Raw genomic sequence first — 55,581 nt, forward strand, 5'->3', positions numbered from 1 at the left:
TCACCGCTACATCTGGCCGGCCGAGCTCGACCTCATGGCCCAGCCGGCGGGGTTCGAGCTGGAGAGCAGGCACGCCGACTGGACCGGCGCCGAGTTCACCGCCGAGTCACGCTCCCACGTCTCCGTCTACCGCCTGCCCACTGCCTGAGCCTCGGGGAGGGCGCCGAGCAGGTCGAGTACGGCGGCGACCGCCGGCGTCACGGTGCGGACCAGCGCGTACGTGGTCCGGGTGATCTCGACCGTGGAGATCGGCCGGAGCACCACGCCGTCGGGCACGCCGACCACGGACGCGACCAGTTCGGGCACCAGTCCGACGCCCAGGCCCTCGCGCACCATACGCAGGACGAGCGCGTAGTCGTCGGCGGTGTGGATGACGTCCGGATGGAAGCCCGCCATGGCACAGGCCCGCCCGAGCAGCACATGGTCGGTGGTGCCCCGAGAGCCCGCGATCCACGGATCACCGCGCAACGTGCCCAGATCCACCGCGCCCAGGTCCGCTGCGGCCGGATGAGTTGCGGGGAGGGCGAGCAGGATCGGCTCGGCGCCCACGAACCAGCGGGAGATCCCCGGCGGCAGGTCCTCGGGGATCAGGTTGTAGGTGAAGGAGATCCCGAGGTCGCAGGCGCCACGACGGAGTGCCTCGACGGTCTCTCGGGGTTCGAGCTCGGCCAGGATGACCCGCAGGCCCGGATGGCGGGTCCTGGCCACGGCCATCGCGGGGAGCAGGCGGTGCACGGCGGCCGTGGCGAAACACGCCACCCGGACGGGTCCGCGCGGGGTCGTGGCCGAGCGGAGATCCTCCTCCGCGGCGTCCAGGGCGTTGAGGACGATGTGCGCGTGCCGTACGAGACGCCGTCCTTCCGCCGTGAGCCGGACCCGGCGCCCGGAACGCTCGAACAGCGGCACCCCGGCCTCGCGTTCGAGCGTGGCCAGTTGCTGGGAGACGGCCGAGGAGGTCATGCCGCAGACCTCGCCCACGGCCGTCATCGTGCCGTGCTCGGCGAACTCGCGCAGCAGGCGGAGTCTGGTGGGATCCAACATCAAGCGATCCTTATAGATCAGCTCACGATTACTAAGTGGACGTTGCCGATTCGACCACGCGAGACTGTCGCCGCACCACCCGAAATCAGCACCGGGATCACCACCGGAGATCGAGGCGAGGAGAACCGTGATGCGAACTGTCGTCGAGGTGCCCCAGTGGCAGGGCTCGCTCTCGCCCACGGCGCCGAGGCTGGTCGAAGGCGCCGCCCGGCTGGCGGCGATGGTCCCGGCCGACGCGCACGTCCGGGTGGAGACGGGCGCCACCCTGGCCGAGACCGCCGCGAGGGTCCGGCGCGCGCTGCCCGCCGACGGCTTCACCATCACGGTCGGCGGCGACTGCGGCGTCGAGCTGGAGCCGGTCGCCGCCGCGCTGCGCCGGTACGGCGACCGGCTGCACGTCGTGTGGTTCGACGCCCACGGCGACCTGAACTCGCCGGAGTCCTCCCCGTCGGGGGCCTTCCACGGCATGATCGTCCGTACGCTGCTGGGGGAGGGCCCGCCGGACCTGGTTCCCTCGCCCGCGCTGCGCCCCGATCAGCTCGCCCTCGTCGGAACGCGGGTGCTGGACCCGGCCGAGGCCGACTACATCCGGCTGGCCGACATCGGCGGCCTGGCCGATGTCGCCGACGACGCTCTCGTCTACGTCCACGTCGATCTCGACGTCCTCGACGGCTTCGCCTCCGTCGGCTATCCCGAACCCGACGGCCTGAGCCCCGAGGCCCTGATCGCGGCCGTCGCCGACCTGGCCGCCCGGCACGAGATCGTCGGGCTCGGCATCACCGAGTACGCCCCCTCGGACCCCGCCGACGAGGACCTGCTCAAGTGGATGGTGCCCGAGCTGGCCCGGCTGTGCGCGGGCTCGCGGGCCCGGCAGATCGAGCGGCGCGCCGTCGCGGCCTGGCCCGCCGGGCACGCGGAGGAACGTGACGGCTGGCTCCTGCGCCACACGCCCGGCGTCCACCGCAAGCGCTCCAACTCGGCGCTCCCGCTCGTGAACGCGTCCCCGTCCCTCGCCGCGGTGGAGACCTTCTACGCCGACCGCTGCCTGCCCGCGATCGTCCAGGTCAGCCCGGCCGAGCAGCACACGGAGCTGGACGCGGGCCTGGCCGCCCGCGGATACGCCAAGACCGGCGAGACACTCGTCATGACCGCGGACGCGGAGACCGTCCTCACCGCCGCCACGAAGAACGGGGACAGCGGGGTCGAGCGGGTCTTCGATCGGGATCGCTGGGCCGCGTTGTTCGAGGCCGTGACCGGTGACGCCGGCAGCATGCCGGTCATCGGGCGGATCGAACCCGAGACGGTGCTGCTGGTCGCCGGCAACGGGGCCGGTCTGGGGCTGGCGGTCATGGACGACGGCTGGACGGGCGTGTTCTGCATGGCCACCCATCCAGGCCGCCGGCGCGAGGGCGTGGCCAGGGCCGTTATGGCGGAGCTGGCCCGGTGGTCGCAGGAGCGGGGCGCGCCCTGCCTCTATCTTCAGGTCGAGGAGGACAACCACCCGGCCCGCGCGCTCTACGAAGGGCTCGGCTTCACGACGTCGCACCGCTACCATTACCGCCGCGAGCACCCTCGCGAGTAGAGCCGCGACTACGGGCGCGACTTCTGGCACGAGTACGGGCGCGGGGCTGACGGAGACGGCGGCCGGAACGGTCTTTGAATTGCCCTTCAACACGGTGATGCCATGCCGGACCCGTACAGACGCGGACGCCTTTGGGCAAGTGCCTTTCATGCCCGAACGCCGCGGCGCACTCGTGCCTTTTTACCGCGAAGGCACCCCCGAGAGGTGCATGATCTGCTGAAGGTGGCTACAGTACGTGCAACCGTGACGTAAATTGGAGCACCCTTATGGCGAAGCGTATTGTTGAGTCCTTTCTCGATGACATCGACGGCAGTGATGCCGAAGGGACCACGAGGTTCTCTCTCGACGGCACCAACTACGAGATCGACCTGTCCGGATCCAACCGGGAGAAGCTGGAGCGGGCCCTGGCCCCCTTCATCACCAAGGCGCGTGCCGTCCGCGCCGACAGGGGCACGCGCGGCCGTCGTGCGGGCGCCGTCTCCTCCAGGGCCGTCAGCAGGGAGAAGTCGACCGAGATCAGGCGGTGGGCCAAGGCGCAGGGGCTGCCGGTGAGCGAGCGCGGCCGGATCGCCTCCACCGTCGTGGAGCAGTACGAGGCGGCCCACTGAACGAGCGTCCGGGGTCCCGCCCCGCACGCCGCGTTCAACCGGCCGCCCCGATTCGGCCGCGTTGACGCGGCCGGGACCCCGCCCGCGAGTCACGAGTTTCGGCTGACTTCCTTTCTTCGCCATTAGCCGCGGGCCTCGGCGACACCTTGCCGGGAGCCCCTAACGCCATTCGGCGTCCCCTTAACTACGCGGTTAATCGCGAATTGGCGGATGGCCGGCGTTCATCCGGGAGATCGCGGGCCGAACCATCGGGAGATCGAGCGGAACCACCGGGAGATCGCCGGCGGAAGCGTCCGATAGATCGCGACCTGAACGCCGTGCCTTCACCCGCCGCCGGCCCCGCCGGGCGCTTCTCTCACCCCCCGCACGGTGGTGACGCGCAGCCGCGGATCCGCCTTGATCTCGGCTTCGGTGAAACGTTCCGTCACCCACCCGCCGCGCGCGAACAGGGCCGTCTGGTCGGCGTGGTACGGCGAGGACGGGTTCGCGGACAGCGAGTAGGTGAGGATCGTGCGCGTCCTCGGACCGTCGGGGGTGAGCTCGACGGCCATCATGAAGCTGGAGCCGGTGTCCACGTCCGGATAGCGCCCGCCGGTGAGCCTGCCGCGCATGCGTACCCGGTCGAAGCAGCCCTCGGCTTCGGTGCAGCCGGGGATCGGGTTCGCGCCGTAACGCTGGGCCTGGCGCGGGGTGAGGGTGAGCGGCATGCCGCCGTCCTCGAACGCCTTGACCGCCTCGGCCAGGGCCTGCCGCACCTCGGGGGCGTCCCGCTTGAGCCCGCGCGGCGTGGTGAGCGGATGATCGGGATCGAACGGCACCCGCCACCAGCGCCAGCTGGGTTCACCCGGCTTCGTCGGGCGCTCCATCCCGGTGTAGAACTCGCGCCACAGGATTGCCCCTTCGCCGTCCAGGGTGGCGCGCCCGTCCCAGGCCGTCAGCGTCCGGCAGGCCGCGCGCACGTCGACCCGCTCGCCGGCGGCCGTGCTCATCACGGGATGGGCCCGGCACAGCGCCACCAGGTCCTGACGCAGCAGCTCGAACGTGTAGTTGCGCTTCGAGCGGACGGTGGCGCTCAGGGTGTCCAGGGTGAAGCCGCGCGGGCCGAGCCCGTCGGAGCCCGACAGCCGCCGGGCGATCATGTCGAGGCTCACCCGGGGCCGCGGCTCGACGTCGGTGCGGACCTTGCCCCACACCTCGTCGTAACCGGTCAGCGGCGCCTCCGGGTTCGTCATCCACGGGGTGTTGTTGCTGTTGGCGACGTAGTCGGCCCTGGTCAGCCGGGGCTGGCTGCCCGGCCCGAAGATGCCGGGCACGACGGCGTCGCCGTCCTTGCCCCACAGGCACGCCGACCTGGAACCGTCCAGCACGTACGCCTCCAGCGACGGGTCGGGCGACGGCACGGTGCAGCGGCGCGCCATGGCGTCGGTGACGTGGGGGACGACCGAGGCGTCGGCGAACGTGGTCGTGCCGGCGGCGTCGGTGGCCAGCGTGTAGACGAACGGCAGCCCCTGGTAGGTGTCCTGGGCGGCACGCAGTTCCTTGAGGTCGCGCGCCTTGGCCATCGCCAGCCACGTGTCCGCCGAGCGCAGGTTGGCGGCGTTGACGTCGGCCAGCGCGTAGGCGTACTCGTCGCTCTGCCCGGCGGCCAGCACGGGGCCGTAACGGGAGGTGGGGAGGGTACGGGTGACGATGCCGCCGTCGTTCAGCCGCACCTCGACCTCCTGACGCCCCATCGGCTCGGTCTTTCCGTCCACCAGGTAGCCGCCGCGCCCGCCGGCCAGCTTCAGCCGGTAGACGCTGAAGCGGTGGGCGTGGGAGACGGTGTGCGCCCAGGCGATGTTCGCGTTGTGGCCGATCTGGACGACCGGGGTGCCGTACAGGCTGGCGCCCGCTACGTCGAGCACGCCGGGGATGGTGAGCTGCACCTGGTAGAAGCGGCGGATGCCGTTCCATGGGAAGTGCGGGTCGGCCAGCAGCATGCCGTGCCCGTCCCTGGTGGCCTGGCGGCCGAGCGCCCAGGCGTTGCTGCCGGGGGCCGGGCCGTCCCGCTCGGCCTCGCCGTCTCCGGCGACGGCCTCCTTGAGGCCGGAGCCGCCCGCCAGGCGGTTGAGGTCGAGGAGGTTGTACCAGACGTCGGTGGCGGTGACGGGACGCACCCACGCCTGGCCCCGGCAGGTGGGGTCGGGCAGGTTCGCCAGGCCGGTGTCTTGCAGGTACTTGTTGTAGCCGGCGGCGTAACCGGCCACGAGCCGGCGCATCTCGTCGGTGGGGCCGACCGGCGCGGGCCTGGCCAGCAGCCTCGGTACGACGCCCGAGTCGGCGACGCTCTTGAAGTAGATGTCGCTGGTGAGGTTCGCGACCGGGCGGACCGGGTCGTCCGACTCCGCCTCGGGGCCGAAGAACTGCGAGCGTTCGCCGCGCAGCGTCGTCACCCACGAGGCCAGGACACACAGGTTGTCCTGGGCGAACGCGTAGCCGTAGCCGAAGCCGAGCCCGCCGTGGTCCTTGGCGGAGATGTGCGGGATGCCGTACTCGGTGCGCCGGATCTCGGCCGCGTAGCTCCCGTCGGCCGGCCGGTCCTGCTCCGCCGAGGCGGGCCGGCCCTGGTCCGCGGTTGCGGGCCCGTCCGGGGCCGCGGCGGCCGCCGTGCCCGGCACCGTCACCGTGACAGTCGTGATTAAGGCCAGGGCCGCCACCGCGGCCGGCCAGGGTCTGAGCTTCATGGGGGTTCTCCTATTCGAAACGCGCGTTGTCGGGCGCGGTCATGTGCCGCAGCAACGGCAGCGCCATGAGGATGACCAGCAACGACGCGGCCAGTCCCGCGCCGGCGGTGGCGAAGTAGACGGGGCCGGGCAGCGCCGGCGAGGCGCTCTTCATCGCGAGCCCGTCGATCAGCGGGCCCGCCACGCCGAAACCGGCCGCAGCGGCCACGGCGGCGGCCAGGACCAGCGGCAGCGCCGACTCCAGCAGCACCACCGAGGCCAGGGTGCGGGCAGGCGTGCCCGCCAGCCGCAGCAGGGTGAACGGCTGCCTGCGCTCCATCAGCCCGCCGCCCACCGCCACGACGAGACTGCACCCGCCGGTCAGCAGGGTCAGCGCGACCATGCCCAGCGCGATGTTCTCGACCTGGGTGAACAGGGTCGCCCTGGTCTGGGCGACCTCGGCGAAGGTCATCGGCGCGTCGGCGCCGTACCGCGCCAGCAACGTCCGCACCCGCTCCAAGGTCGCCGCCCCGTCCGCCTCGGTACGCCCCGCGCCCGCTCCTGCGCTGCTCTCGTCGGCGCTGTTCGTGGCGTCGAGGCGGACCAGGACCGCCGCGAGGCTGAGGCCGGTGGTGGTGGAGACGGGCCGGCTGGAGGGGCCGGAGAGGGGCAGGATCCGGTCGACGGTGAGGGGATTGTCCAGCCCCATCACCCGCTCGAAGTTGCCCATGACGGCCCGCGCGCCCGCCGGGCACGTCCCGAGCACGGGAAAGCGGGCCAGCTCCGCGCACTCGACGGCCGTCGTCGGCGGCGGCCCATCAGGGCTGATCACGTGGTTCTCGGCCGGCTCCGCCAGCGCGTAGACGGGCAGCACGCCGACCCCCGGGTACGAACGCAGGCGGTCGAGCAGCTCGGCCCCCTCGCGCGGCGGCAGCCCGCCGAGGCCCAGCGGAGCGCGCAGCACGCCGGTCAGCGCGCCGCCGGCCACGGCCTGCTGCCCGGAGACGACGGCCGGGACGATGCCCGAGATCGCCGTGCCCAGGAACACCGCCAGCACGAGCCCGCTCACCGAGCGGAAGGCGCCCCGGGGATCGGCCGCCAGCCGCTGTGAGGCGAGCAGCGTGGCCGCGCCCCCGGTCACGCGGGCCGCGAGCCGCGCGGCCAGCATCGTCAGCCACGGCCCGGCCAGCACCAGCCCGACCATGACCAGGGCGAGCGCCGCCCCGGCCACCCCTTCATCGAGCTTGTGGCCCTCGCTACGGAACACCGGCCCGGCGAACAGCCCGAGCCCGGCCAGCAGCGGGATCACCCGCCAGACCCGAGGCGGCCGGGGCGCGGCCTTCTTGACGGTGCCGAGCGGCGAGACCCGTACCCGGCGCAGCGACCACAGGGCGCTGCACCCGGCCAGGAGGGGCACACAGACGAGCACGGCCGCGTACTGCCAGGGCGCGGGGGCCACCAGGTCGAGGAAGAAGCGGGCGCCGGTGATGCGTACGTCCGCCACGGCCGGGCGTACCAGCGGGAACAGCGCGACGCCGAGCAGCGCGCCCAGGAACGCGCCGATCGCCGCGTCCACCGCGGCGATCACGCTGATCTGGCGGGACGTGGCGCCGACGAGCCGGATCGCGGCGAAGCGCGCCTCGCGGCGGGCGGCGGACAGCCGGGTGGCGGCGCCGACGAGCACGAGCAGCGGCACGAACAACCCGATGGCCGCGACGGCGAACCCGAACCGGTAGATGTCGCCGAAATCGTCGTAGCCGGTGCCGGTCTCCACCGTGTCCACCTGCCGTGTCCCTGCGAGGGCGGCGACCTCCAGCGGCTTGCGTCCCACCACGACGGTCAGCTCGTCGGGGCCGGACAGGGCGGCCCGGCCGACGGTGCCCGCGAGCGTGCCGGGGAAGCGGTCGCCCAACTGCTCGGGCGGCACCGAGGCCAGCAGCCTGGCCAGGGCGGGGGACGCGTAGTACTGGCCGGGGGCGGGCATGCGCGCCAGGCCGGGCACGACCGGCGCGCGCGGGCCGAGCGCGGCGGCGTCCAGGCGCTTGATGCTCTGACCGGCGTAGTAGTCCTCGCGGTAATTCCACAGCGCGCCGTCGGCGGTGGCGTCGAGGGCCCAGCCGCTGGGCGCGGTGCCGGTGGTGCACTCCCAGCAGGGGCGGGCGGAGGTGGCTTGGAAGGCGTTGAAGAGCGAGAGCGTGACCAGCAGCACGGTGACGCCGGCCGCCACCCCCGTCACGATCAGCGCGAGTCTGGCCACCGCCTCCCCGCCGCCGCGCAGCGACAGGCGCAGGCCCAGATCGATCATCGTACGGCCTGGTCGGCGAAGGGGTTGGTGACCCGCCCGTCGCGGACGATGACCTCGCGGTCGGCGAAGGCGGCCACGCGGGCGTCGTGGGTCACCACGATCACCGTCGTGCCCTCCTCGCGGGCCAGGCCGACCAGCAGCTCCATGACGTGCTCGCCGGTGAGCGAGTCGAGCGCGCCGGTCGGCTCGTCGGCGAACAGCACCCGGGGCCCGAGCACCAGCGCGCGGGCGATGGCCACCCGCTGCGCCTGGCCGCCGGACAACTGCCCGGTACGCCGGCCGCCCAGCTCCGCCAGCCCCAGCCGCTCCAGCCAGCCGGCCGCCCGCGCGTAGGCCTCCTTGCGCCTGACCCGGCCGAGCAGCAGCGGCAGGGCGACGTTGTCGGCCACGCTCAGCTCCGGCACCAGCTGCCCGAACTGGAAGACGAACCCGAACGCGGTGCGCCGCAGCTTGGTGCGCCCGGCGTCGCTCATCGTGTCCAGGCGCCTCTCGCCGAACCACACCTCGCCGCTGTCGGGGGTGAAGATCCCGGCCAGGCAGTGCAGCAGCGTCGACTTGCCCGAGCCGCTCGGCCCCATGACGGCCAGGATCTCCCCGGCCTCCACGGCCAGGTCGGCCTCGCGCAGCGCCGGGGTGTTCCCGTACGAGCGGCTGAGCTTGCGCGCTTCGATGATCATGACTCGCGCACCATGGCGGCCAGCGCCCCGAGCCGCGCCTGGGTGACGTCGATCCAGCGCAGGTCGGCCTCCAGGTGGAACATGCCGTGGTCGGCGAGCAGCGCGTCGGTCAGCGAGCCGGTGCGCTTGATCTGGGTGAACTCCCGCATGCGCCGCAGGTGCGTGGCCCGCTGCAGGTCGAGGTAGGCCGCCGCGTCGCGCCCGAGCATGAGCGCCAGCACGACCTTCGTGAACAGCACCGTCTGCAGGTAGGGCTCGGCCGCGACCGGCTCCGACAGCCACTCCTCGACCTCCCGCCGGCCGACGGGGGTGATCGCGTAGCGCTTGCGGTCGGGCCCGTCGCCCGGCTCGCTCAGGCCCGCCGTGACCTTGCCGTCCCTGGCCAGCCGGCCGAGCGTGGAGTACACCTGCCCGAACGGCAGCGCCTTGCCCTGGCCGAAGTAGGTGTCGTAGTCGCGCTTGAGGTCGTAACCGTGGCTGGGCTCCCGCTCCAGCAGGCCGAGCAGCGCAAGGGGAACGCTCATGGGCCGGGACTATACACCAGGGTTATACACCCCGTGTATACATACGATCAGGAGCGGTCAGGAGGCGAAGTCGATCCGCATGACCACCCGCCGCGCCGTCGGATGAGTGATCTCCGCGAACCCGGCCTCCTCGAACACCTGCCGCGCCCCCACGTGCAGCTCGCCCCAGGTGATCTCCTTGCCGGCCCGGGTGATCATCGGGTATGCCTCCAGCGCCCGCGCGCCGCGTTCGCGGGCGAAGCCGACCGTGGCCCGCGCGAGGAGATAGGTGAGCCCGCGCCCCCGGTAGGCCCTGCGGACCACGAGGCAGGTCACCGCCCACACGCCGTCGTCGTCGCGGTCCTCGCTCCGGCCGGCCCACGGGATGCGGGAGTTGCGCAGCTTCACGTACGCCGTGCGCGGCTCGACCGCCACCCAGCCCGCGGGCTCCCCGTCCACGTAGGCCACCAGGCCGCTGGTCACCGGCGCGTCCGGGTCGTCGCAGGCGGTCTGGGCGCGCGACATCGCGACCCGCTCCTCCAGCGTGGTGTCCCGCCAGAACCAGCCGGCCACCTTGAACCGCTGGCAGCGGCAGCGGCGGGCGTCGTTGGCGTCGAAGATCGCGTCCAGGTCCTCCCAGGACGCCTCGTTCGCGGGGACGACGGTGAGCCGCCCGGCCTCGATCGGACCCCGGTCGCGTGTCATGAGGTGCTCGGTCATCCCCGCATGTTAGGAGCCGTTCCGGACGTTCTGCGTCCGGTATGCCGGCCTCGGGCGGGGGCGTCCCTGTGTAGGCTGGCGGCGAGGAGGGATCAAGACCGGCCATGGACGAGTCCACCCACCGCATCGAGTACGAGACCATGCTGCTCGGGCGGCATCGCTACCTGTCCGCGCCACGTCTTCACCCCGACGGCGGACATCTCGACCGCAGCGCGTACATCGTGCTCAGCCGCCTGGAGCTCGACGGCCCGATGTCGATCGGCCAGCTCAGCGAGGCGTTCCGGCTCGACCCCTCGACGCTCAACCGGCAGACCTCCGCGATGATGCGGGCCGGGCTGGTCGAGCGCATCCCCGACCCGGAGGGCGGCATCGCGCGCAAGTTCCGCGTCACCGAGGAGGGCGAGCACCGCCTCAGGGCCGAGCGCCTGCAGAACATCCAGGGGCTGGAGAAGGTGCTGGAGGGCTGGAGCGAGGAGGACGCCGCGGCCTTCGCGGGCTATCTGCGCCGCTTCAACTCCGACATCGAACGGCTCGAAGGCCGCACCTGGCCCCGTCCCGCTCGCTGATCATTCATGGGGAGTAGATCAGGCGGGTGGCGGGCCCTGGGCTGAAAGGCGCTCCATCCCGGCGTTGAACCGCCGGAGATAGGCGGCGAAGGCGGCCGTGTCCTCCTCGCTCCAGCCCGCGAGGACGCGTTCCAGCCCACGCACGTTCCGGCCCCGCTCCTCGTCCAGGCGGCGCCGCCCCTCCTCGGTGAGGCGGAACTTGCGCGCGATGCCGCCCTCGGGGTCGGGGATGCGTTCCACCAGCCCGGCACAGAGCATGGCCGCGCTCTGCCGGTGGACGGTCGACGAGGCCACCCCGAACGCCTCGCTGAGCTGCCCGATCGACATCGGGCCCGCGAGTTCGAGGCGGCTGAGCAGGATGTACGCGCTGCGGTCCAGGTGCCGGTCGTCGCTGCGGGCGCTGGGCTGCCTCATGTCGCGGTGCCGCCACAGCAGCATGGCCTCGTACTCGAGCGCGCGCACGGACTGGTTCACGAGCTGTCTCTTTCGTCTTCCCCGAGATGTGATGTGCATCATGCACAAGTTGTGCATTGAGCATAGCGTGTGTATGGTGCATTCGGCATAAACAGGTAAGAGGGGGATGAATGGTGCACTCTGCGCCTGCCGTGCACTCCGGCGGCGGGATCGTCAGCGTGCTCGCGGTGGCCGGCATCGTGGGGGCGCTCATGCAGACCCTGGTAGTGCCCCTCGTCGGCGAGTTGCCCCGGCTGCTGAACGCCAGCGCCGCCGACACCTCCTGGGTGCTCACCGCGACGCTGCTGGTGGGCGCGGTCGCCACCCCCGTCGTCGGCAAACTCGGCGACCTGTACGGCAAGCGCCGCATGATGCTCGTCTGCTCGATCCCCCTCATGGCCGGCTCCGCCGTGTGCGCGCTGTCCGCCTCCCTGATCCCGATGATCGCCGGCCGTGGCATGCAGGGTCTGGGTGTGGGCATGATCCCGCTCGGGGTGAGCGCGCTGCGCGACCTGCTGCCGCCCCAGCGGATCGGCCCCGCCATCGCGCTGATGAGCTCCTCGATGGGCATCGGCGGCGCGCTCGGCCTGCCCATCTCCGCCGCCGTCGCCGAGTACGCCGACTGGCGGATGCTGTTCTGGGGCTCGGCCGCCCTCAGCGTGCTGGTCGCCGTACTGATCTGGACACTCGTGCCGGTCACGCCCGCCACCGCCAGGGGCCGCCTCGACGTCGCCGGCGCCATCGGGCTCGGCGCGGCGCTCGTCTGCCTGCTGCTCGGCGTGTCCAAGGGCGCCGACTGGGGCTGGACCAGCGGCACCACGCTCGGCCTGCTCGGCGCCGCCGTGGTCGTCCTGCTGCTGTGGGGGCTGTTCGAGCTGCGCGTCCGTGACCCGCTGGTGGACCTGCGGGTGACCGCCCGGCCTCAGGTGCTCTTCACCAACCTGGCCTCCGTCCTCATCGGTTTCTCCATGTACGCGCAGTCGCTGGTCGTCATGCAGATCCTGCAACTGCCCGTGGCCACCGCGTACGGACTCGGCCAGTCGATGCTGGCCGCCGGGCTGTGGCTGGCTCCCGCCGGGCTGATGATGATGGCCGTCTCCTCGCTCGGCGCCCGCCTGTCGGCCGCCCGCGGGCCCAGGACCAGCCTGTTCGCCGGGGCGCTGGTCATCGCGGCCGGGTACGGGGCCTCGCTGGGGCTGATGGACTGGGCCTGGGGGCTGATGATCGCCAGCTGCGTGGCCAACATCGGGGTCGGGCTCGCGTACGGTGCCATGCCGGCGCTGATCATGGGGGCCGTGCCCCAGACCGAGACAGCCTCGGCCAACAGCTTCAACACGCTCATGCGCTCCATCGGCACCTCGGTCTCCGCCGCCGTGGTGGGGGTCGTGCTGGCTCAGATGACGACGACGCTGGGCGGGCACGACCTGCCGTCGGAGGCGGGGTTCCGTACGGCGCTGCTGATCGGCTGCGGCGTCGCCGTGGCGGCGGCCTTGGTCACCCTGACCCTCCCCAAGGCTCGCACCACCGCCGCCCCCGCCCCCGCCTCCGCCACCCCGCAACCTCCCGCCGCGGGGTCGGTCCCAGAGCCGATCACTGGGCCTTTCGCCGGTGCCGGCGCTGGTGCGAATGCCGATGCGATTGCCGATGCCGGTGCAGGTTCCGATGCCGATGCGGGTGCGGACGCCGGTGTCAGGACCTCGCATCCCGCCCCTGCCGCCGACCTGCACGGGGAGCCGGTGCGACGCTCGTCCGCCGAGGTGACCCAGCCGTTCGCCCGGGTGTCTCGGCCCATGTCGATCGTGCACGAGGAGCTGGGGCCTTGGGGGGACGCGTTCCGGTCGCGGGAGGAGCGGGCCGTCCCGGAGGAGGCCGGCCGGCCGGGTCCGTCGCCCGCGTACCAGCCGCAGGATCGGGCGACGGCGGACGAGCTGGCCGAACTGCGCTGGCTGCGCAGGGAGAACGCCGAGCTGCGCCGGGTGAACCTGGAGCTGCGCGGCGACTGCGCGGCCGTACGGGACGAGAACGCCGAGATCCGCGCGGAGAACACGCAGTTGCGCCGGGAGCTGGACGTGCTCATGGAGAGCGTGTCCGCCTGGGTGAAGAACCTGGCCGACCGCTGATGAAGCGGCCGGGCCGATAGCTCAGGGGTCTCGGTCCTGCCCGGAGGAGGGCGGCCGGGCTCAGGCCGTGGGTCAGCGGTGCCGGTCGAGGCCGGTGGCGAGTTCGGCGATGGCCTCGTCGATCTGCCGGCCCAGCACGGCCATCGACGGCGTCAGCTCAGGGCCGGGCCCCGGCAGCAGCCACTGATCTAGGACGACCCGGAGCGCCGACAGCACCGCCGCCGCGCACACCGCCGGATAGACGGGGCCGTCCCCGGGGCCCTGGCCTTGAGGGAGGCCGAGGCGGTCGGCTATCGCGGTGGCGAGAGCCTGTTCCTGGGTGGCGAGCACGGCCAGTTTCTGCGGCACCAGCGACGGCGCCTTCCTGATCAGCCGCATCGCCTCGATGTAGTCGCGGCCGGCCGCGTCGCTGCGGTTCATGACGGTGAGCACCGCCTCGCGGAACGCCTGGAGCACCGACTCGGTGAGCGGCCGGGCCCGGAACTCGGCGATGAGCGCCTCCGCCCCGGACGACAGCGAGGCCACCACCGCCTCCTCCTTGCTGGAGAAGTAGTTGAAGAAGGTGCGCAGCGCGATGTCGGCCTCGTAGGCGATCTGCTCGACCGTGACGTTCTCGACGCCGTGCCGCAACGACAGGCGGAGCGCGGCTTCGCGCAACGCGGCCCGCGTGGCCTGTTTTTTACGCTCACGGCGCCCGACGACCGGCTCAGCGGTCGCGGTCGGCGCAGGATGGCTCACCCGTTCTCCTCTCCCGTCGCGGTCGGCCGGTTCCTCATTATGGGGCTTCGGCCGACCACGCCAGGACGGCTCCGGGTGACCGCTACGGGTGGGCCCGCCTCGGTGGGGTGATCAGGCGATGAGCCCGTACTCGATGGCCGTGGCGGCGGTGGCCGCGACCTGGGTGATCACCAGGGCGACCAGTGCGACGGCGAGCAGGATGACGAACCTGACGGCAGCGCGCATGGGAGCTCCCCCTTCTGATGGGTTCGCCCCCGATGATGCGATCCCGGCCCGCCCCCGTCCAGACCTCACGCCTTGATCGTGGTGCCCTGCGCGGAGACGAGGTGCCAGAGGCCGGGGGAGGAGGCGGCGTACACATGGGTGTACCGGCTCGCGGCGCTGAACGGGGTGCCGTCGGGGTTGGTGAAGTTCATCCCGGTACGCCCGACGACGATCCCCACGTCCCCGACCACCCGCACGATCGCCTCACCGGGGAACGACTCGATCCTCGGGAACTCCAGAGCCCCGGACGCGAGCAGGCCGATGACCGTCTCCTTGTCGGCGACGGCGCCGTCCTCGACACTCACGAGGAGGAAGTCGTCCGACAGCAGCTCCTTCAGCCGGCCGGCGTCACCGCTCGTCAGAGCGTTGAAGAAGCTCTGGTCGTGGTCGAGGAGGATGTCGCGGAGAGTGTTGTGCGGCGTGCCCTCGGAAGTGCCGCCGGAAGTGTCGTGGTCGGGGGTCATGGGCGTCCGTTCGTCGAGGCCGGGAGACCGAGGGTAGACGTTGACGCCGGTGTCAAGGTCAAGCGGGTGGTGTCCTGGGGGCGAGTGCGACGCAGCAGCCGTCGGGTCTGGGCGCGAGGGTGGTGTCGAGCGTGGTGGCGCCGAGACCGTCGAGGAGGCCGGAGACGAAGGCGTGGTTGATGGCGCAGACGAGGTCGGGGTCGTCGGCCGCCATCGGGTGGAACGGGCAGTTGCGCAGGGTCATCCGGGTGGGGGCGTCGCGGGACGGTTCGAAGCCGTGGCGTTCGAGCAGGTCGGCGACGTAGGTGAGGGCCCGTTCCGGGCCGAGCCGCCCTGGCCTGAGCCGGTCGCGGTCGGCCGCGCCCAGTGACCGCCCGTGGGAGGCGGCCGAGCGCAGCGCAGCGTCGGTGCCGCTCTCGCCGGGGGCTTGGTGACGTACGGCCCGCAGCAGGATGCCGGCCAGCAGGCCGTGCTCGCGCGGCGGGATGCTGATCTGCAGGCTCGTCTCGGCCGGTGCGTACACCTTGGGCGTACGGCCCGCACGGCGCAGGCCGGCCGGGCGGGCGTAGGAGACGGAGAGCAGGCCGACGGCGACGAGCTTGTCGAGGTGGAAGGCGGCGAGCTTGCGCGAGATGCCCGCGTCGCGCGCCGCCTCGTCGCGGGTCACGGGGGCAGGCGAGCGGCGGACGTGGTCGTAGAGGCGGCGTCGCAGGTCGTCGCCGAGCACCGCGACGGCTTCGAGCGCTGAGCTCATGCGGTGAGAGTAACACCCAGGACAGTGGGTCAAATGGTGAGGACAGCCTCATCTAGCTGCGTGGCCATAGACCGCAGGCCGAATAAAGCCAAAACTTATTGGCAAATAGGAGGTGGGCCGTGACGAGTCCACTGCATCGCGCCAAGCGCCCGGCGACCGCTCTCGCCGGCCCGTACGGGCACCCGTTCCATCCGATCCTGGTCACCGTGCCCATCGGCGCCTGGGTGACGAGCCTGGTCTTCGACCTCGCCTCGTACGTCGTGCCCGACCCTGCCTTCCTGGTCAGGGGCTCGCTCTGGCTGATCGCGACCGGTGTGCTCGGGGCGCTGGGGGCGGCCCTGCTCGGGTTCCTCGACTTCCTCGGCATCGAACGGGGGACCGCCGCGTACCGCACGGGGATCGTGCACATGTGCCTCAACCTGACGGTCACCGCCGCATACGGCCTGGCCTGGGCCTGGCGCGCCGCCGGCGGCGCCACGGCCGAGCCGGTCGCCGCCGGGCAGGTGGTCCTGTCGGCCGTCAGCCTGGCCGCACTGACGGTTTCGGGCTACCTGGGAGGCAAGCTCGCCTACCGCTACGGCGTCCGCGTCGCCGACGAGAAGACGCAGGCCGAGGGTTTCCACACCTGATCCGTGCCTGGTCCGGACTCGATCCGCACCTGGCCTGCACCCCCATCCGCACCCGATCCGTACCTGATCCGAGAAGGAGGATCATGGACATCGCCGCACTCATCACCTGGATCGTCACCGCGCTCGGCGGCTTCGCCTTGCTGGGCATCTGGATCTCCCGGGGCGGCCTGCGCCGCGAGGAGGGCGCCGGCACCCGGCTGCCCACCCCGGTGGTCTTCGGGCATCTGCTGCTCGCCGCCGCCGGGCTGGTCGCCTGGATCCTCTACCTGGCGACCCGCTCGACCGGCCTCGCCTGGACGGCACTGATCATCCTGGTGCCGGTGGCCCTGCTCGGCTTCGTCATGCTGGCCCGCTGGATCCCGATCTACCGCGCCCCCGCCCCGGAGACCGCGGCCCCCACGACCGCCGCCTCCGAGATCACCGTCCCCGGTGCCTCCGGAGCCGTCGCGCCGGCCGAGCGGCACTTCCCCGTCGCGGTCGTCGTCGGGCACGGGCTGCTGGCCGTCATCACGCTCGTGCTCGTCCTGCTCACCGTCCTCGCTTGAGGCCGCCGGTACGGTCGTGGGTCATGGAGATCTGGATCAACCCCGCCTGTTCGAAGTGCCGCTCCGCCCTGTCCGTCCTGGACGCCGAGGCTGCCGACTACACCGTGCGGCACTACCTGGAGGACCCGCCGGACGAGGCGGAGCTGCGCGAGGTCCTGGCCCGGCTCGGCCTCGAACCGTGGGACATCACCAGGACCGGTGAGGCACGGGCGGCCGAGCTGGGTCTGGACGCCTGGCCGCGCGACGCCGCCCACCGCGAGCGGTGGATCGAGGCGCTGGCGAAGGATCCGATCCTGATCCAGCGCCCGATCATCACCGCCGACGACGGATCGGCGGTGGTCGCCCGCTCCGAGGAGGCGGTACGCCGTGCGCTCGGAACCGATGGCTGACGTGGGGTGACGGCGGTCGACAGGACCGGCGACGGCCAGTGACGGCCAGTGACGGCCAGTGACAGCCAGTGACGGGCGGCGACGGGCGGCGACGGGCGGCGACGAGACGGCGTTCGGCGTGGCACCGGCCAGGGCGGGAGCGCGTTCGTCACAATGGGGAGCACTGCGATCACGGTGTGCGAGGAGGGCGGATGCGGTCCATCACGAGCGTGGCGGCGGCGCTCGCCCTCGCCGCCTCGCCGGCCGCCGTCCCCCTGAGCGCCCCACCGGCCGCCGCCACCGCCGCCACTCCCACCGCCACTGCCGCCGCCACTCCCACCGCCACTGCCGCCGCCACTCCCACCGCCACTGCCGCCGCCACTCCCACCGCCACTGCCGCCGCCACTGCCGCCGCCACCGACGACAACGACAACGACGACGAGCCGAAGTGGCGCAAGCTCACGTCCTTCCGCATCTCACCCGAGGCACCGCACCAGAACGACGTCCTCAGGGTCCTCCTGCACTGCCCCGTCGAGGCGAACCACGCGATCCTCGGCTCCACCGCGTTCATGCTGAAAGGCTCATGGCGCCGCTACCGCGAGGTGGGCGTGGGCCTGACGAGCCGGGGCTTCGGCCGGCGGGCCGTGATCATCTCCCGCTACGCGCCCCCGGGCGACCATGTGGTGCGGATGAAGTGCGTCAAGGTGACCATCCACAAGCCGAGCGGCCTGCGGAAGGTCAAGGTGCTCAGCCGGGACGCGCTGCCGCTCACGGTGCGCCATTTCCACATCGGGCAGTACTTCTGACCGGCTACCAGAATTGTCGGCAGTGCTCCGGGCTTCAGCCCGGGGGTGAAGCCGACCGTCCCGCGTAGCAGGGTAAGAGCGGCCGATTCGCCACCGGGCGGACCGGCGTCCACCCGCTCAGACGGGTCGGTTCTGCTGTTCGATGTACTGGCGCAGGGCACTGGTCGGCGCGCCTCCCACCGAGCCGGCGAAGGAGGATCTGGGCCACAGCTTGTTCGCCCGGTAGTAGTGGGCGGCCAGTTCGGGGAATTCCTGTCGCATCGGCCGCGAGGAGACACCTTTGTGGCTGTTGACCAGCTTTCGACAGAGCGATCTTGGGGGGAAGTCGATCAGCGGGTGGACGTGGTTGTTCTCGCCGTTGAACTCGGCCAGGCCGGTTTCCCAGGCCGGTTTCGAAGTCGGCGCAGACGGCCCGCATGATCTCTTCCAGGCGGGTCAGGTGCGCGTCGGTGAACACCTGATGCCGGAAATTTGGTCACGAAAACCAAATGAGCGTGGAGCAGGAAAACGCAGTGTCTGCCGGTTCTGATATCGCTGTCCCCGGCCATAGCCCAACTGTATGGTGATCGGGTGCAGTTGCGGTACGCCTACCGGATCGACCCGACCCCCGCCCAGCGGATCGCGCTGGGCCGGGCGTTCGGGTGCGCCCGGACGGTGTTCAACGACGCACTGCGCATGCGCAACGACGCCCATGAGAACGGGTTCCCGTTCGTGAGTGACGCCGAGCTGTCGCGCCAGGTCATCACCGAGGCGAAGAAACGCCCCGATCGGGCGTGGCTGGGCGAGGTGTCAGCCGTGGTGTTGCAGCAGGCGCTCGCCGACTGCACGACGGCGTTCCGGAACTTCTTCGCATCGGTGTCGGGCAGGCGCAGGGGCCCGAAGCTCGCCCCGCCCCGGTTCCGGTCCCGCAAGGACAACCGGCAGGCGATCCGGTTCACCAAGAATGCCCGGTTCAAGGTGAGCCAGAACGGGAAACTCGTCCTGCCGAAGATCGGCGAGGTCGCGGTGCGCTGGTCACGGGACCTGCCTGCCGACCCGTCCTCGGTCACGGTCATCAAGGACGCGGCGGGCCGGTATTTCGCCAGCTTCGTGGTCGAGGTCACCGCGCAACGGCTGCCCGGCATCGAAGCCGAGACCGGGATCGACCTCGGGCTCGGGCACTTCGCCGTCCTGCCGGACGGAACGAAGATCGACTCTCCGCGTTTCCTGCGCCGGGCGGAGAAACGGCTGAAGAAAGCTCAACGTGTCCTGTCCCGGAAAGAGAAGGGCAGCAAGAACCGCGACAAGGCCCGGCACAAGGTCGCCCGCGCGCACGCACGGGTCGCCGACGCCCGCCGCGAATTCCACCACCAGCTCTCGACGCAGATCATCCGCGAGAACCAAGCGGTGTTCGTGGAGGACCTGGCGGTGGGCGGACTGGCGCGCACGAGGCTGGCCAAGAGTGTGCACGATGCCGGCTGGTCGGCGTTCGTGAACATGCTGGAGTACAAAGCGAAACTGTACGGCAGGACATTCGCCAAGGTCAGCCGATGGTTTCCTTCCTCCAAGCTGTGTTCAGCGTGTGGAAACGTAACCGAGGCGATGCCTCTGCAAGTCCGGGAATGGACCTGCGCGTGTGGCGCGGTTCACGACCGCGACATCAACGCTGCGATCAATATCCTGGCCGCCGGACGGGCGGACAGGCTCAACGCCTGTGGAGGGCCGGTCAGACCATCCTTCGGGATGGCACAGCCCCGCGAAGCAGGAAGCCACGGCAGTGCCGCCGCGTGAACGGGGCGGCACGGGCCAGAATCTTCGGGTTTCAGCCCGGAGAGCTCGTCAACAGTCGTGCACCGTGCCGGGCAGGCAGATACGCCTGCCCGTATGGATGCTGTGCCGTCGGCCGCTCATCGCGCTTCACTCCGAGCCCCGGCTCCTCGCCAGGATGCAGGTGGCCGTCGGTAGCCTTGACGTCCTTCAACGCGGTGTCCACCGCCGCGATGGCGGCCATGGTCACAGGGCCGCGCCGCCAGTTCGTGCCCCAGTAGCGGAACTCGGCCAGCGGCAGCGTGGAGGGCGTCGTAGCTGCGGGCCTGGACGGACGACTGCTCCCTGACGAACGACCCCCTGCCGGGGGCCACCTCGATCAGGTGCTGGGCCTCCAGCCGCCGCAGCACCTCGCGCACCACGTTGCGGCTGGCGCCGAACTGCACGGCGAGCTCGCGCTCCGACGGGAGCTTGGCGCCCGGCGCGATGTCGCCCGAGCGGATGTCGTGCTCCAGCTGGCGCGCGATGCGCTCGGTCAGCAGGCCCCGGTAGGACGGTGACTGCTCGTGGCCCATCGGCGCTGGCGGGTCGGTGGGCATGCGAAGAGAATACAGCAGCGCCAAGAGGGCCAATTCGGGCATTGATCAGTAAGATCACCCTGTTTCGATGATCCGGCGATCGGGAGCCCCGATGAGCGACTCCGGCGGCTTCGGCCCCCTCACGGCGGACGAGCGCGAGGTCATCGGCCCCTATCGGATCGCGGGCCGGATGGGCGCCGGCGGCATGGGCGTGGTCTACGCGGGCATCGCGCCCGACGGCGCCAGGGTCGCGGTCAAGGTGATCCATCCCGGGCTGGCCGCCGACCCCGACTTCCACGCCCGCTTCGTGCGCGAGGTCGACATGCTGTCCCGCGTACGGGGCCGGTGCACGGTCTCGGTGCTCGCCGCCGACACCGCCGCGATGCCGCCGTGGCTGGCCACCGAGTACGTCCCAGGCCCGACCCTGAACGCTTTCGTCCGTGGTGACGGGCCGCTGGCGTACGAGCGGCTGACCGACTTAGGCGTGGACATCGCCGAGGCGCTGACCGACATCCACCGGGCCGGCGTCGTGCACCGCGACCTGAAGCCCGGCAACGTGATCCTGTCCGCGTCCGGCGCGAAGGTGCTCGACTTCGGCATCGCGCGGGCCCTCGACGAGAGCGGGCTCACCGGCACCGGCGGCCTGATCGGCACGCCGGGGTGGATCAGCCCCGAGCAGTACCGGGGCGAGCAGGCCGACGCCGCCGCCGACGTCTTCGCGTGGGGCGCGCTGATGACGTACGCGGCGACGGGACAGCCGCCGTTCGGCACTGGACCGCCCGAGGTGCTGGCCTACCGCGTCATGAGCGCCGACCCCGACGTGTCCGGGGTGCCCGCTCCCCTGCGCGCCCTGGTGCGCGCCGCCCTGGCCAAGGACCGCGCGGCCCGGCCCGCCGCGCACGAGGTTCTCGCCAGGATGGCCGCGATCAGGGCGGGCGCGGCCGACCCGGCCGGGGGCGGGAAACGGGTGACGGTGCCGCTGTGGCCGGTGGCGGCGGCCGCCACCGCGGTCGTGGTGGCGGGCGTGGTGATCGCGGTGAGCTCGTCCGGGGTGCTGGGCGCGCTCGTGTCGCCGGGCAGGTCCTCTGGCAGCGCCGACGCCGCCGAGCAGACCTCCGAGAGCTCCGGCGAGGCGCCGTCCGACACGCCGTCCGACACGCCGTCCGACACGCTGTCCGACACCCCGGAACGGACGCCCGACGACACCCCCGAGCCGACCCCCGAGCCAACCCCGGAGAAGAGCCAGAAAAAGCGCGCCGCGAAGACTCCCGAGGAGAGCGAGACCCCGAGCCCGAGCCGAGCCCGCCGGCCCTCCATCCCGTGCGCGACCTCGTCCGCCGTGCTGAGCTACCTGAAGCGGCTGAACCAGGGCAGCCTGCCCGACGACGCCCGCGTCACCGGCAAGAGTTGCTCGGGCCGGTGGGTGGCCGCCCGGATCGACTCGCCGAGCGTCGGCGGCGTGAAACTGATCGCGACCCAGGACGCCGGCGGCTTCACCGGCGGCGAGTACGGCAGCAACGTCTGCTCGGTGACCGACCAGCCGTCCCTGCTCAGGAGCGCGCCCGCGACCATCCGCGACTGGTTGTGCCCCAACGGCTTCAGCTGACCGCGCCCCTCACCGGGCGGGCGCGTAACCGTAGAGGGACGGCGCCGCCATGCCGTCCTGCGGGCTGATCGTCACCGTGCCGTCGGACACGTGCAGGTACGTCATCCGGAAGAAGGGCACGAACCAGCCGTCCTCGACCAGATGCCGGTTGAGCGCTTCGAGGTCGGCCTCAGCCGGCTTGTCCCTGAGCTTCGGCAGCAGCCGCCGCACCGTGGCGTCGGTGTAGCCGGCCGGGTTGAGCCGCCCCGGCAGCACCAGGTCGCGCAGCACGGCCCAGTCGTCGGACGACTGGCGCAGCGTCATGACCAGCCCCGGGTACGCCTGCTCCAGCAGGATCCGCCGCAGGGCCGAGCCGTGGTCGAGCGGCTCCCACACCACCTCCACGCCGACCGCGCCCAGGTCGTTCCTGAGCAAGGAGGCCAGCGCGGGGCTCACCACGGCCGGGTCGCGCGGCAGCCGGAGCGTGAACCCGTTCGCCAGCCCGGCCTCGGCCAGCAGCTCGCGCGCCCTGGCTCGGTTGAGCGCGTAGTAGGTGTCGAGCTCGGGCCGGTATCCGGCCGTGCCGGGCCCGAAGACCTGGCCGGTGACCTGGCCGCGGCCCTGCCGGAGCTTGCTCAGCAGGGTCGGGCGGTCCACGGCGTAGTTGAGCGCTCTGCGCACCCGTGGGTCCTTCAGCTCGGGCGCCACCGCGCCCGCGCGGTCGAACAGCAGCAGGCCCTGAAGGTCGGCGACCTGCTCGACGGTGCTGAACCTGGGGTCGTTCCTGACGGCGAGCTGCTGGGCCGGGTCGCGGAGCAGGGCGGCGTCGAACCGGCCGGCCGTCAGGCCGGTGACGATCGCGCTCTCGTCGGGGAGATAGCTGAACGTGATCGTGTCGTAGGGGAGCCGCGCGCCCCGGTAGCCGGCCGCCCTGGTGAACACCCACGTGTAGCCGGCCACCGTCCTGGCCTGGTCCAGCTCGTACGGGCCGGTGCCGCTCGGCTCGATCCGCAGCCCCTCACCGGGCAGCCCCGACGGGGCGGCCACGAGGCCGGCCGGGCCGCTGAGCGAGTCGAGCAGCCCGGGGTCGGGCTCCGGCAGGACCAGCCGCACTCGCGTGGCGTCCACCACCTCGACCGCCTCGACCCCGGCCAGCGCGCCGGCCGCGACGCCGTCACCCTGCCGGAGGTGATCCAGGTTCGCCTTGGCCGCGCTCGCGTCGAAGGGGGTGCCGTCGTCGAACCGCACGCCGGTGCGCAGGGTGAGCGTCAGCGTGGTCCTGGCGGCGTCGTAGGCCCATCCGGTGGCGAGCATGGGGCTGAGCGTGCCGTCCGGCTCGCGTTTGACCAGGGTGTCGTAGACCGCCTGGAAGTACGGCAGGGTGCCGGCGGTCGCGTCTTCTGTGTCGAAGCTCGTGAGCAGGGTCGTGGTGGCGAGGTCGAGAGATGTGTCGGCCGGCGCCGGCGCCGCGCCGCCGTGGGGCGCGCACCCCGCCAGCACCGTCACCGCGGCCAGCAAGGCGAGCAACCGCGCGGGTGCGGGCATGACACTCACTCCGTCTCACGAGAGCAGGCTCGGCGGAAGGCGATCTTCCGGGTCAGCCCCATTGTCCCGCCGGCCGGGAGCACCTGTGCCGTTACCAGGGGACGGTGGTCCCGTCCCAGGAGACGTACGCGCCGGTGGGGCCGTCGTCGGGAAGCAGGGCCAGCCGCACGGCCGCCTCCGCCGCCTCGGCCGGGTCGCCGCCCGAGGCGGCGCGCTCGGTGAGATCGGTCTTGCGCAGCCCGGGAGCCAGGGCGTTCACCTTGAACCCCGCCTCGTCCAGCGCCTGCGCGTAGTAGATCGTCAGGGCGTTCAGCGCCGCCTTGGACGAGCGGTAGGCGGCGGCCGAGCCGGCCGCGACCGCGAACCCGTGCGACGGGTCCGCGCTCCAGGTCAGCGAGCCGGTGCCGCTGGAGACGTTCACGATCCTGGGCCTGGGGGAGCGGCGCAGCGCGGGCAGGAAGGCGTTGGTGACCGCGAGGACGCCGAAGACATTCGTCTCGTACGTACGCCGGAAGGAGTCGAGTCCCGCGTCGGGCGCCTTCGCGTCGTCGGTCATGATCCCGGCGTTGTTGACCAGGATGTCCAGCCGGCCCACCTCCCGTGCCGCGGCCGCGATGCTCCCTTCGTCGGTGACGTCGAGGACCAGCGGCCGGGTGTCGCCGCCGATCTCCTTGACCGCCTGCTCGCCCCGGCCGAGGTCGCGCGAGCCGACGTAGACGGTGCAGCCCGCGTCCGCGAGCTGCCGGGCTATCTCCTTGCCGATCCCCTTGTTGGCGCCGGTGACCAGCGCGACGGAATCCCGTGGTGCCGTGATGTCGTTCATGCCTTCGACGATGCCCCCGGCGACAGGGGTTCAGCCAGGGACAGCCGATCCCTGGAAGAGAGGGGAGACGCGCGTGGCCAAGCGGGAGCTGGCCCGTTTCCTGCGGGCGCGGAGGGAGGGCCTGCGTCCCGCCGACGTGGGGCTGCCCGCCGACCGGCGGCGCAGGACACCGGGGCTGCGCAGGGAAGAGGTGGCTGAGCTGGCGAACATGTCGGTCGACTACTACGCCAGGCTCGAACAGGCGCGCGGGCCCCGCCCGTCGCCGCGCGTCCTCGACGCGCTCACCGGCGCGCTGCGGCTCGACCGCGCCGAGCGCACCCACCTGTTCCAGCTGGCCGGAGCGCCGCCCGCGCCGCCGCCCGGCCCGGTACGCCGCGTTCGTCCCGACGTGTCCGGGCTGCTCGACCGCATCCCCGACGCGGGCGCCATCGTCACCGACGCGAGTTACGACGTCGTCGCCTGGAACCCGCTCGCCCGCATCCTGCTGGGCGGGGACTTCGAGACCGAGCCCAACCTGGCCCGCCGCCGCTTCCTGGGCACCGGCCCGCTGCCCGAGAGCTCCGGCAGGGAGGAGTTCGGCCGCGTCGTGGTCTCCCGCCTGCGCCGGGCCGCCGAGCGGTACCCGAGAGACGTGGCGCTGGCCGGGCTGCTGCGTGAGCTGCGGGCGGGGAGCGCGGAGTTCGCCGAGCTCTGGGAGGCCAATCCGGTGCACGCGCCGGGCCACCGTACGAAGACGGTGCCGCATCCGGGCGGCGGCATGTTGAAGGTGAACTGCGACATTCTCGTGGTCCCCGACGACGATCAGCAGGTCGTCTTCATCACCGGGGACCCGGGCACGCCCGCCGCCCGCGCGCTGCGCGAGCTGAACCGTACGCGGGGCGACTAGCGCGGGGATCGTGGTGTGGCGGGCGGGCTCAACGGATGCTCAACGAGGGCTCAACAGCACCGGGCGCATCATGCGGATCGCCCTCCGGTGACGCTGGGAAGCGAGATCATGCGGTTGTGCGCCCAGGCGTCCGTGATCACGTACAGGAGCCCTCATGCGAATGAAGACACCCACCGTCCTGGCCTGTCTCGTGGCCTGTCTCGGGGCCTTAAGCATAAGCGTCGCGCCGGCCACCGGGGCGGCGGCCGACGTGAGCGGCCCGCCGGTGATGAACGCGCCGGTGTTCAACGACCCGACGGCCGACTCGGGCGTCGCCGGCAGCCCGAGCGCCGCGCAGTCGGCCGTGATGGATCAGCTCATCAGGCTCGTCAAGGCCGTCCCCGCGGGCGGCGAGATCCGGTTCGCGATGCACGAGTTCGCCCCCGGTGACCGGTCGAGCGAGGTGGCCTCGTCGCTGATCGCCGCGCACGAGAGGGGCGTCGGCGTCCAGGTCATCATGGACAGCCAGGACGACGGCGGCAACGACGCCGTCTTCGGGCAGCTCAGTGCCGCGCTCGGCGCCACGGAGACGGCCGCGTCGTGGGCGGTGCGGTGCGAGTACCCGAGCCAGGACGTCAACCGCGGCTGCATCGCCCGCAACTACCTGCACGACAAGTTCGCCACCTTCTCCCGCGTCGTCGCCGGCGGCACCACCTACGACAAGGTCGTCTTCCAGAGCTCGTCGAACCTGTCGAACTGGTACCTGTACAACTCCTACAACGACGGGTTCACCCTCTCCGACCCCACCGTCTACGACGGCTACGTCCGTTACTTCAAGGACCTGCGCGCCGGGCGGCTCAAGCCGGTCAACCCCGACTACTTCTGGACGACTCCCACCGGCTCCACGTACAAGGGGCACTTCTTCCCCCGTCTGAGCTCGGAGGGCGACCCGATCGTCAACGTGCTCAAGCTGGTCGAATGCGGTTACAAGGACGCCGACGGCGTGAGCAGGCAGACGGACATCCGCCTGGCCCTGACGGCCTTCAACGCCGCCAGGAAGGAGATCGCCGACGAGCTGATCAGGCTGCGCGGCGAGAACTGCTGGATCGACATCGTGTACTACGACGACCCCGCGAAGCGGAACGTCACCGACTACATCAGGGGCCTGCTCGCCCGCAAGGCGTCGAACGGCAAGTATCTCCAGGTCAGGCCGTGCCGGTTCACCGTCGGCAACCGGTCGGTGGTGCCGCACACGAAGCTGATGATGATCGACGGCGCGTACGACGGCGGCATCACGCCCCGCGTCTACACGGGCAGCGCGAACTTCACCACGCTGGAGAACGCCGACGACTCCCTGCTCCGGATCAGCGGCCGTGACGTGCACTCCCAGTACCTGTCGTGGTTCTACAAGATCCGCAGCGCCTGCGGCGGTGGAACCGCCGGCTAGGCGGTCCCCGCGTCGGTAAGCGCTTACCCGCGTAGTATCCTCCGCCTCATGGCTTTTCGTCTCCCACCGTCCGACGACCACCTGTCCGGTCACACCGGTTGGACCCGGGCGCACTGGGAGGCCATGGCCGACCACCTGCTCGACTCCGTGCTCCCGTACGCGACGGACGGCTTCGCCCAGTTCCGTCTCCCGGGCCGGGCGAGCAGGTCGGGGCCGGTCAGCGACGGGCTGGAAGGGTTCGCCCGCACGTTCCTGCTCGCCGCCTTCAGGATCGCCGGCGCGGGCGGCCGGGTGCCGCCCGCGCTGATCGAGCGGTACGCGAGCGGCCTGGTGGCCGGCACCGACCCGGCGCACCCGCACGCCTGGCCGCCGCTGACCGACATGGCGCAGCAGCTCGTCGAGGCCGCCTCGATCGCGCTCGCCCTGCACGAGACCCGCCCGTGGCTGTTCGACCGGCTGGCCCCGGCCGAGCGGGAGCGGGTGGTGGCCTGGCTGGCCGGGTTCATCGGGCGGCGCACCCCGGACAACAATTGGGTGCTGTTCCGGGTGGTCGTCGAGCAGTTCCTGGGCGAGGTGGGCGGGCCGTACGAACCCGGCGAGATCCAGGGCGGCCTGGAGCGCATCGAGGGCTGGTACGCCGGCGACGGCTGGTACTCCGACGGCCAGGGCAAGAACTTCGACTACTACTGCGGCTGGGCCATGCACCTCTACCCGTCGCTGTGGGCCAGGATGGCCGGCGACAGCGCCCGCCAGGAGCTCTACGCCGCCCGGCTGCACCGCTTCCTGGGCCAGTACCAGCACTTCTTCGCCGCCGACGGCGGGCCTGTGCACCAGGGGCGGTCGCTGACGTACCGGTTCGCCACGGTCGTCCCGTTCTGGCTGGGCGCGCTGACCGGCGCCACGCCGCTGTCGCCCGGCCGCACCCGGCGCATCGCCAGCGGCGTGCTGCGCCACTTCGCCGAGCGTGGCGCGCCCGACGAGCGCGGCCTGCTCACCCTCGGCTGGTACGACGCCTTCGAGCCGGTCACGCAGTCGTACTCGGGGCCGGCGTCGCCGTACTGGGCCAGTAAGGCGTTCCTCGGCCTGCTGCTGCCCCCCGAGCACCCCGTCTGGACGGAGCCCGAGCAGGCCGCGCCCGTCGACCTGGCCGACCAGTCGATCGCCATGCCCGCGCCCGGCTGGCTGCTGCACGCCACCCGCGACGACGGCGTGGTCCGGCTGATCAACCACGGCAGCGACCGCGACCGCGTCCAGGACCAGGACGCCGCCCCCGACCCGCACTACCTCAAGCTCGCCTACACCAGCCACTCGGGACCCGAGACGGGAGACGTGGACAACCACCTGGCCGTCCTCGGCCCCGACGGCGCCGCCTCGCTCAGGCGGCGGATCGAACCCCTGGCCGTCGCCGACCGCTTCGCCGCCTCCGCCTACCAGGACGGCCCCGTCCGGGTGGTGACGGCCTCGGTCGTGGACGGGGCGGCCGAGATCAGGATCCACCGGGTCACCGCCCCCGCCGGGCGTCAGGTGCGCGACGGCGGTCACGCCCTGGCCGCCCCGGTGCCGCTCGACCTGGGGGAGGGGGAGGCCAGGCGGCCGGACGGGCTGGGCAGCGGTGTGCGGCCGCTGCACGGGTACACGGGCACGGGGATCGTCACGGCCGAGGGAGCCAACGCCTTCGGCCGCCTTTCGGCCACCCCGTACACGATCGGCGCCCACCCCGGCGGCACCGCCGTCTACGTCAGCCTGGTCTGGCTGGCCGGGACCCCGCCGGCGTCGCCCGGCGTGCGCGTCGAGGGGGACGACCTGGTCGTCCTCACCCTGGCCGGCGGCGACATGGCGACCGTCCACCTGAACGGCACCCCGTCCTGCAAACGGGCTCCCGCGATGAACGGGACCCCGCGCTGAACGGCTCCCTGCGCTGAACGGCTCCCTGCGCTGAACGGCTTCCTGTGTTGAACGGCCCTCCGCGCTGAACGCGGCGCACGCGCGGGGCGGCAGGAGGCTGTTCGGGTGGGGGATGATCGGTATACGGTCGGGCGGTACTGGTCCTCCTCCCCCTCCAAGGAGCGGCATACCGTGCGATCCCGGTTCCTGGCCGCGCTGGCGGCCGCGATGGCCGTCCTGACGGCCCTCACGCTCAACGCCCCTCCTGCCGCGGCGCAGGACGACCTGCTGGACAGGCTCAAGGCCATCCCAGGGCTCAGCGTGGTGTCGGAGACCCAGCCGACCGGCTACCGGTTCTTCGTCATGACCTTCACCCAGCCGGCCGACCACCGCCACCCCGGCAAGGGGACCTTCCAGCAGCGGCTCACCCTGCTGCACCGCTCGGCCGACGCGCCCGTGGTGCTCTACACCGGGGGATACGGGCTGCCCGCCACCCCCACGGCCTCCCGTACCGAGCCGACCCGGCTGCTGGACGGCAACCAGGTCTCCGTCGAGCACCGCTTCTTCAGCCCCTCCCGTCCGTCGCCCGCCGACTGGGACGACCTGACGATCTGGCAAGAGGCGACCGACGAGCACCGGATCGTCCAGGCGCTCAAGACCGTCTACTCCGGCAAATGGATCCAGACCGGAGCCAGCAAGGGCGGCATGACGTCGGTCTACCACCGCCGCTTCTACCCCGCCGACGTGGACGGCGTGGTGGCCTATGTCGCGCCCGACGACCCGGTGAACCAGGCGGACCAGATCTACGACCGCTTCTTCGACCGCGTCGGCACCCCCGCCTGCCGCGCCGCGCTGCGGACCGTGCAGCGCGAGGCGCTCAAGCGCCGCGACCGCATGGTGGCGCTGCTGGAGGCCGACGCCGCGCGTAACGGCTACACGTTCACGAGGACGCTCGGTAGCGCCGACCGCTCGTTCGAGATGACGATCCTCGACACGGCGTGGGCCTTCTGGCAGTACATGTCCGAGGCGGACTGCGCCGCCGTGCCGCCCGCGAGCGCCACGGACGAGGAGCTGTACACCTGGATCGACGCCGTCACCTTCTTCGGCTTCTACACCGACCAGGGTCTGGAGTACTACTGGCCGTACTACTACCAGGCGTCCACCCAGCTCGGCTGGCCCGACCTGAAGTTCGCGCACCTGCGCGGGCTGACCCGCCACCGCGGCCTCTACCACCCCAACTCGGTGCTGCCCGCCGAGCTGCGCTCCCGGCACGACCCGCGCCCGATGCTCGACGTGGACCACTGGGTGCGCACCCGGTCGGAGCGCATGCTCTTCGTCTACGGGCAGAACGACCCGTGGAGCGCGGAGCGGTTCACCCCGAGCCGGCGTGACTCCTACCTCTACGTCGCGCCCGGCTCCAACCACGGGGCGAGCATCGCGCGGCTGACCGAGGCGGACCGGCAGGCGGCCACCGCCACGCTGCTGCGCTGGGCGGACGTGCCGCAGGCGCGGCGGCTGCCGGAGGCGGCCAGCCTGCCCGACGACGACATGCTCATCGACCGCCGCACCCACTGACCGCCGCACCTACTGACCGCTCCCTGCGCGCCCGCCTCGTTTTGGCAGGCGCGCGGGCGGCGGTCAGCCCGTTCCGGCGGGTGCGCGGGCCGGCGCGGCCGTTCCCCAGGACACCAGCCGCTCGCGAACCTCCCGCCGGACGGGCAACGCCAGCGCGTCGCGGTACGCACGTTCCAGCAGGTCCGCGAGCTCGACCCGGGCGCCGCCCGACTCGGCCGAGCGGACCGCCGCCTCGACCATCGCCAGGCTGCCCAGGTTGCGGACGATGGACCCGGACGGCTCCACCCCGCTCCGCAGCGCCGCGACGAACTCCGCCAGCGCCCCCGCGATCTCCTCGCCGGCGCCGGGCGGCACGTCGGCGGCGCCGTCCAGGCTGGAGGTGACCCGGTCCACGCCGTCCCACGTCGCGCTCCCGCCGGCGCCGACCGCGCGCCACTCGCCGTTCCACGACGTCTCCAGCCCGTCCGCGCACCAGCTTCCGCTGTAGACGTAGCGGGCACCGCCGTCGAAGCGGAACGTCGCCGTCGCGGAGGCGTCCCCTCGATACCAGCTCCATGACGGGTTCCAGCTCTCGCACACGACCGAGACCGGCTCCGTCCCGAGCAGGTAGCGGGCCGCGTCGAAGGCGTGGATGGCCATGTCCACCAGCAGCGGCTGCGGCATCTCGGCGCGGAAGCCGCCGAACCTCGGGGCGCGGTAGAAGCCGGTGGTGAGCAGGCCGGGAGGCCCGAGCGCGGCGATCCGCTCTCGGTAGGCGGCCAGCGCGGCGTAGTAGCGGCGCGACTGGCTGATCATCAGCAGCCGCCCGGACGCCTGCGCGGCCGCGGCCTGCACGAGCGCCTCGGCCAGCGTCGGCGCGGCCGGCTTCTCGCACAGGACGGGGACGCCGGCGAACAGCGCCTCGACGCTGACCTCGGTGTGGGCCTCGGGGACGGTGACGTTCACGACGGCGTCCGGCCGGGTGGCCGCCAGCAGGGTGCCGAGCGAGGCGCCCACCTCGGCGCCGCCGCCGACCGAGCGCACGGCCTGCTCCGCCCGCGCCACGTCGAGGTCCGCGACCCCGACCACCTCGACGTCGGGGGAGGCGGCCAGCGTACGCAGCCAGGCCAGCCCCATCGCGCCCGCCCCGACCTGGACGACGCGGAGCCCGCTCACTGGGCCCGCTTCACGGGGCCGTGCTGGGGAAGAAGTCGCCGGTGTCGTGACGCCGCACCGCGGGTAGCTCGCGCCTGGACCGGTCGCCGGCCGCCCACTCGACGCCGTTCGCGATGACCTGGAGCACGTCCGGATGGTGGTAAACGGGAAAGTCCTGGTCGCCGGGGCTGAAGTAGAAGATCCTGCCGTTGCCGCGGCTGAAGGTGCAGCCGCTGCGGAACACCTCGCCGCCGGTGAACGAGCTGATGAAGACGAGCTCGTCGGGCACAGGAATGTCGAACTGCTCGCCGTACATCTCCTGGGCGGGGATCACGATGGGGTGGGGAATGCCGCGCGCGATGGGATGGGTGGGAGCGACCGTCCAGACCAGCTCGCGGTCATTCTCGCTGCGCCAGCGCAGCGAGCACGTGGTGCCCATGAGCCTGGTGAAGATCTTCGAAAAGTGGCCTGAGTGCAGCACCAGCAGCCCCATGCCCGACAGCACGTGCCGGTGCACCCGATCCACCACCTCGTCGGCCACCTCGCCGTGCGCGGCGTGCCCCCACCAGGTGAGCACGTCGGTGCCGGCCAGCACCTCCTCGGTCAGGCCGTGCTCGGGCTCGTCGAGCGTGGCGGTGCCCACGGTGGCCCGCCCGTCCAGGCGGGCCTCGATGCCGCGCCGGATCGCGTTGTGCATGCCGTCCGGATAGATCTCGGCGACCTTCGGCTCGACCTGCTCGTGCCGGTTCTCACCCCACACCGTGACGTGAATGGCTCCCACGACAGTCCTTTCCTCGGCGTTCGATCAGCGGGTTCGGCGATTTCGGTACGGAGCCACGCGCGGCCGGTCGGCGTTGATTTATCAAAGCGCTTTACCATGCTCACTTGTGCAGTATGTTGCGCCGTTCTGTTGGTGATGTCAATAACAAGTCAAGCGTTTATGGAAGCCCCCGGGGCGATATAGTCGCCAGTGCTTCGCACGCCCGCGCCTGATGGGGAGGCGGCCTCGATGGTCACGATGCGCGACGTCGCCGAGCGGGCCAACGTCTCGATCGCCACGGTCTCGTTCGTCGTCAACGGCAGCAAACGGGTCTCCCCTGAGACGCGCGCCCGCATCGAGGCGGCCATCCAGGAGCTCAACTACCGGCGCAACGTCGTCGCCCGCGCCCTGGCCAGCTCGCGCACGCGCATCCTCGCCCTGCTCCACCCCGATCTGGAGTCCCGGCCCAACGCCACGGTGATCCAGTTCGTCATGGGGGCGGCCCACGGGGCGCGCGAGCGCGGCTACGACCTGGTGCTGTGGCCGGTCAACGACGACGAGCAGATGTCCCACCTGCTGGCCGGCGGGCTCGTGGACGGCGTGCTGCTCATGGAGGTGCGGATCCGCGACCCTCGGGTCGAGCGGCTGCTGGCGTCGGGGGTGCCGTTCGCGCTGATCGGCCGTACCGAGAAGGACGACCTGCCGTACGTCGACATCGACTTCGCCACCACGATCGAGCGGGCGGTCGCGCACCTGCGCTCCTTCGGCCACGAGCGCATCGCGCTGGTCACGCAGCGCACGAAGGCGCAGGCCGGCCACGAGCCAGGCCGGATCACGCGGGTCGAGTCCGCCTACCTCGACGCCATCGCGCCGCTCGGGGCCCCGCCCGCCATCGTCGCGGTGGAGGGCACGTCCGCCGGGGGCCGTGAGGCCGCGAGCGTGCTCGGCGCGGACTTCCCCGGCTCGACGGCCGTGATCCTGGTCAACGAGGGCGCCTCGGCGGGGCTGGTCAAGGGGTCGCGGGCGCTCGGGCGGCGCGTCCCCGAGGACCTGTCCATCATCTCGGCGGCCACCACGCGCGAGCTGGGCGAGATGATCGAGCCGGCCCTGACCGTCATGGCGGCGCCGGCCCCCGAGCTGGGGCGCCTGGCCGCCGACGCCCTGATCGACCAGCTCGAAGGCGTCCAGGACGCGCCGCCGCACGTCCTGATCCCGTGCGCCCTGGAGCCGGGCCAGTCGGTCGGCCCCGCGCCCGCGGGCTGAGTCGCGGACAGAGCGGGTGCTCACCGCCCGGGGTCCTGCGGCGACTATGTACCGTTATGGGTGCTGAAACGGATTTGTCGGGGAATCTCCCGAGGTTAGCGGCGAAGGCGACGGCTGTGTTCTGCTGACCCTCGGGGGAGACTGCGTGAGCACACGGTTGGGCCGCTCGCTGCGGACACGGCTGGCGATGTTCGCCGGCATAGCGATGCTGCTGCTGTACATCGTCGTCAGCGCGTCCGTCTTGTACGGCATCCGCAATGAGGCCTCGGCCGCCAGGGCGCACGACATCAGGGGCAAGACCATCACGGTGCTGCTCATGATCAAGCGTGGCAACCTGCCTCAGGTGCTGGACCCGGCTGGACTCGACGGCCTCCAGGTACTCAACCCGCAGGGCGAGCCGGTCGCCTGGACCCCCAACCTGGCCGGCCAGCCCCGGGTGACCGCCGAGATCCCCCACCTGCGCCAGACCAACGACTACGCCGTGCTGTGCGACCTGCCCGCCTTCGACCACCAGTGCCAGATCGCGGTGGTGCTGATCGCGTACCAGCCGGACGGGGAGTGGAAGATCTACGGCTTCGGCCCGGCCGTCCCCTGGTACGTGAGCCCGCAGGTGCTCATGTTCCAGATCGGCCTGGCGGTGGCGCTGGTCGCGCTGACCTGGTTCGGCGTCTCGCGCGTCGTGGCCCAGACGCTCGCGCCCGTCGGCGACATCACCAGGAAGCTCGCCGAGATCAGCGCGGGCGGCGGCGGCATGCGTGTGCCCGTGCCGGAGTCCGACGACGAGATCAAGGCCCTGTCGGAGACCGCGAACGAGATGCTGGGCCGGCTGGAGTCGGCCCTGGAGCAGCAGCGGGTACTGATGGAACGGCAGCGCAGGTTCGCCGCCGACGCCTCGCACGACCTGCGCAGCCCGATCACGGCGATGCGCGCCCAGATCGAGGACGCCCTGCTCCATCCCGACGACACCGACTGGCGGGAGACGGGCGCCGCGGTGCTGGCCAGCCTGGACCGGCTCCAGGCCATCGTGACCGACCTGCTCACGCTGACCAAGCTGGACGCCGGTGCCGCCGACAACCGTGAGCCCCTCGACCTGAGCGAGCTGATCGCCGCCGAGACCGCGAGGCCGCGCCACAAGCAGATCGTCACCACGCTGCAGCCGGGCCTGCGCGTCATGGGCGACCGGCTCCAGCTGGCCCGCCTGCTGACGAACCTGCTCGACAACGCCGAACGGCACGCCGAGTCGAAGATCGTCGTGACCGCCCGGCAGGAAGGCGACGACGCCGTGATCGAGGTGGTCGACGACGGCGCCGGCATCGCGCCGGACCAGCGTGAGATCGTCTTCCAGCGCTTCACCCGCCTCGACGCCTCCCGCAGCCGCGACGCCGGCGGCACGGGGCTCGGGCTGGCCATCGCCCGCGAGATCGCCTCGATCCACCTCGGCACGCTGACCCTGGAGGACTCCGACGTTGGCGCCAGGTTCGTCCTCCGGATCCCGATCTCGGAGGACTGACCGGCCTTCGCGGGTGACCGGGCTTTTTGAAGGTGACCGGTTTTGGCGGCTGAGCGGTCGGGGAGAGCCGGCCGCCTGCTGACGAGGACCCAGCGCTCCCGGCGGGCTGGCCGCCGTTCAACGCAGCTGGTAGGCGTGCCAGCGGCCCGGCATCCCGGCCGCCTCCCAGGGCCGCAGGAACGGCGCGGGCGTCGGGCCTCCCCGGTCCACGGCCACCACCCGCGTGCCCGTGCCCGGCGCCCCGCGCACCTGGGCCGGCGCCTCCTGCGGCCAGCTCAGGACCGGGTAGCCGTGGCAGCCCATCCGGTAGGCGATCATCACCGCGTGCTCGCCGTAGACCAGGCAGGGCGGCCTGACGTCCATGGCCAGCAGGGCGCGGGCCACCCGGACGTCGTCCCCGCGCCTGGCCAGCCCGCCCGTGACGACCTTCTCCAGCGTGATCCCCTGAAGGACGACCTGGGCCACCACACCGGCGGCCACGAGCCCGGCCAGGGCGGGGCGCCGGCCGGGCGACCACACGGCGTGCGCGACGGGCAGGGCCAGCAGCGCGTACGCGGGCAGCAGGAAGCGGGGCGCCGCGTACCCGACGAGGAAGGCGTACGGCACGGCCATGGCCAGCCCGCAGCCGGCGGCCAGCACGAACCCCGGCAAGCTGGGCACGCCGCAGGGTACACCGCTGGGCACACGCGGGTCGCTGGGGCGCAGGGTCGCGGCCGGCTGATCGCGGCATGGGACCTCGGCCGGGTGATCGTGGCGCCGGGCCGTGGGTGATCGGTCGTGTCGGCGGGCGGCGTACAGGCCGAGCAGGGCCAGGACGGGAACCGCGATCAACCAGACCAGCCACGGCGTCACGACGGGCCCGCAGTCCGCGGGAGGGCGGCACAGCAGCGGCCCGTCGAGCGCCCTGACGTGATCGAGGAGCGAAACGTGCAGGCCGGTCTCGTTCGCCGCACCGGCCGCGTGCCAGCGCGCCGCCAGGCCGCCGAAGCGCACGTACGCCTCGACGATCCAGTCCGCCCAGCCCACGGCCAGCCCGGCCACGAGGGCGACCCCGGCCCGCCGGCACCTCCATCCGGGCCTGGCCAGGGCGAGCGCGAGCGGGAGCACGAGCCAGACGTTGTCCGGCGGGCGCAGCAGCGCCACGGCCGCCACGCTCAGCGCCAGCCCGGCCGCCGGCCCGAGTCCCGCCTCCGGACGTACGCAGCGCAGGAAGAACCCCGTGGCGGCCACCGCGCCGAAGGCCACCCACAGGTTCGGCATGGCCTCGTTCCCGTAGAACAGCGCGAGCCACGTGGACGCGAACAGCAGGGCGGCGACCGGCACCACGGGGCCGGGACGCACCCGTAGCCAGACGCCGAACGACGCGTACAGCCCCAGAGCGGACAGCACGCACAGATAGACCCGCAGCGCCTCGGTGGACGAGGTGACCAGCACCACGGGGGCGACCAGCAGCGTGATCCCCCTGGCGCGCGGCGCGATGAACTCGGCCGCCGGCACGCGCGGGTCGACCTGGCTGACGTAGACGACCTCGTCCCAGCCCAGGCCCATCCCGGGAGCGACCGCGACGAGCTGGACGACCGCATAGCCCAGCGCCACCAGAACCAGCCACGCCCGCCCTGCCCGCCACGCTGACCACGACTGTGCCCGCCACGCTGACCACGACTGTGCTCGCCACGCTGACCACGACTGTGCTCGCCACGCCGACCACGGCGCCACCCGGCCGGGCCGCGGCGTCTCATTCGATCCCACCGCCCTGTTCTTAGCCCCGGTCGCCACGCCACGGCGGGCGGAACGGCGAGTGCTGGCGCAACGCATGCCCGTCCATGACGTTCGCGAGGGCCGCCGCCTGCGGGATGACTGACCCGCCGGAGATCGGGAATGCATCTCCCGGACCGGGAATGTGCGACATCGAAGGGAGATCCACATGGACCAGCGGGGATCCGGCGACCGGCATGAGCGCACCACCGCGGGCGGCTCGCCCGCGCACGTCCGCTGCACACCTCCCGCCGCCGCCGCGCTGTTCGAGATCGCCGTCCTGGACACCACGAGCGAGGATGGCAGGCCGCGCTGGCACACGATCGGCTGGGGCGTGGGCAGGGGCGAGGCCGACAGCATCGCGGAGACGTACGTGACCCGTCCGGTGTGCCCCTACGACGAGGCCCAGATCCGCCACAACGGTCACCTGGTGGGCGTGCACCGCAGGCCGGCGGGCCGAACCGGCTAGACCAGCCGACGCCGCCCGGCGGCCCGGCTCAGCGGCCCGGCTCAGCGGCGCGGACCGGTGGTTCCGGTTCAGTGGCGCGGACCGATGGTGCCGGTCGGCGTCGCCTCAGGATGCCTGGGTAGGGGTCCGATCGCGTGGCTCGCCGTCGTTCATGACGCCGTACGCGGTCGCCCGGAACAGGAACGACGCCCACGAGCGGTAGGGCCGCCACGAGTCCGCCAGCCTCCGGTACGCCGACGGCGGGGCGTCCTCCGCCAGCCCGTACGCCTCACGCAGGATCGCGAACAGCCGCGGCTCGTCGCCAGGGAACGCGTCCGGCGCCCCCGCGCCCCTGATCAGGATCAGCCCCGCCGAGAACGGCCCCACCCCGGGCAGCCCACGCAGCTCGGCCAGCGCCTCCTCGGGCGCGAGCGAGCGCAGGTGCTCCGTGGTGAGCAGCCCGTCGAGCGCCGCCCTGGCCAGCCCGCGTACCCACTCCTCCTTCTGCGCGGGCAGCCCGAGACCGCCCGCGTCCAGCAGCGAGACAGGCGGTGGGAAGGCCGCGATCGGCTGCCCGTCCACCTCGACCCGCGCGCCGTACCGCTCCGCGATGCGCTGCTTGATCCGGGACGCGACCAGCATCGACGAGCGCTGCACGATCACCGCCCAGCACGCCGCCTCCCACGGGCTCCAGAAGCACACAGGCCGCAGCCCCGGCCGCAGCCGCTGGAGGTCGCCGAGCACCGGGTCGGCCTCGCCCAGCTTGGCGAATCCGGCGCCGTCCACGTCGAGGGAGAGGATCCGCGCCACCTCGCCCCTGATGCCCGGCCCCGCCGCCCGCGTCGTCGCCACCTCCACCCCGCCTGGCGCCCCCGTCACGCTCACCCCGATCGGCCGCCAGTCCGACTCCGCGCAGTAGGCGAAACGCAGCGCCCGGCCGTCTGAGGGCGGCAGCGCGCTGGTGGCAGGCCAGTCCTCCACGAAGCGCAGGGAGTCGGCGAAGTCGAACGGACCTTCGGCGGTGATCGTGAATCCGTGCGTGGTCATGGGCGTATGGTAGGCGCCGCTCGGGGCTGGGCGGCGATCACCGTCGCCGGCGCCTCGACGGCGGCAGAACAGGTATCGGACTGACAGGAGTACCCACATGCGCATCTTCGTCGCGGGCGGCACCGGCGCCGTCGGCCGGTACCTCGTCCCGGCGCTCGTTGCCGCCGGTCACGAGGTCACCGCGACCAGCCGGACACAGGCGGGGCTGGCCCTGCTGGACAGCCAGGGGGCGTCCGGTGTGCGCCTCGACGTCTACGACGCCGACGCCGTCCAACGGACGGTCGCCGCCGCCGCGCCCGAAGCGATCATCCACCAGCTCACCGCGCTGAGCGACGGCAACCCGGCCGACAACGGCCGCATCCGCAGGATCGGCACCCGCAACCTGGTGGACGCCGCCCGGCACGCCGGCGTGCCGCGCATCGTGGCGCAGTCGATCTCCTGGGTGTACGAGCCCGGCGACGCCCCCGCCACCGAGGCCACCCCTCTGGACGAGCAGGCGCCCGAGCCCAGGGTCGGCATGATCGCCGCGGTGCGCGCGCTCGAAGACGCCGTCTCCGAGCTCGACCGGTACGTCATCCTGCGCTACGGCCTCTTCTACGGCCCCGGCACCTGGTACCGGCCGGGCGGGCCGGTCGCCGACGTGCTGCGCGGAGAAACCGGCGACCCCGCCGCGCGGATGCTCGGCGACCTGGTCGCGAACGACGCGGTGTCGTCCTTCGTCCACGTCGAGGACGCGGCCCTGGCCGCCGTCGCCGCACTCGACTGGCCGTCGGGCCCGGTCAACATCGTGGACGACGAACCCGCGCCCGCCCGCGAGTGGCTGCCGGCGCTCGCCGCCGCCGTGGACGCACCCGCCCCCGCTCCGACGGCGGGGCGGCTGGCCTGGCAACGCGGCGCCGACAACACCTTGGCCCGCTCACGCGGCTGGCGCCCTCGTCATCCCACCTGGCGGACGGGTTTCGGCGCGGGCTGACTCAGCGGGGCGTCCCGGTCGGGCAGGTGGGTGCGTAGTGCTGTGATGAACCAGGTGAGGGCCGGGGCCAGGCTCTCCGGTGGTGGCCAGCCGTTGATCACGGCCAGCAGCTCGGCGTACCGCTCCCTGCGTGGATCCGCGGCCGCCTCCAGCCGGTCCAGCAGGGTCGCGCCGCCGAGTCCCGTCGCGGTGAGCAGCGCCGCCACGTACGGCTCGGCCTCGGCGGAGGCCGGGTCGATGCCGGCGGCGAGCGCGGGCGCGGCCCGATCCCGGACCATGGCCGCCGCATCCGGCCGCACGACGGCGACCTGCGCCCCACCCCGTCCGCGTCCGGCCCGATGATCGGCCCGATGATCGGACAGGTGATCGGCCAGATGTTCGGCCAGGCGGCGGAACGAGGCGCGGAAGGCCGGGTCGCGGGAGAGTTCGGCCAGTTCCACCCACGCCTCCACCTGCTCGGCCTCGGGATCCTCCGGCAACTCGGGCGTCATCGACGTCATGACGCCGGCCAAGGCCGGATCCCCGTCCAGGTCGCCGAAGGTGGCGGCGAGGAAGTCGCCGATCAGGCGGCGCCGCTCGGCCTGCGACAGTCGGGCGAGTTCGTGCATCAGTTCCATCTCCTCAGGGGTGGAGCCGCGCCTGGCCACGGCCGTCAGCACGGCCTGGCGCAGGCGCAGCGTGCGGATCTGGGTCTCCAGGGCCGCCGCGTGCGCGGACGCGACCTCGGCCAGGGAGATCTCCCGGTCCACGACAGCGCGCACGGTGGCCAGGTCGAGCCCGAGGTCGCGCAGCGTTCGTACGAGGTCGAGGCGGGCGAGGGCGGTCGGGTCGTAGCGGCGGTAGCCGGCCGGGCTGCGGCCGGCGGGCGGCACGATGCCCTGATCGGAGTAGAACCGAATGGTCTTGACCGTGAGCCCGGTCCGCCGGGCCAGGTCGCCGATCGAGTAGAGCGTGTCCCCGTCCATGCCCCCACTCTCGCGCCTCCCCTCACTGGAGACTCAAGCGCCCTGGCGAAGATGAGCCGGCGTACTCAGCGGGCCTGGGGACGAATGCTCAGGCCGGCGCGGGCCCGCCCCTGACAGGCTGGGGGAATGAGTTCGCTGAGAGAGTACGTGTCGCGCTACGACCGGTGGCGGCGCGGTCTGGCGATCGCGGGGGCGTACGCGCTGCTCGTCCTGGGGGTCGCCGCCTACGTCGAGATCAGTACCCGGCTGGCGGCGGACAGCCAGGGGCTTGAGGGCATCTACCTCTTCATGGTCACGGCCCCGAGCTCGTGGCTCATCATGTTGCTCCCGGTGGCCGATGTGCTGCCGTCGGAGCTGTATCTCGCGCTGCTCGTGGGGGCCGGCTTGGTGCAGGCGTGGGTGTTGTGGCTGCTCACGCGGGGCCGGCGGGTGGTACATCATCCGCGGCAGCCGGGGTAGGGGGCCGAGACAGGACAAACGAGGGGGATACGGTCATGAGCCGCATAGCGGAGTGGCTGAAGAAAGCCGAGAACCTGGCCCGGGGGCACTCCAAGCAGGCAGACCAGATGCTGGACCGCGCCGAGGAGTACGCGAAGGAACGTACCGGGCACAAGTACGACGACCAGATCAGCAAGGGCGCCGACGCCGTGCAGGAGCGTTACGGCGGGGGCGCCGGCCAGCAGTCCGGTCAGCAGCAGCCCGGTCAGCAGCCGGCGGGCCAGGAGACCCAGGAGGAGCGCGAGCGGCGCACGCCGCCGCAGGGCTGAGCCTCCAACGCGCGTAGAGCCGCGAGACCGCTGACGGCGGGGCGACAGTGCCGGTGGCCACACCACCGACACCGTTCCCGCACGTCAGCAGCGCCCCGACAAGCGCCCCGACAAGCGCCCCGACAAGCGCCCCGACAAGCGCCCCGACAAGCGCCCCGGTAAGCGTCCCGGCAGGCCTCCGGTCCGCCCGTCCCGGATGAGTGGCCCATCACGTCAGCGGCGCGCGTCCTCCAGGACCTTGTTCGCGTCCCGTTCGAACGACGCCCTGGCCCCGAGCGTGAGCAGCCCGCCCACGACCATGGGGACGATCAGGACGTACATCCCGGACAGCAGCGAGCCGAACCGGTCGGAGGCGATGCCGACGACCAGCGAGCCGAACGCGGCCCCCGCCGTGAGCAGCAGTTGCAGGACGGCGAAGCCGAGCCCGCGGGTGCCGGCGGACACCACGTCCGCCAGGCACGCGGTCATGTTGGGGATCGCGATCGACATCAGCGAGCAGGCGAGCAGCACCAGTGCCGTGAGAGCGCCGATCGAGTCCATGGACAGCGCGACGGCGAGGACCACGGAGCCCGCCGTGATGCCGCCGCCACCGGCGAGCAGCCGGCCGCCCTTGCGGGTGCCGTGCCATTTCCGGCCCAGCCACGAGCCGACGAGGGTGCCGGTGAGGGTCCCCGCGACGGTGATGAGGCCGCTGAGCGAGCCGGCCGTGGCCACGCCGACGCCGAACGTACGCACCATGAGCGTGGGCAGCCAGTAGAAGACGCCGGCCAGGCCCAGGCTGAGCAGGGCCAGGCCGACGCAGACGAAGATCAGCGTCGGGATCGCCACCACCTGGCGGAACTGGGCCCAGAACGGCGGCTTGGCCTCGGCCGCGGGAGGGTCCGCCGGGGGCGATTCGCCGCTCGCCACCAGCCGGTCGAGCTCGCCGCGGCGCGGCTCGCGCAGGAACCAGACGAGCAGCGCCGTGAGCACGCCGGGCACGACCATGATGAGGAACGCGGCACGCCATCCGAAACTCCCGGCCAGTACGCCGCCGAGCAGGGTGCCGACGCCGCCCAGGTAGGTGGTGACGCGGGTGAGCCCGTACGCCTTGGCCCGGCTGGCGGGCGGGTAGTAGTCGGCCAGCAGGCTGCCCGCGGCCGGGTTGTCGATGTTCTCGGCCGCCGCCAGGAACACCCGCATCAGGTAGAACAGGGCGAAGCCGGTGGCCAGGCCCGAGCCGAGCGTGGCGATGGCCCAGCAGAAGACGACGATCGCGATGATGCGCGTACGGCTGAAGCGGTCGGCCAGATAACCGGCGGGCAGGGCCACGACGGCCGCGGCCAGCGCGGCGGCGGTCGGGATGGAGCCGGCCGCGGTGTCGCTGAAGCCCCATTCCCGCTGGATGAGCGGAAGCACCCCGGACAGGAGGTTGTGCTCGATCCGGTCCACTAGTCCGACGATGAAGAGCACCACGAGGGGCGCCCATCCGAATGGTGCGCGGGATCGCGCGTCGATCAAGCCAGCACGCGGAGAACCGAACGTCCCGACCATGCCCACCCTTTCCAGTAGGGAAAACTAGAATTCTGTTCTAGGGCGATGTTCTAGTCAGAGTGACAGAAGTCACAGCGTTCGTAAATGGGTGATTGCCGCGAAATTTCGTGACTCACTCCTTCGATACGGTGGTCCCATGGTCAAGGGGGCACTACTGGTCGCGGGTACCACGTCCGACGCGGGTAAAAGCGTGGTGACGGCCGGCATCTGCCGCTGGCTGGCCCGCCAGGGCGTCCGGGTCGCGCCCTTCAAGGCGCAGAACATGTCACTCAACTCGTACGTCACCGCCGACGGCGCCGAGATCGGCCGCGCCCAGGCCGCCCAGGCGCGGGCGGCGGGCCTGGAGCCCGTCGCCGACATGAACCCCGTTCTGCTCAAGCCGGGCAGCGACCGCCGCAGCCAGGTCGTGCTCATGGGCCGCCCGGTGGCGGACGTGGACGCCATGGAGTATGGCGCGCTGAAGGACATGCTGCGCACGACGGCCCTGGAGGCCCTGCACCGGCTGCGCGAGCAGTACGACGTGGTGGTGTGCGAGGGCGCGGGCAGCCCGGCGGAGATCAACCTGCGCCGCACGGACATCGCCAACATGGGCCTGGCCAGGGCCGCGGACATGCCCGTGCTCGTGGTCGGCGACATCGACAGAGGAGGCGTGTTCGCCGCCTTCTACGGCACGCTGAGCCTGCTGGACGCCGCCGACCAGGCCCTCGTCTCCGGTTTCGTGGTGAACAAGTTCAGGGGCGCGAAGGAACTGCTGCAACCCGGTCTCGACATGCTCGGGCGGCTGACCGGGCGCGAGGTGTACGGCGTGCTGCCCTGGCTCGAAGGACCCTGGCTGGACGTCGAGGACTCACTGGCCCTCGACGGCCGCCAGGTCGCCGCGCGGCCCCCTTACGGGCGGCAGACCCTGCGGGTGGCGGTCGTGCGGCTGCCCAGGATCTCGAACTTCACCGACGTGGACGCGCTGGCCGCCGAGCCGGGCGTCCTGGTGCGTTTCGTGAGCGATCCGGCCGAACTGGACGACGCCGACCTCGTCGTACTGCCCGGCTCCCGGGCCACCGTCGACGACCTGGCCTGGCTGCGCGAGCGCGGCCTGGCGGCGGCCCTGCGCGAGCGCGGCGGGCCCGTGCTGGGCATCTGCGGCGGGTTCCAGATGCTCGGCAGGGAGATCGTGGACGAGGTGGAGTCGGGCGCGGGCCGGGTCGAAGGGATGGGCCTGCTGCCGGTACGGATCACGTTCGAGCGGGAGAAGCGGCTGGCCAGACCCGAAGGGGAGGCGTACGGGGAGCCGGTGCGTGCGTACGAGATCCACCACGGGGTGGCCACGGTGGAGGGCGGCGAGCCCTTCCTCGACGGCTGCCACCAGGAGAACGTCTGGGGCACCACCTGGCACGGCGCCCTGGAGAACGACGGCTTCAGGCGCGCGTTCCTGACGGACGTGGCCGCGCGGGCGGGGCGGGACTTCGTCCCGGATCCGGGCACCGACTTCGCCGCGCTGCGCGAGGAGCGGCTCGACGCGCTCGGAGACCTGGTCGAACAGCACCTGGACACCGGCGCCCTGCTCCACCTCATCCAGCACGGTCCGCCACCCGGCCTTCCGCTCCTGCCACCGGGATCCCAGATGGGCGAACCTCGGTGACCACGCTCAGCCGTGTTCGGCCCGGTCGGGGGTTCTGGCCTGACGCTGGGCGCTGATCCAGGCGTCGATCCGCTCCCAGTGGTCGTACAGCCAGCCGATCCTGGCCTCGCGCTCCGTGGGCACCTCGGCGGCGGGCACCCGCCACCACTTCGCGGTGATATGAGCGCGTAGGGGGAGTTTGCGCCAGACGTCCCCGAGCGTGATCAGGTCGTCCAGGCCGGTGTGCGCGACGAAGATGACGTCGGCCCCCGGGCACGCCTCGATCGCCGCGATGGCGCCGTTCGGGCGGGGCGGGAGCAGGTGGTCCATGCCGCGCGCCCGATCGGCCTGCGCGGATAGGCCCTTCTCCTCCAGCCGCCTGATCGCCAGCCGGCGGCGGCGCGGGGTGAAGTTGCCGCCCTCGGGGAAGATCACCAGGGCGTCCTGGTCGCCCATCGTCGCGGCAAGGCGGCGGATCTCCTCGACGACCCGGCTCTGTGCGGCGGAGCCTCGGGGGACGAACGCGTTCGGCAGCCGGTTGATGACGACGTCGAGCGAGGGGTCGTACTGGAGCGCGGCCTTCATGACGATGCGGGGTCGCCGGTGGTAGAGCGTCAGCAGGTGGTAGATGAGCAGGAACGAGTCGCCCGGCCCCGCGTGCCGTGACAGCACGATGACCGGCCGCGTCAGCCGGGCCGCCCGCTCCTCCGGCGTCGGCTCGGGCTCCTCGATGTCCAGGGTCAGCCGGAAGATCCGCACCGCGGCGGCGTACACCTTCGCCAGGAACCACCCGATCAGCGCGTAGTGCCGCTCCTGCCTGCGCGCCCCGCCCGCCAGCCACAACCACAGGCAGGCGATCAGCACCGCCGACTCCAGCGTCAGCCAGACGATCCCGAACCAGACGAATCTCGGCCCCCTGCGCTGCGGCGGTGGCAGCCGCAACGAGGCGGCGGCCGTGACGACGAGCCAGAACGGCAGCGTCACCAGCATGAACAGGGTCATCACGATGACCAGAGGAGCCAGCACGAGCCTGCGCAGAATACGTGGTGGAAGCAACGCGGCCTCCCTCAGAGGTCTACTCCCAGTCTCCACCGTCGCGCAGATAGCGGGAAGACGCCTGATAGGCGCGCTCGATCGAGGCCGCGATCTGCGACACGTCGCGGTAACGCAGCGGCGACAGCGGCTCGGTCATCCCGGTCGGCAGCACGTGCACCTCGACGCCCGGCGGCAGCGTGGCCAGGTCCTCGGCGAACCGGTGCCGGCGGGCGATCTCGAACGCCACCATGCCCACCTCCCAGAACCGCCTGGGCGGCGACAGCGGCTGCTCGATCCTGCCGACGTGCAGCACGAAGACGCGCCTGGCCCCGAGCAGCACGGCCCGCCCGATCGGGATGCTGTGCACCAGGCCGCCGTCGTAGAAGTGCTCACCGCCGATCACGACCGGCGGCAGCAGCCCCGGCACCGCGCACGACGCCAGCACCGCCTCCACCAGCGGCCCGCCGGTGAACCAGTGGGCCGCCGCGCGCTCGACCGAGGCCGCCACGCACTGGAACGGCACCTCCAGCTCCTCGATCAGGGAGACCCGCAACGTCTCGGTCAGCACCTCGCGCAACGGGCCGATCGGGTGCAGATGGGTGCCCGTCCTGGCCAGCGTCGACAGCCGGGCCACCCACGAGCCGGCGAAGGCCGTACGGACGATGTCGGAGCTCCACAGGCCCGCCAGCACGTCGGCCGCCTCGCCCGGCGCGGCGGCCACGACCGCCCCGTTCAGCGCCCCGACGGACGTGCCCACCACCAGGTCGGGACGGATGCCCGCCTCGTCGAGCGCCCGCAGCATGCCGACCTCGTGCGCGCCGAGCACGCCGCCGCCACCGAGCACGAACGCGGTCTCCACGCGACTCACCCTCTCCTTGCCGGGTTCCGGAAGCCAAGCCGGCCACAACCTGCCGGGCCCGCCCCGTGACGTGCCGCCCGGCGAGGCGCGACGATTCGGCCATGACAGCAGTGGTGCAGACCGAAGGGCTGACCAAGTATTACGGCAAACGCCGGGGCCTGGAGGATCTCACGCTCGACATCCAGCCGGGCGAGATCTTCGGCTACCTCGGCCCCAACGGCGCGGGAAAGACGACGACGATCCGGCTGCTGCTGGACGTGATCAGGCCCACCAGGGGCACCGTACGCGTGCTCGGCGCCGATCCGCGCGAGCCCGCGACCCGCGCCAGGATGGGCTACCTGCCCGGAGACCTGGTGCTGGAGGAACGCGACCGGGCCATCGACTACCTGCGCTTCCTCGGCCGCGCCCGAGGCGGCGTGCCGGCCTCCCGCATCGAGGCCCTGGCCGAACGCTTCGACGCCGACCTGTCGGTGCCGATGCGCAGGCTGTCCAAGGGCAACAAGCAGAAGATCGGGCTGATCCAGGCGTTCATGCACGAACCGGAGTTCGTCATCCTCGACGAGCCCACCGCCGGGCTCGACCCGCTGGTGCAGCAGGAGTTCCTGGCGCTGGTGCGCGAGGTGCGCACCTCCGGGCGGACCGTGCTCATGTCCTCCCACGTGCTGGCCGAGGTGGAGAACGTCTCCGACCGGGTCGGCATCGTCCGCGCCGGCCGGCTGGTGGCCGTGGAGAACGTCGCCGTCCTGCGCGAGAAGGCGGTCCGCCGGGTCGAGCTGCACTTCGAGTCGCCCGTGCCGCGCGACGCCTTCGCCGACCTGCCCGGCGTACGGGACCTGCGCGTCGAGGGCGCCGGCCTGAGCTGCACCATCGACGGCCGGCCCGACGCGCTGATCAAGGCGGCGGCCGGATTCACCGTCGTGCACCTGGTCAGCGCGGAGCCGGACCTGGAGGAGATCTTCCTGACCTACTACGGCAACGAGGAGGCACACCATGATCGCCCGCAGCCTGCGTGACTTCCGATGGGCGCTCACCTGGTGGACCGCCGGAGTCAGTGCCTTCATCGTCATGTACCTGTCCGTCTTCGGCAGCATCAAGCAGAGCCCCGACCTGTACGGGCCCGCGATGCTGAGCAAGTTCCCCGGCCCGCTGCGCGACCTCATGGGCGGGCTTGAGGACATGACCTCCGGCGCCGGCTTTCTGCAGACGGTCGTCTACCAGCTGTTCGTTCCCATGCTGTGCATCGCGTGCGCGACTCTGCTGGCCAACCGGGCGCTGGCGACGCCGGAGGAGACGGGGACCCTGGAGCTGATCGTCACCCTGCCGGTGGACCGGCGGCGGCTCGTGCTCGCCAGGTTCGCCGCGCTGGTCCTCGGCCTGCTCCTGCTGGCCGCCGTGACGCTGCTGGTCGCCGCCGGGATGGTTGCGCTCGTCTCCGCCGGGGTCCCGTTCGGCCGAATCCTCGCCGGGCACACCGGCGTCCTGCTGATCGCCCTCTTCTACGGCACCGTCGCCCTGACCGTCGGCGCCGCCACCGGCCGCCGGATCGTCGCCACCTCCGTGGTGGGGGTGTGGGTGGTGGCCGGGTACGCGGTCACCACCATCGGGCGGTCGGTGGAGTCCATCGCCTGGTTGAAGTGGGTTTCACCGTTCTACTACTACTCCGCGGGGCGGCCCCTCTACGAGGGGTTGCCGGTGGGGGACTACCTTGTGCTGGCGGGGGCGACGGTGGTGCTCGCGCTCACCGCGGTACTCGCCTTCGACAGGCGTGACGTAGGAGTCTGATGCCCCGCCCCACCCTCCCCCCAGACCCACCCTCCGACCCGCGGCCGGACGCCGACCCGCCTGCCGGTCCGGGGACGGAGGCTGACTCGCCTGCTGGCCTGCGGTCGCACGCGGGCCCGTCTGCTGGCCAGCCTCCGGATGTCGGCTCGCGCTCCGGTCTTCGGACGGATGTTCCCGCCGACATGCCGGTGAACTCGCGTGAGGGCCTGTCGGCGGACGTGCCTGCGGGTCTTCCTCCCACGGACCCGCACACCGACCTACGGGCAGAGGGACCCGGCGAGCTTCGGGGAGAGAAACATGGCGACCTTCAGTCGGAGAGACTCGGCGACCTTCGGGCGGAGGGGTGTGACGACCTCGGGGCAGACGGATCGGTGAGGGTGGATCTGCCTGAGGAGCCCCATGTGGACAGGACGGTGGGAGGCGGGGCCGCGGAACTGCTCGGCGGGCACCGGCAGCGGCTGGCGGACCATGCGGCCACCGGCCGATTACCCGACAGGCAGGCCATGGACGCCTACCGCGCCGCCGGCACCAGGGCGGCTGAGGAGGGCGTCCCGCTGAGGGCCCTCGTGGACGCCGCCCTCGCCGCCGGCGAAGGTCTGCCCGGCGTACTGCCCGCACTCCGCAAGGCCGTCGCGGCGCTCATGGAGGGGTACGAGCGGGCGCAGCAGATGGCCCTGCGCGCCGAGGAGGACGCGCGCAGGGAGTTCGTGGACGACCTGCTCCAGGGCCGGGCCGAGCGGCTGGCGGAGCGGGCCGAGCACTTCGGGCTGCGGCTGGCCGAGTCGTACGTGGTGGCGGTGGCCCGCGGCATGCGCGACGGCGACCAGGACAGGATCGAACGGGACCTGATCGCCAGGTTCGGCTCCCACAACGTGCTCGTGGCCGTACGCGACGGGCTGCTCGTGTGCGTCGCCCCGGCGATGCTCCCGGCCGCCGTCGGCGAGTTCACCCATCACGTGCGCGCCCGCTTCCCGGCCGGTTGGCGCGTCGGCGTGGGCCGCCCGCACCGGGGCCCCGGGGGCGTGGTGGCCTCCTACCGGGAGGCGGCCCAGGCCCTTGAGCTGGCCGACGGCCTCGGACTCAGACCCGACGTCGTCAAGGCGGCCGACCTCCTGGTCTTCCCCGTACTGCTACGCGACAGAAGCGCCATCGAAGACCTGGTGACCAGCGTGCTCAACCCGCTCCTGGAGGCGCGGGGCGGCCATGAGCCGCTGCTGGAGACGCTGGAGGCGATCTTCGCCTCACAGGGCAACCAGACGGCCGCGGCCAGGCGGCTCCGGGTGAGCCCGCGGGCGATCACGTACCGACTGGAGCGCATCCGCCGCCTGACCGGCTTCTCCCCGGACGAGCCCACACAACGCTTCACCCTGGAAACGGCCGTACTCGGCGCCCGCCTCCTAGGCTGGCCCACCACCTTCCCCCGCCCCACCCCACGCCAGAACCCATGACACCTACTGGCGTCGCGTATCTCCCAGGTGGGCGTGCCGAGCTGTATGACCAACCTGGGGCAGGACGAGGTCAGGTCGCGAGGCTGTCAGTAGCGTTGACGGCCCGACGGCGGCGCATACGCCCCAGATGGGTCTGCCAGGCTGTATCCCACCTGAGGTGAGAGGCGTCCAGCGCCATCAGGAACGTACGCAGGACGAGGGGCCGCGTCGGGGCCGGGCGCCGAGCGGGGAGTCGGCGATGCGGGTTGCGACCACGACGGCGAACAACCCGACCCGGTTCCGGACCTGGGCTCGGTTCCGGACCTGGCTCCTGACCCGGCCTGGACCCGGCTCCCGGCCTGGACCCGAACCCGGTTCCCAACCCGGACTCGGCTGCGGCGTTGGACACGGCTACCGATCGGGACCTGGACCCGGACCCCCGATCCGTGACTCATGGCCTCAGCTCTGTGACGCCTGCTTTGTGGCCTTCGCTTTGCCGCGCCCGGCCGCTGAGAGCAAGCGCGCGGCCCTCCGGATCAAGCACGCCGTCTCACCTCAGCGCGGAACGCCACGGAAGCATGCGCATCCCTGGTCGGCTCAGACCAGGTATGTGGCGCCGGTGGCCAGGCCACCGCGTCAGAGGCGTGCGCAGACCTGGTCGAACCAGGTCATTCATCCCTGCCCGAGCACAAGCACACCGTGGGCCGGCTGCGAGGCCGCCAGCAGTGCTGACTGACAGCCTCGCGGCGCGGGCCGGCGTCAGGGGATGAGCAGCAGCTTTCCGGTGGTGCGGCGAGCGGCGAGGTCCTCGTGAGCCTGCCCCACGTCGGCCAGCGGGTAGCGGCGGGAGATGTTGATCGCCAACTGGCCCGCCGCGATCCAGCCGAACAGGTCGGAGGCGCGCTGGAGCAACTCCTCGCGGTCGGCGATGTAGTGACCGAGCGTGGGCCTGGTCAGGAAGAGCGAGCCCTTCCTCTGGAGCACCTGGGGGTCCATCAGCGGGGCGGGTCCGCTGGCGGCGCCGTACAGGGCCATGAGGCCACGGGGGCGCAGCACCTCCAGCCCGCCCTCGAACGTGGTCTTGCCGACGCCGTCGTACACCACATGCATCTTGCCGCGCAGGGCGTCGGCGAAGTCGTCGTACCCCAGCACCTCGTCAGCCCCGGCCTGCCTGGCGAGCTTCTCCTTCTCGCTGGTGGAGACCGTGCTGTAGACCTTGGCGCCCTTGAGCTTGGCCAACTGGATGAGCAACTGCCCCATGCCGCCCGCGCCCGCGTGGACGAGGACCTGGTCGCCCTCCTTCACCTCGTACGTGGAGTGCGTCAGATAGTGGGCCGTCATGCCCTGCAACACCGTCGCGGCCGCCACCTCGGCCGACACGCCGTCGGGCACCGGCACCGCCCGATCGGCGGGCACCACGACCTTCTCGGCGTAGCTGCCGAGCACGCTCGCCCACGCCACCGTGTCCCCCACGGCGACACCCTGCACGCCTGGCCCCACGGCCGACACCGCTCCCGCGCCCTCGCCGCCGATGACGGTGGGCAGATCGAGCGGGTACGCGCCGGAGCGCTGGTAGATGTCGATGAAGTTGACGCCACTGGCGGCGACGTCGACCACGAGCTCCCCCTCACCGGGTACCGGGTCGGGACGCTCGACGTATTCGAGAACCTCTGGACCGCCCTGGGCGGAGATGACGATGGCATGCATGCCCCTAGTCAACTCCGCCTCCCTCGGGCCATGCCACCCCGGGGCCCGGGTTTCGCACGGTAACGCGGTGACGCATCCGTCCCTCCCACCGGCCGACCCGCCCACATCCCCGGGCCCGGCAGCCACGGCCCAGCGGACGGTGAGCGCATCGCCCGGATCGTCACCACTCGGCGGCGTGTCCGCAACCTTCGAGTACGTCTCAGCGTCCCCAGTCGGTTTCCGTCCGTGCGGATGCAGCTCAGGGGTCCCCGAGGCTTGATCGGGCTGAGGCCAGGGACGCAGACCAGTACTTCCCCTGGCGTTGGTGGGGAGACCGGTCGGGTTGGAGACAGGGACACGATCCAGCGCCCTTTCAGACGCGGGTGGGGGAGCGGCTTGGGCTTGGGGACGGGGACGCGGATCAGCTCCTCCTCAGGAGTGGATGGGGGAACGGTCGGGCTGGGGGCCGGGGACGCAGGCCAGCCGCTCCCTCAGAGGTGGGTGGGGAACGGCCGGACTAGGGGACCTCTACACGGGCCAGGGCTCCTGCTTCCAGGGCTACCCAGATGGCTCCGTCCGGGCCGATCGTCAGCCCATGGGGCTCGGGCTTGGCGGGGTCCGCGTCCTCCTTGGGCGGTGGGACGGGCAGGGGGTGCTCGCCGATGATGCCGTCCGTGGTGATGCGGCCGAGGCGGCCTACCGCCCACTCGGTGAACCACAATGCGCCGTCGGGGCCGGTGATGATCGCGTGGGGGCGGGCGGCTCGGTCTGGTAGGGGGTATTCGGTGATCTGGCCTGAGGTGTCGATGCGGCCGATCTGGCCGGCGCCGATCTCGACGAACCAGAGGGCGTCGTCCGGTCCCAGCGTCATCCCCACCGGGGCGGCGCCCTCCGTGGGGAGCGGGTGAAGGGTGATCTCGCCCGACAGGGAGATGCGTCCGATGGCGTTGCCCTGGTTGAGGGTGAACCAGAGCGCCTCGTCCGGCCCTGCGGTGATGAATGAGGGCATGCCGCCTTCGACCGGCACGTCGAACGTGCTCACGACCCCGTCGGCGCCGATACGCCCGATTCGGCCGGACTCCAGTTCGGTGAACCACAGGGCCCCGTCAGGGCCGGTGGCGAGCCCGTAAGGCGTCTTCGCCTCGTAAGTCGTGAGCTGTCCGTCAGCGGTGATGCGGCTGATCCGGTTGCCCTTGTACTCGGAGAACCACATCTCCCCGTCGGGTCCACGTACGATGAGGGTCGGCTGCCCGTCTGCTGAGTCGAGGTGGTGGAACACGGGCTTCTCGCCCGGCACCAGCCTGCCGACGCAGCCTTGGTGAGCGAGGGTGAACCAGAGGGCTCCGTCGGCTCCCGTGGCGATGCCGTAGGGCGCGCCTGCGTCGATCATGGTCAACATGTGCTTCTCCCCGATGGTGGTAGGTGTGGTCGGGAACGCCCGTCCCCGAACATCCGCTGATGTCTCCGCGTGGCTCCTGAGGGGCGAGGCAGGTGGTGGTGGGGTGTCGGTCATGGGAGGCGTCCTCCTGCCAGCTTGAGCTCTTTGCCGCGGAATCGGCGCAGGAGAGCGCGGTCGTGGGAGACCACGACGAGTGTCCCCGTGTAGGCGTCGAGGGCGCGCTCCAGCTCCTCCGCCAGCACCGGTGACAGATGGTTGGTCGGCTCGTCGAGCAGCAGCAGGTCGTGCTCCCCTGCCAGCAGCTTGGCCAGCGCGAGCCTGCGCTGTTGGCCGACCGACAGCTCGCCCGTCCGCTGGGTGAGGGTGTGGGGCCGGAAGAGGCCGGTGTCGAGCAGCGCCGACCGGCGTTCGTCGGCGTATCCGATGCCGTAGGCCTCCAGCACGCTCTGGTCCGGGTCGAAGGTCACCTCCTGCGGCAGGTAGCCGACGCGGCAGCCGGCCTGCTCGGCGAGTACGCGCATCAGCGTCGACTTGCCCGCGCCGTTGGCGCCCCGGAGCAGCAGCCGGTCGCCGGCCCTGATGGTCAGCGACTCGATCTGGAGCCGGTCGGCCACCCGGACGTCACGCAGCTCCACCAGAGCCGGTGGTGCGGTCGCGGCCCCCTGCGTCGTACTCCATGACGCTGCGACGTCCTGTGGCGCATCGGGTGAGGTTGCGGATGCCCGCGTGGCGCCGGCTGTCCTGCCGCTTCCCGTCGCAGCACCGACTGTCTGGTGGGTGCGCTCGTCGGCCGCGCCGTCGCCCCCGCCAGAGTCGCGTCCGGACGGGTCGCCGGGCTGGTCGGTGGTGGTGAAGGTGGCGTGGAAGTGGAGGGGGTCCGGTGGGCGGGGGACCGGGTCGGCCTCCAGGCGGCGCAGGCGTTCGTGGGCGTTGCGGACGCGGCTGGCGACCGAGCTCTGCACCCGCCCGGCGTTGCGGTCGTAGGCCATCTTGTTGTTGTCGCGCATCATCCGCCCGGCGGCCACGCGGTGGGCGGTGGTGGCGGCGTGTTCGCGCACGTGGCGGATCTCTTCGCACCAGGCCGCGTACGCCTGCTCCCAGCGCGCCCTGGCCGCGGCCTTGGCGGCGAGGAAGCCGGTGTAGCCGCCGCCGAAGCGGGTGACCGTGCCGTGCTCGACCTCCAGGATCACCGTGGCGACGCGGTCGAGGAAGACGCGGTCGTGGGACACCACGGCCACCGTGCCCCGGTGCTCGCGCAGGCGCTCTTCGAGCCAGGTCAGCGCCGACTCGTCGAGGTGGTTGGTCGGCTCGTCGAGCAGCAGCACGCGCGGCGCGGCGGCCAGCACGCAGGCCAGGCCCAGCCGCGCCTGCTCGCCGCCGGACAGGCTCGACAGGCGCCGGTCGCGGCTCACGTGGGCGAGGCCGAGACCGTGGAAGGCCCGCTCGACGCGGGCGTCGGCCTCGTAGCCGCCGCGCAGCTCGTAAGCCGTCATGAGCTCCCCGTATTCGTCCATGACCTCGTCGGTGAGCGCCGACTCCAGCTCGCGCATCCTGCGCTCCATCGCGCGCAGGTCGGCGAGCGCGGCGTCGACGGCCTGCTGGACCGTGTGATCCGGCGGCAGGCCGAGGGTCTGCCCGAGGTGGCCGAAGTCGCCCTCGATGCGCACCTCGCCGTCGTCGGGCCGCTCGACCCCCGCGATGAGGCGCAGCAGCGTGGACTTGCCGGAGCCGTTCTCCCCGACGATGCCGGCGCGCTCGCCGGGTCTCACGGAGAGGGAGACGTCGGTGAGGACGGCCCGCTCGCCGTAGGACTTGGTGATCTGGTGAACGTGGATCAGGATGGAACTCCAATCGCTACTGTTGTAGCGTTAGTGTGGCATGGCTTGAGGCTTAATGCAACTGGAGTAGTCTTTGGAATCTAACAAACGCCCCGGAGGGCGGAGCGCCCGCGTGCGTGACGCCGTGCGGCGGGCCACGCTCGCGGAGCTGCTCGAACGGGGCTACACGGGCTTGACGGTGGAAAACGTCGCCGAGCGGTCAGGCGTGCACAAGACGACCGTCTACCGGCGCTGGGGCGGCGTCGAAGGACTGATCGCCGATGCCCTTGAGCTGGCCAGTGACGAGCCGTGGCCCATTCCCGACACCGGCTCGGTCGAGGGTGATCTGCGGGGCATCGTCCAGCTCGTCCGCACCGGGTTCGACGATCCGGAGCTGGGGCCTGTGTCGTCGGCGTTCGTGGCGGCGGCCATGCAGAATCCCTCGGCCGCGCGGGCGCTGCACGAGTTCTTCGTGGCCAGGCACGAGCAGTCGGCCGAGGTGGTGCGGCGGGCCGTCGCGCGGGGTGAGCTGCCCGACGTCGTGGACGTCAGGGAGGTGATCAGGGTGGCGGTCGCGCCCGTCTACTACCGGCTGTTCGTCGCCCACGAGCCGGTGACCGAGCGCGACGCCGACCGGGCCGCGGACGCCGCACTGGCCGCCGCCCGCGCGGGAGTCCTCGACGGCGTCTGACCAGGCGGGCCGTGGTGGGGGATCAGAGGGTGAGGACGAGCTTTCCGCGCAGGTGGCCCGCGTCCAGCAGGCGGTGGGCGTCGGCGACGCGCTCGAACGGGAACGTCTCCTGCACGTGCACCCGGAGCCGTCCCTGCTCGACGAGCTCGACGAGCCTCCGCAGGCCGACCGGATCGGGGCCGACGGCGATGCCGCTGAAGCGCAGGCCGGCCGCCTCGTACCTGGCGATGAGCCGCGTGTCCTCGTCGGCGACCGCTGTCACGAGGTGGCCTCCTGGGCGCAGCACGCCGAGCGACCGCTCGACGGAGTCGCCGCCGATCGTGTCGAGCACGACGTCGATGTCGCGGACCGTCTCGGCGAAGTCGGCCGTCGTGTAGTCGATCACCTCGTCGGCGCCGAGCTCCTCCACGAACTGCCGCTTGCCCACGCCGGCGGTCGTGATCACGTACGCGCCGAGTGCTTTCGCGATCTGGATCGCCACGTGGCCGACCCCGCCGCCACCGCCGTGGACCAGGACGCGGTCACCCTCGGTCACATCGGCGAGGTCGACCAGGCCCTGCCACGCCGTCAGCCCGACGACCGGCAGCGCCGCCGCCTCGACGTGCGAGAGCGCCGCCGGCTTGCGCGCCAGGTGCAGCGCAGGAGCGGCCACGGCTTCGGCGTACGCGTTCGCCGCCCGGGGGAAGAGCGGCATGCCGAACACCTCGTCGCCGGGCCGCAACCGCCCGGTGTTCGCCTCCTCGACGACGCCGCTGACGTCCCAGCCGAGGATGAACGGCGGCTCGCCGATCAGCGGGAACTCACCGGCGCGCAGCCGCGCCTCCAGCGGGTTCAGCCCGATCGCCTCGACCCGGACGAGGACCTCGGTCGGCAGGGGCCGGGGTGTGGGCGCGTCCACGATGGTGAGCACCTCCGGGCCGCCGAACTCCTGCTGGGTGATGACGCGCATGATGACTCTCCTGCTCTTCAGGTAAGGGGGAGAGTTCAACCCTAGGTATGCGATAGGAACCACCAGGTACCTTGGGCTCCATGAGTGGCTGCGGTCCCAGCGGGTTCTTTCTCGCCGACTGTCCGGGGCGGCTGGCGGTCGAGCTGCTCGCCGACAAGTGGACGGTGGTCGTGCTCGCCGGCCTCAGCGAGGGCCCGGTGCGTCATGGCGAGCTGGTCGAGCTGATCGGCGGGATCTCCCGCAAGGTGCTCACCCAGACGCTGCGGCGGCTGG

51 protein-coding genes and 2 pseudogenes (2 of these 53 running past the window's edge) are annotated in these 55,581 nt (G+C 72.1%); 27 read left to right on the forward strand and 26 right to left on the reverse strand.

The window, feature by feature from the left end:
• Positions 1–148 carry the 3' end of a methyltransferase domain-containing protein gene (locus tag AB0C27_RS39920; RefSeq protein WP_357855685.1) on the forward strand. Its footprint begins 593 nt before the window's first position, so 148 of the gene's 741 nt are visible here — the last part of the coding sequence; its start codon lies beyond the left edge, outside the window; the stop codon is at positions 146–148.
• Here AB0C27_RS39920 and AB0C27_RS39925 read toward each other — a convergent pair.
• Positions 127–1,041: a LysR family transcriptional regulator gene (locus AB0C27_RS39925; RefSeq protein WP_357855687.1), complete on the reverse strand. Its 915-nt coding sequence runs from the start codon at positions 1,039–1,041 to the stop codon at positions 127–129. The two genes, AB0C27_RS39920 and AB0C27_RS39925, sit on opposite strands and share 22 nt — an antisense overlap.
• A 130-nt stretch (positions 1,042–1,171) precedes the next feature.
• Here AB0C27_RS39925 and AB0C27_RS39930 point away from each other — a divergent pair, with 130 nt between their 5' ends.
• Positions 1,172–2,623, forward strand: coding sequence for a GNAT family N-acetyltransferase (locus AB0C27_RS39930; RefSeq protein WP_357855690.1), 1,452 nt, complete (start codon positions 1,172–1,174; stop codon positions 2,621–2,623).
• A 266-nt stretch (positions 2,624–2,889) separates the two neighbouring features.
• Positions 2,890–3,231 (forward strand): Lsr2 family protein, encoded by a 342-nt coding sequence (locus AB0C27_RS39935; RefSeq protein WP_357855693.1) that lies wholly within the window; start codon positions 2,890–2,892, stop codon positions 3,229–3,231.
• A 323-nt stretch (positions 3,232–3,554) separates the two neighbouring features.
• Here the strand turns inward: AB0C27_RS39935 and AB0C27_RS39940 are convergent, their stop codons facing one another.
• The 5 genes from AB0C27_RS39940 to AB0C27_RS39960 are packed head-to-tail and all read right to left on the reverse strand — an operon-like array spanning position 3,555 to position 10,138.
• Complete coding sequence (locus tag AB0C27_RS39940; RefSeq protein WP_357855696.1) at positions 3,555–5,954, reverse strand: penicillin acylase family protein; 2,400 nt, start codon at positions 5,952–5,954, stop codon at positions 3,555–3,557.
• A 10-nt stretch (positions 5,955–5,964) separates the two neighbouring features.
• Positions 5,965–8,238 (reverse strand): FtsX-like permease family protein, encoded by a 2,274-nt coding sequence (locus AB0C27_RS39945; protein ID WP_357855699.1) that lies wholly within the window; start codon positions 8,236–8,238, stop codon positions 5,965–5,967.
• The gene (locus tag AB0C27_RS39950) at positions 8,235–8,915 is read right to left on the reverse strand and encodes an ABC transporter ATP-binding protein (RefSeq protein ID WP_357855702.1); all 681 of its coding nucleotides are present in this window, start codon (positions 8,913–8,915) and stop codon (positions 8,235–8,237) included. Before AB0C27_RS39950 ends, AB0C27_RS39945 begins: the two co-directional genes overlap by 4 nt.
• Complete coding sequence (locus AB0C27_RS39955; RefSeq protein WP_346105821.1) at positions 8,912–9,439, reverse strand: PadR family transcriptional regulator; 528 nt, start codon at positions 9,437–9,439, stop codon at positions 8,912–8,914. The genes AB0C27_RS39950 and AB0C27_RS39955 overlap by 4 nt, the downstream gene beginning before the upstream one ends.
• Before the next feature lie 57 nt (positions 9,440–9,496).
• Positions 9,497–10,138, reverse strand: coding sequence for a GNAT family N-acetyltransferase (locus tag AB0C27_RS39960; protein ID WP_357855705.1), 642 nt, complete (start codon positions 10,136–10,138; stop codon positions 9,497–9,499).
• 104 nt (positions 10,139–10,242) lie between these two features.
• Here AB0C27_RS39960 and AB0C27_RS39965 point away from each other — a divergent pair, with 104 nt between their 5' ends.
• The gene (locus AB0C27_RS39965) at positions 10,243–10,704 is read left to right on the forward strand and encodes a MarR family transcriptional regulator (protein ID WP_357855709.1); all 462 of its coding nucleotides are present in this window, start codon (positions 10,243–10,245) and stop codon (positions 10,702–10,704) included.
• 18 nt (positions 10,705–10,722) lie between these two features.
• Here AB0C27_RS39965 and AB0C27_RS39970 read toward each other — a convergent pair whose 3' ends face one another.
• Entirely contained in the window at positions 10,723–11,178 is a 456-nt protein-coding gene (locus AB0C27_RS39970; protein ID WP_357855712.1) for a MarR family transcriptional regulator, read from the reverse strand.
• A gap of 110 nt (positions 11,179–11,288) precedes the next feature.
• Between AB0C27_RS39970 and AB0C27_RS39975 the strand changes: the two genes are divergently transcribed.
• Entirely contained in the window at positions 11,289–13,277 is a 1,989-nt protein-coding gene (locus tag AB0C27_RS39975) for an MFS transporter (protein ID WP_357855715.1), read from the forward strand.
• A gap of 72 nt (positions 13,278–13,349) precedes the next feature.
• Here the strand turns inward: AB0C27_RS39975 and AB0C27_RS39980 are convergent, their stop codons facing one another.
• The 3 genes from AB0C27_RS39980 to AB0C27_RS39990 form a co-directional block, all read right to left on the reverse strand.
• On the reverse strand, positions 13,350–14,015 hold the full coding sequence (locus AB0C27_RS39980) for a TetR family transcriptional regulator (RefSeq protein WP_357855718.1): 666 nt from the start codon (positions 14,013–14,015) through the stop codon (positions 13,350–13,352).
• Positions 14,016–14,305: 290 nt separating this feature from the next.
• Positions 14,306–14,743, reverse strand: a complete 438-nt coding sequence (locus tag AB0C27_RS39985) for a nuclear transport factor 2 family protein (protein WP_357855721.1) — start codon at positions 14,741–14,743, stop codon at positions 14,306–14,308.
• Positions 14,744–14,801: 58 nt separating this feature from the next.
• Positions 14,802–15,497 (reverse strand): helix-turn-helix domain-containing protein, encoded by a 696-nt coding sequence (locus AB0C27_RS39990; protein WP_357855723.1) that lies wholly within the window; start codon positions 15,495–15,497, stop codon positions 14,802–14,804.
• 119 nt (positions 15,498–15,616) lie between these two features.
• On the opposite strand from AB0C27_RS39990, the gene AB0C27_RS39995 reads away from it, so the two are divergent.
• From AB0C27_RS39995 to AB0C27_RS40010, 4 genes are all read left to right on the forward strand, one after another.
• The gene (locus tag AB0C27_RS39995) at positions 15,617–16,126 is read left to right on the forward strand and encodes a DUF2231 domain-containing protein (protein ID WP_357855725.1); all 510 of its coding nucleotides are present in this window, start codon (positions 15,617–15,619) and stop codon (positions 16,124–16,126) included.
• 83 nt (positions 16,127–16,209) lie between these two features.
• Positions 16,210–16,671 (forward strand): hypothetical protein, encoded by a 462-nt coding sequence (locus tag AB0C27_RS40000; protein ID WP_357855728.1) that lies wholly within the window; start codon positions 16,210–16,212, stop codon positions 16,669–16,671.
• Positions 16,672–16,694: 23 nt separating this feature from the next.
• Positions 16,695–17,060, forward strand: coding sequence for an arsenate reductase family protein (locus AB0C27_RS40005; protein ID WP_357855731.1), 366 nt, complete (start codon positions 16,695–16,697; stop codon positions 17,058–17,060).
• Positions 17,061–17,251: 191 nt separating this feature from the next.
• Positions 17,252–17,845, forward strand: a complete 594-nt coding sequence (locus AB0C27_RS40010; RefSeq protein ID WP_357855734.1) for a hypothetical protein — start codon at positions 17,252–17,254, stop codon at positions 17,843–17,845.
• A gap of 117 nt (positions 17,846–17,962) precedes the next feature.
• Here AB0C27_RS40010 and tnpA read toward each other — a convergent pair.
• A pseudogene (tnpA, locus tag AB0C27_RS40015) lies at positions 17,963–18,393 on the reverse strand (IS200/IS605 family transposase).
• A 22-nt stretch (positions 18,394–18,415) separates the two neighbouring features.
• Between tnpA and AB0C27_RS40020 the strand changes: the two are divergent.
• Entirely contained in the window at positions 18,416–19,615 is a 1,200-nt protein-coding gene (locus tag AB0C27_RS40020; protein ID WP_357855737.1) for a transposase, read from the forward strand.
• 335 nt (positions 19,616–19,950) lie between these two features.
• On the opposite strand, the pseudogene AB0C27_RS40025 reads toward AB0C27_RS40020, so the two are convergent.
• Positions 19,951–20,232 (reverse strand): annotated as a pseudogene (locus AB0C27_RS40025) (winged helix-turn-helix domain-containing protein); the annotation flags it as partial.
• A 49-nt stretch (positions 20,233–20,281) separates the two neighbouring features.
• On the opposite strand from AB0C27_RS40025, the gene AB0C27_RS40030 reads away from it, so the two are divergent.
• A complete protein-coding gene (locus AB0C27_RS40030) occupies positions 20,282–21,775 on the forward strand; it encodes a serine/threonine-protein kinase (protein WP_357855740.1) in 1,494 nt (497 codons plus the stop codon).
• A 9-nt stretch (positions 21,776–21,784) separates the two neighbouring features.
• Here the strand turns inward: AB0C27_RS40030 and AB0C27_RS40035 are convergent, their stop codons facing one another.
• Positions 21,785–23,299: an ABC transporter substrate-binding protein gene (locus AB0C27_RS40035; RefSeq protein ID WP_357855743.1), complete on the reverse strand. Its 1,515-nt coding sequence runs from the start codon at positions 23,297–23,299 to the stop codon at positions 21,785–21,787.
• 91 nt (positions 23,300–23,390) lie between these two features.
• Complete coding sequence (locus AB0C27_RS40040) at positions 23,391–24,122, reverse strand: SDR family oxidoreductase (RefSeq protein ID WP_357855747.1); 732 nt, start codon at positions 24,120–24,122, stop codon at positions 23,391–23,393.
• A gap of 73 nt (positions 24,123–24,195) precedes the next feature.
• On the opposite strand from AB0C27_RS40040, the gene AB0C27_RS40045 reads away from it, so the two are divergent.
• The 4 genes from AB0C27_RS40045 to AB0C27_RS40060 all read left to right on the forward strand — a co-directional run bounded on the left by AB0C27_RS40045 (position 24,196) and on the right by AB0C27_RS40060 (position 29,893).
• Positions 24,196–25,008, forward strand: a complete 813-nt coding sequence (locus AB0C27_RS40045; RefSeq protein ID WP_357855750.1) for a helix-turn-helix transcriptional regulator — start codon at positions 24,196–24,198, stop codon at positions 25,006–25,008.
• Positions 25,009–25,162: 154 nt separating this feature from the next.
• On the forward strand, positions 25,163–26,434 hold the full coding sequence (locus tag AB0C27_RS40050) for a phospholipase D-like domain-containing protein (RefSeq protein WP_357855753.1): 1,272 nt from the start codon (positions 25,163–25,165) through the stop codon (positions 26,432–26,434).
• A 48-nt stretch (positions 26,435–26,482) separates the two neighbouring features.
• Entirely contained in the window at positions 26,483–28,339 is a 1,857-nt protein-coding gene (locus AB0C27_RS40055; protein ID WP_357855755.1) for a DUF2264 domain-containing protein, read from the forward strand.
• 171 nt (positions 28,340–28,510) lie between these two features.
• A complete protein-coding gene (locus tag AB0C27_RS40060; protein WP_357855758.1) occupies positions 28,511–29,893 on the forward strand; it encodes a S28 family serine protease in 1,383 nt (460 codons plus the stop codon).
• Between the two features lie 63 nt (positions 29,894–29,956).
• Here AB0C27_RS40060 and AB0C27_RS40065 read toward each other — a convergent pair whose 3' ends face one another.
• On the reverse strand, positions 29,957–31,048 hold the full coding sequence (locus AB0C27_RS40065) for a Gfo/Idh/MocA family oxidoreductase (protein WP_357855761.1): 1,092 nt from the start codon (positions 31,046–31,048) through the stop codon (positions 29,957–29,959).
• Positions 31,049–31,058: 10 nt separating this feature from the next.
• On the reverse strand, positions 31,059–31,808 hold the full coding sequence (locus AB0C27_RS40070; RefSeq protein WP_357855764.1) for a ThuA domain-containing protein: 750 nt from the start codon (positions 31,806–31,808) through the stop codon (positions 31,059–31,061).
• 228 nt (positions 31,809–32,036) lie between these two features.
• On the opposite strand from AB0C27_RS40070, the gene AB0C27_RS40075 reads away from it, so the two are divergent.
• A complete protein-coding gene (locus tag AB0C27_RS40075) occupies positions 32,037–33,050 on the forward strand; it encodes a LacI family DNA-binding transcriptional regulator (RefSeq protein ID WP_357855767.1) in 1,014 nt (337 codons plus the stop codon).
• Positions 33,051–33,195: 145 nt separating this feature from the next.
• A complete protein-coding gene (locus tag AB0C27_RS40080) occupies positions 33,196–34,560 on the forward strand; it encodes a HAMP domain-containing sensor histidine kinase (RefSeq protein WP_357855770.1) in 1,365 nt (454 codons plus the stop codon).
• A 117-nt stretch (positions 34,561–34,677) separates the two neighbouring features.
• Here the strand turns inward: AB0C27_RS40080 and AB0C27_RS40085 are convergent, their stop codons facing one another.
• The gene (locus tag AB0C27_RS40085) at positions 34,678–36,156 is read right to left on the reverse strand and encodes a hypothetical protein (RefSeq protein WP_357855773.1); all 1,479 of its coding nucleotides are present in this window, start codon (positions 36,154–36,156) and stop codon (positions 34,678–34,680) included.
• Between the two features lie 328 nt (positions 36,157–36,484).
• Between AB0C27_RS40085 and AB0C27_RS40090 the strand changes: the two genes are divergently transcribed.
• A complete protein-coding gene (locus tag AB0C27_RS40090; protein ID WP_357855776.1) occupies positions 36,485–36,784 on the forward strand; it encodes a hypothetical protein in 300 nt (99 codons plus the stop codon).
• 105 nt (positions 36,785–36,889) lie between these two features.
• Here the strand turns inward: AB0C27_RS40090 and AB0C27_RS40095 are convergent, their stop codons facing one another.
• On the reverse strand, positions 36,890–37,810 hold the full coding sequence (locus AB0C27_RS40095; RefSeq protein ID WP_357855779.1) for a hypothetical protein: 921 nt from the start codon (positions 37,808–37,810) through the stop codon (positions 36,890–36,892).
• A gap of 97 nt (positions 37,811–37,907) precedes the next feature.
• Between AB0C27_RS40095 and AB0C27_RS40100 the strand changes: the two genes are divergently transcribed.
• Positions 37,908–38,783, forward strand: coding sequence for an NAD(P)-dependent oxidoreductase (locus AB0C27_RS40100; RefSeq protein WP_357855782.1), 876 nt, complete (start codon positions 37,908–37,910; stop codon positions 38,781–38,783).
• Here the strand turns inward: AB0C27_RS40100 and AB0C27_RS40105 are convergent.
• Positions 38,747–39,748 (reverse strand): MerR family transcriptional regulator, encoded by a 1,002-nt coding sequence (locus tag AB0C27_RS40105; protein ID WP_357855784.1) that lies wholly within the window; start codon positions 39,746–39,748, stop codon positions 38,747–38,749. The genes AB0C27_RS40100 and AB0C27_RS40105 overlap by 37 nt on opposite strands.
• 126 nt (positions 39,749–39,874) lie before the next feature.
• Here AB0C27_RS40105 and AB0C27_RS40110 point away from each other — a divergent pair, with 126 nt between their 5' ends.
• Together AB0C27_RS40110 and AB0C27_RS40115 are read left to right on the forward strand one after the other, a co-directional pair.
• Positions 39,875–40,207 carry a hypothetical protein gene (locus tag AB0C27_RS40110; RefSeq protein ID WP_357855787.1) on the forward strand — a complete coding sequence of 111 codons (333 nt, stop codon included), beginning with the start codon at positions 39,875–39,877 and terminating at the stop codon, positions 40,205–40,207.
• Between the two features lie 35 nt (positions 40,208–40,242).
• The gene (locus tag AB0C27_RS40115; protein WP_357855790.1) at positions 40,243–40,515 is read left to right on the forward strand and encodes an antitoxin; all 273 of its coding nucleotides are present in this window, start codon (positions 40,243–40,245) and stop codon (positions 40,513–40,515) included.
• A gap of 213 nt (positions 40,516–40,728) precedes the next feature.
• On the opposite strand, the gene AB0C27_RS40120 is transcribed toward AB0C27_RS40115, so the two are convergent.
• Positions 40,729–42,048 (reverse strand): MFS transporter, encoded by a 1,320-nt coding sequence (locus tag AB0C27_RS40120; protein WP_357855794.1) that lies wholly within the window; start codon positions 42,046–42,048, stop codon positions 40,729–40,731.
• Between the two features lie 136 nt (positions 42,049–42,184).
• On the opposite strand from AB0C27_RS40120, the gene AB0C27_RS40125 reads away from it, so the two are divergent.
• Positions 42,185–43,684 (forward strand): cobyric acid synthase, encoded by a 1,500-nt coding sequence (locus tag AB0C27_RS40125; RefSeq protein WP_357855796.1) that lies wholly within the window; start codon positions 42,185–42,187, stop codon positions 43,682–43,684.
• A 6-nt stretch (positions 43,685–43,690) separates the two neighbouring features.
• On the opposite strand, the gene AB0C27_RS40130 is transcribed toward AB0C27_RS40125, so the two are convergent.
• Both AB0C27_RS40130 and AB0C27_RS40135 read right to left on the reverse strand, forming a co-directional pair.
• On the reverse strand, positions 43,691–44,719 hold the full coding sequence (locus AB0C27_RS40130) for a 1-acyl-sn-glycerol-3-phosphate acyltransferase (RefSeq protein WP_357855799.1): 1,029 nt from the start codon (positions 44,717–44,719) through the stop codon (positions 43,691–43,693).
• Positions 44,720–44,738: 19 nt separating this feature from the next.
• Complete coding sequence (locus AB0C27_RS40135) at positions 44,739–45,566, reverse strand: patatin-like phospholipase family protein (protein ID WP_357855802.1); 828 nt, start codon at positions 45,564–45,566, stop codon at positions 44,739–44,741.
• Positions 45,567–45,658: 92 nt separating this feature from the next.
• Between AB0C27_RS40135 and AB0C27_RS40140 the strand changes: the two genes are divergently transcribed.
• The 3 genes from AB0C27_RS40140 to AB0C27_RS40150 all read left to right on the forward strand — a co-directional run bounded on the left by AB0C27_RS40140 (position 45,659) and on the right by AB0C27_RS40150 (position 48,787).
• Positions 45,659–46,570, forward strand: a complete 912-nt coding sequence (locus AB0C27_RS40140) for an ABC transporter ATP-binding protein (RefSeq protein WP_357855805.1) — start codon at positions 45,659–45,661, stop codon at positions 46,568–46,570.
• Entirely contained in the window at positions 46,548–47,339 is a 792-nt protein-coding gene (locus tag AB0C27_RS40145) for an ABC transporter permease (RefSeq protein WP_357855808.1), read from the forward strand. Before AB0C27_RS40140 ends, AB0C27_RS40145 begins: the two co-directional genes overlap by 23 nt.
• A gap of 401 nt (positions 47,340–47,740) precedes the next feature.
• Positions 47,741–48,787, forward strand: coding sequence for a helix-turn-helix domain-containing protein (locus AB0C27_RS40150; protein WP_357855811.1), 1,047 nt, complete (start codon positions 47,741–47,743; stop codon positions 48,785–48,787).
• A 738-nt stretch (positions 48,788–49,525) separates the two neighbouring features.
• On the opposite strand, the gene AB0C27_RS40155 is transcribed toward AB0C27_RS40150, so the two are convergent.
• From AB0C27_RS40155 to AB0C27_RS40165, 3 genes are all read right to left on the reverse strand, one after another.
• Positions 49,526–50,473, reverse strand: coding sequence for a quinone oxidoreductase (locus tag AB0C27_RS40155; protein WP_357855814.1), 948 nt, complete (start codon positions 50,471–50,473; stop codon positions 49,526–49,528).
• A 496-nt stretch (positions 50,474–50,969) separates the two neighbouring features.
• Positions 50,970–51,851 carry a virginiamycin B lyase gene (locus tag AB0C27_RS40160; protein WP_357855817.1) on the reverse strand — a complete coding sequence of 294 codons (882 nt, stop codon included), beginning with the start codon at positions 51,849–51,851 and terminating at the stop codon, positions 50,970–50,972.
• Positions 51,852–51,961: 110 nt separating this feature from the next.
• Positions 51,962–53,692 carry an ABC-F family ATP-binding cassette domain-containing protein gene (locus AB0C27_RS40165; RefSeq protein WP_357856375.1) on the reverse strand — a complete coding sequence of 577 codons (1,731 nt, stop codon included), beginning with the start codon at positions 53,690–53,692 and terminating at the stop codon, positions 51,962–51,964.
• Positions 53,693–53,801: 109 nt separating this feature from the next.
• On the opposite strand from AB0C27_RS40165, the gene AB0C27_RS40170 reads away from it, so the two are divergent.
• Positions 53,802–54,359, forward strand: a complete 558-nt coding sequence (locus tag AB0C27_RS40170; protein ID WP_357855820.1) for a TetR/AcrR family transcriptional regulator — start codon at positions 53,802–53,804, stop codon at positions 54,357–54,359.
• Positions 54,360–54,381: 22 nt separating this feature from the next.
• On the opposite strand, the gene AB0C27_RS40175 is transcribed toward AB0C27_RS40170, so the two are convergent.
• Positions 54,382–55,308 (reverse strand): NADP-dependent oxidoreductase, encoded by a 927-nt coding sequence (locus AB0C27_RS40175; RefSeq protein WP_357855823.1) that lies wholly within the window; start codon positions 55,306–55,308, stop codon positions 54,382–54,384.
• 80 nt (positions 55,309–55,388) lie between these two features.
• Here AB0C27_RS40175 and AB0C27_RS40180 point away from each other — a divergent pair, with 80 nt between their 5' ends.
• Positions 55,389–55,581, forward strand: the 5' portion of a protein-coding gene (locus AB0C27_RS40180) for a helix-turn-helix domain-containing protein (protein WP_357855826.1). It continues 188 nt past the right edge of the window; the window shows 193 of its 381 coding nt (coding positions 1–193); the start codon lies at positions 55,389–55,391; its stop codon lies off the right edge, out of view.

Source organism: Nonomuraea sp. NPDC048882 (genome assembly GCF_040649755.1).
Classification (GTDB): domain Bacteria; phylum Actinomycetota; class Actinomycetes; order Streptosporangiales; family Streptosporangiaceae; genus Nonomuraea; species Nonomuraea maheshkhaliensis.

What these genes read in the sequence shown, in the direction of transcription:
- AB0C27_RS39925 (WP_357855687.1), bottom strand. Translation starts at nt 1,041, where the DNA reads ATGTTGGATCCCACCAGACTCCGCCTGCTGCGCGAGTTCGCCGAGCAC.
- AB0C27_RS39930 (WP_357855690.1), top strand. Translation starts at nt 1,172, where the DNA reads ATGCGAACTGTCGTCGAGGTGCCCCAGTGGCAGGGCTCGCTCTCGCCC.
- AB0C27_RS39935 (WP_357855693.1), top strand. Translation starts at nt 2,890, where the DNA reads ATGGCGAAGCGTATTGTTGAGTCCTTTCTCGATGACATCGACGGCAGT.
- AB0C27_RS39940 (WP_357855696.1), bottom strand. Translation starts at nt 5,954, where the DNA reads ATGAAGCTCAGACCCTGGCCGGCCGCGGTGGCGGCCCTGGCCTTAATC.
- AB0C27_RS39945 (WP_357855699.1), bottom strand. Translation starts at nt 8,238, where the DNA reads ATGATCGATCTGGGCCTGCGCCTGTCGCTGCGCGGCGGCGGGGAGGCG.
- AB0C27_RS39950 (WP_357855702.1), bottom strand. Translation starts at nt 8,915, where the DNA reads ATGATCATCGAAGCGCGCAAGCTCAGCCGCTCGTACGGGAACACCCCG.
- AB0C27_RS39955 (WP_346105821.1), bottom strand. Translation starts at nt 9,439, where the DNA reads ATGAGCGTTCCCCTTGCGCTGCTCGGCCTGCTGGAGCGGGAGCCCAGC.
- AB0C27_RS39960 (WP_357855705.1), bottom strand. Translation starts at nt 10,138, where the DNA reads ATGACCGAGCACCTCATGACACGCGACCGGGGTCCGATCGAGGCCGGG.
- AB0C27_RS39965 (WP_357855709.1), top strand. Translation starts at nt 10,243, where the DNA reads ATGGACGAGTCCACCCACCGCATCGAGTACGAGACCATGCTGCTCGGG.
- AB0C27_RS39975 (WP_357855715.1), top strand. Translation starts at nt 11,289, where the DNA reads ATGGTGCACTCTGCGCCTGCCGTGCACTCCGGCGGCGGGATCGTCAGC.
- AB0C27_RS39985 (WP_357855721.1), bottom strand. Translation starts at nt 14,743, where the DNA reads ATGACCCCCGACCACGACACTTCCGGCGGCACTTCCGAGGGCACGCCG.
- AB0C27_RS39990 (WP_357855723.1), bottom strand. Translation starts at nt 15,497, where the DNA reads ATGAGCTCAGCGCTCGAAGCCGTCGCGGTGCTCGGCGACGACCTGCGA.
- AB0C27_RS40000 (WP_357855728.1), top strand. Translation starts at nt 16,210, where the DNA reads ATGGACATCGCCGCACTCATCACCTGGATCGTCACCGCGCTCGGCGGC.
- AB0C27_RS40005 (WP_357855731.1), top strand. Translation starts at nt 16,695, where the DNA reads ATGGAGATCTGGATCAACCCCGCCTGTTCGAAGTGCCGCTCCGCCCTG.
- AB0C27_RS40010 (WP_357855734.1), top strand. Translation starts at nt 17,252, where the DNA reads ATGCGGTCCATCACGAGCGTGGCGGCGGCGCTCGCCCTCGCCGCCTCG.
- AB0C27_RS40030 (WP_357855740.1), top strand. Translation starts at nt 20,282, where the DNA reads ATGAGCGACTCCGGCGGCTTCGGCCCCCTCACGGCGGACGAGCGCGAG.
- AB0C27_RS40035 (WP_357855743.1), bottom strand. Translation starts at nt 23,299, where the DNA reads ATGCCCGCACCCGCGCGGTTGCTCGCCTTGCTGGCCGCGGTGACGGTG.
- AB0C27_RS40040 (WP_357855747.1), bottom strand. Translation starts at nt 24,122, where the DNA reads ATGAACGACATCACGGCACCACGGGATTCCGTCGCGCTGGTCACCGGC.
- AB0C27_RS40050 (WP_357855753.1), top strand. Translation starts at nt 25,163, where the DNA reads ATGCGAATGAAGACACCCACCGTCCTGGCCTGTCTCGTGGCCTGTCTC.
- AB0C27_RS40055 (WP_357855755.1), top strand. Translation starts at nt 26,483, where the DNA reads ATGGCTTTTCGTCTCCCACCGTCCGACGACCACCTGTCCGGTCACACC.
- AB0C27_RS40075 (WP_357855767.1), top strand. Translation starts at nt 32,037, where the DNA reads ATGGTCACGATGCGCGACGTCGCCGAGCGGGCCAACGTCTCGATCGCC.
- AB0C27_RS40090 (WP_357855776.1), top strand. Translation starts at nt 36,485, where the DNA reads ATGGACCAGCGGGGATCCGGCGACCGGCATGAGCGCACCACCGCGGGC.
- AB0C27_RS40095 (WP_357855779.1), bottom strand. Translation starts at nt 37,810, where the DNA reads ATGACCACGCACGGATTCACGATCACCGCCGAAGGTCCGTTCGACTTC.
- AB0C27_RS40100 (WP_357855782.1), top strand. Translation starts at nt 37,908, where the DNA reads ATGCGCATCTTCGTCGCGGGCGGCACCGGCGCCGTCGGCCGGTACCTC.
- AB0C27_RS40105 (WP_357855784.1), bottom strand. Translation starts at nt 39,748, where the DNA reads ATGGACGGGGACACGCTCTACTCGATCGGCGACCTGGCCCGGCGGACC.
- AB0C27_RS40110 (WP_357855787.1), top strand. Translation starts at nt 39,875, where the DNA reads ATGAGTTCGCTGAGAGAGTACGTGTCGCGCTACGACCGGTGGCGGCGC.
- AB0C27_RS40115 (WP_357855790.1), top strand. Translation starts at nt 40,243, where the DNA reads ATGAGCCGCATAGCGGAGTGGCTGAAGAAAGCCGAGAACCTGGCCCGG.
- AB0C27_RS40120 (WP_357855794.1), bottom strand. Translation starts at nt 42,048, where the DNA reads ATGGTCGGGACGTTCGGTTCTCCGCGTGCTGGCTTGATCGACGCGCGA.
- AB0C27_RS40125 (WP_357855796.1), top strand. Translation starts at nt 42,185, where the DNA reads ATGGTCAAGGGGGCACTACTGGTCGCGGGTACCACGTCCGACGCGGGT.
- AB0C27_RS40140 (WP_357855805.1), top strand. Translation starts at nt 45,659, where the DNA reads ATGACAGCAGTGGTGCAGACCGAAGGGCTGACCAAGTATTACGGCAAA.
- AB0C27_RS40145 (WP_357855808.1), top strand. Translation starts at nt 46,548, where the DNA reads ATGATCGCCCGCAGCCTGCGTGACTTCCGATGGGCGCTCACCTGGTGG.
- AB0C27_RS40155 (WP_357855814.1), bottom strand. Translation starts at nt 50,473, where the DNA reads ATGCATGCCATCGTCATCTCCGCCCAGGGCGGTCCAGAGGTTCTCGAA.
- AB0C27_RS40160 (WP_357855817.1), bottom strand. Translation starts at nt 51,851, where the DNA reads ATGTTGACCATGATCGACGCAGGCGCGCCCTACGGCATCGCCACGGGA.
- AB0C27_RS40175 (WP_357855823.1), bottom strand. Translation starts at nt 55,308, where the DNA reads ATGCGCGTCATCACCCAGCAGGAGTTCGGCGGCCCGGAGGTGCTCACC.